This window comes from Pseudomonas sp. PGPR40 (assembly GCF_022014505.1).
In the GTDB taxonomy this organism is placed as follows: domain Bacteria; phylum Pseudomonadota; class Gammaproteobacteria; order Pseudomonadales; family Pseudomonadaceae; genus Aquipseudomonas.
Map to the genome: position 1 here is coordinate 1 of NZ_JAKLSP010000030.1, position 57,671 is coordinate 57,671.

Consider the following 57,671-nt stretch of genomic DNA (forward strand, 5'->3'; position numbering starts at 1 on the left):
GTTTGAGGGGGCAGGGGCTTTGGGGGGCGGGCATGAAGTCGCGGCACACCGGTCCGGTGCGAGCGAAAGGGAGGGTAAGGTAATGCCGGTCAATCAAGCGTAAGGCGATCCGTAGCAGAGTGCGCATCGCAAATGAAAGCGAGCCGCTCAATGGGCTCGCTCGGGGCTGTCGCTGCGGGTTTACTTCGAGGTTTTCCGGCGCTGCGGTTCAGTGCTTTCGAGGTAGCGCGTGATGACTTCGACCCCCCGGTTGAGGTGGTTTTCGAGCAACGTCACCGAGCGCTCTACGTCCCGCTCTTCGGCGGCCCGCAATAATGCTCGGTGATCTTCCTGAGACAGTTTGCCCAGGCCCATGGCTTCCAGATTGAAACGCAGGAAACGCTCCTCTTCATTCAACCCGTCTTCGACCAGTCTCAGCAACCGCTGGTTGGGAGCTTTGTTGTAAAGCGCCATGTGGAACAGACGATTGAGTCGGCCGATCTCGGTGTAGTCGTGTTCTGTTTCCAACTCCTCGATATAGCGCGTCGCCTGTTCGAAATCGGCGGCTTCAAGCTGAGGGATCGACCGACGCAGAGCTTCGGACTCCAGGAGGATTCGCAGCTCATAGGTTTCTGCCGCATCGCCCTGGACCAACGGGGCAACCACCGCGCCTTTATGGGCGATCACGTTGAGCAGCGATTGCGCTTCGAGCTGGCGCAAGGCTTCGCGCACCGGCATGCGGCTGACGCCGAACAGGTCGGCCAGGTCTTGCTGACGCAAGGCGATGCCGCAAGGAATGCGACCGTCGAGAATCGCCGCGCGCAGGGTTTCTTCGATCACCGAGCGCGCCAGATGAGCGGGAATCGGCCCGTTGACCTTGATACTGCTGAGAGGGTTGGGCTTCTGTGTCACAACAAACGCACCCTGTTTGGCTGAAATACTTGGATCCAAATGGACACTAGTGACTGCCTGACTGGTTGTCAAACGGGCAAAAGATCGCATTACCTTAAAGTCTAGCGTGCCGACAGTGATCTCACCGTGCCATTGTCTTTTACCGGGCTAACCTGCACCATCAACCGACTTCCACCTGCCTACCCTGGATGCCTCGCATTGGCGGTACGTTTCGCGATCCCTCGGACTTTGCGCTGGCTAGGCTGCGCACTGCTGCTGGCCGGCGTCATGCTGGGCGGGCTGCATGCCGACTGGGATTTTTCCCTGATCAGTCGCCGCGCGCAGGCATTGTACGGGCCTTTGGGTGAAGGGCAGCAGCGCATCGATGCATGGCAGCAGTTGCTGGCCACGCAAAAGCAGATTGGCGAGCTGGAACAGCTCAACGTGGTCAATCGCTTCTTCAACAAGCAGATGCGTTATGAAGAAGACATCGACCTGTGGCACGAAGTCGATTATTGGGAAACGCCGATCGAAGCCTTGTGGAAAGGCGCTGGCGACTGCGAAGACTACGCTATCGCCAAGTATTTCAGCCTGCGCCGTCTCGGTGTCTCCAGTGACAAGCTGCGCATCACCTACGTCAAGGCTTTGCGCCTGAACCGCGCGCACATGGTGCTGACCTACTACTCGAGCCCCGAGGCCATGCCGTTGGTGCTCGACAGCCTGATCGACGCGATCAAGCCCGCCAGCCAGCGAACCGATTTGCTGCCGGTCTACTCTTTCAATGCCGAAGGGTTGTGGTTGCCGGGTGCCAAGGGCAACAAAAAGGTCGGAGACACCAAACGCCTGTCCCGCTGGCAGGATGTGTTGAAGAAAATGCAGGCCGAAGGTTTCCCGGTCGAGACGACTAACTAGGAGCACGCGCTCAGATGTCTTTGTTCAAACAGCTGTTGATCGCTATCTGTCTGTTCCTGGTGGTCGCCTTCACCGGCAGCTTCATGGTCAGTCTGGAAAGCTCGCGTACCCAGTACGTCAACCAGTTGCGCTCCCATGCCCAGGACGCCGCGACGGCGTTGGCGCTGTCCCTGACGCCGAACATCGACGACCCGGCGATGGTCGAATTGCTGGTCAGCTCGATCTTCGACAGCGGCTATTACGCCAGCATCCGTGTAGTCGATCTGGCCAACGACAAAACGATTGTCGAGCGCAGCGGCATCCCGGCGGTCACCAGCGTGCCGGACTGGTTCGTCAAACTGATCGACCTGGAACCGGCCGGCGGCGATGCGCTTGTCAGCCGTGGCTGGGAGCAGGCCGCGCGGGTCGAGGTGGTCAGCCATCCGATGTTCGCGTTGGCCAAGCTGTGGCAGAGCGCATTGGGCAGCCTTGGCTGGTTGCTGATCTGCGGCGCGGTGAGTGCGGTGCTGGGCGCGCTGTTGCTGCGCCGGCAACTGAAACCGCTGGATTACATGGTCGAGCAATCCCACGCCATTGCCCGCCGCGAATTCCTCAGCCTGCCAGAGCTGCCGCGCACCCCGGAACTGCGCCGGGTGGTGCAGGCGATGAACCAGATGGTCGAGAAGCTCAAAGCGCTGTTTCAGGAGCAGGCCGAACGCAGTGAAAAACTGCGGGCCGAGTCCTATCAGGACAACCTGACCGGCCTGGCCAACCGGCGTTATTTCGAAATGCAATTGAACGCGCGAGTGAGCAATTTCGAGCAGGCCAGCTCCGGCTATTTGCTGCTGTTGCGAGTCAAGGATCTGGCTGGTCTGAACCAGCGGCTGGGCGGTCAGCGCACTGATGAATTGTTGAAGGCGGTGGGCGAGCAGTTGTCCCGTGAGTGCGCCAAGTACCCGGAAACCCAGAACCTCGTCACGCGTATCCGTGGTGGTGAATTTGCCGTGCTGGCGCCGGGGCTGGTGCGCGAAGAAGCGCTGCAACTGGCGAGTAACCTCGAGAGTGCCCTGGCGAGTCTGCATGCAACGGGTGCCACGGACGTGGCGTCGGTGGCCTCGATCGGGCTGGCGCCGTTTGCCCATGGCGACTCGCCGCAAGCAGTCATCGGGTTGGCGGACCAGGCACTGGCCCAAGCGGAAAGTCAGGGCGAACCGAGTTGGGCATGCCTCGATCAGGGCGCGCCGGCCCGGGTTGGCGACGATCATCATGCCTGGCACACTTTGCTTGATCAGGCGTTGGATCAGCAGCGTTTCGAGCTGTACTTCCAGCCGGTGGTGGCCAGCCACGACACGCAGGTGGTGCTGCATTACAAAGTGCTGTCGCGCCTGCTCGACGAGCAAGGCCGGACCGTTCCCGCCGGGCGTTTCTTGCCTTGGCTCGAGCGTTTCGGCTGGACCGCGCGGCTGGACCGTTTGATGCTGGAACTGGTGCTTGAGCAGATGGCCGACCATGAAGAGTCGCTGGCGCTGAACCTGTCCTCGGCGACACTGGCGGATCCGCAGGCGCTGAACAGGGTGTTCGAGATTCTGCGTCAGCATTCGAATCTGGGGGAACGACTGACCCTGGAAATCGGCGAAGAACAATTGCCTGAACAAGCGGTGCTGGAACAGCTGACGCGGCGTCTGCGCGAGCTTGGATTCTCGCTGAGTCTGCAACGTTTTGGCGGGCGCTTCAGCATGATCGGAAACCTGGCACGACTTGGGTTGGCGTATCTGAAAATCGACGGCAGTTATATCCGGGCGATTGATCAGGAGAGTGACAAGCGTCTGTTCATCGAGGCGATTCAACGGGCGGCGCATAGCATTGATTTGCCGTTGATTGCCGAGCGGGTCGAGACCGAAGGGGAATTGTCGGTGATTCGTGAGATGGGGTTGTATGGGGTTCAGGGGCAGTTGTTTGGTGAGCCTAAGCCTTGGCAGTAGGGTTTCAGCTGATCGTTCCCACGCTCTGCGTGGGAATGCAGCCCGTGACGCTCCGCGTCACAAGAGGGCCAGGCGCAACGCCGGCGGTGGGGCTGGAACGCGGAGCGTCCCTTGAGGCATTCCCACGCAGAGCGTGGGAACGATCACCGTTAACGAGGTCCTAGGAGATTTGCCCCCCGACATCGACATCAAAGCCAGTTATTGGTGGAACGGGCGCTGGATCACCTTGAATCGCCGCAGATGCAGGCTCGGGCCGAGGTAGATGATCGTTCCCACGCTTTGCGTGGGAATGCAGCCCGTGACGCTCCGCGTCACAAGGGGGCCAGGCGCAACGCCGGCGGTGGGGCTGGAACGCGGAGCGTCCCTTGAGGCATTCCCACGCAAAGCGTGGGAACGATCGGCGTCGGGCGTTAGATCAACCCCGTCTCATCATCATCGATCAACTGGCTCAACCCGCCCAACGCTTCACGGGCCTGGGTGCGGTCCATCAGCTTGGCCTGCGCGGCCGGTGGCAGGTCGGTGACGCGGATCACGCCTTTTTGGGTCAGTACCTGAATCAAGTCGTCGAGTACCCGGATCATTTCCAGGTCGCTCTGCTTGAGCTGCTTGAGGCTGGTCTCCACCACTTCGTGGGCATACCAGGCCTGGATTTCATGGTGGTCGGCCGGCAGCGTTTCCGTGGCCTCGGCGTAGGCCGTGGCTTCCACGCGCACTAACTGACCTTGCGCATCGCGTTGCACGTAAAACATTGAGCATCCCTCGGAAATGGACCGGCATCGTGCTGTCAGCAGCATAGGCCAACGCAGGCGAGTATGCGGTGCGACGACGAAATCGTCACCCGTGAGGTGGGCGCAAACGTGACGGCCGCCCGGTTTCGGCGGCCGTCAACCTGCTGATCAGCTGTTGTTGTGATCGACCTTGATGGTCGGGTCACTGCCGGCGATCAACGAGTTGATGCTGGCGCTGGACCAATTGTTACCTTCCAGTTTGATCGTCACGTCCGGGGTGGCCGCAGCAGCATCGGCGCCGTTGAACTTGCCGCCAGAACTGACTTGCAGGGATGACACACCATCCACCGTGGTGATCTTCAGGAAGTTGTCGATGGTGCTGCCGGTTTCGCCCTGCAACAGATCACGCAGGTCGATGCGGTCGCCTTCGCTGGCCTTGAAGTCCTTGATCACGTCGCTGCCGGTATCGCCAGCCTTCCAGATGAAGGTGTCGGCACCCGAGCCGCCAATCAGGAGGTCGTTGCCTTGACCACCGATCAACGAGTCATTGCCGCTGCCCCCGAGCAGGATGTCATTGCCCTTGCCACCGTCGAGGAGGTCGTTGCCACCTTGGCCGAAGAGAATGTCGTTGCCCGCGCCACCCAGCAGCATGTCATTACCGTCGTGGGCGCCAGATACGTCGAACTCGATGTAATGCTCGGTGATGTACTGGTGCACGTTGCTGGTGGTGACTGTGCTGACGTCAACGCCGGTCTGCTGGGCGACGAACGCCTGCATGGCCTGATAACCCTCGCCGGCAACGCCGTTGAAGCTCACCAGATCGCCGAACAGAAGGTCGTTGCCGTCACCGCCGCTAACCGTGTCGGCACCCGGCATCGTCGCTTCGGTATGGCCGATGATCGAGTTGGTCAGGTCTTTCGGGTCAATGTTGGTCTGCGGCGTGTCATCCGAATCGTACGGTTCGAGGTCGCCGAGGGTGACGTCTGTGTTCAGGCCGATCGCTTCCACCGTCGATACTTTGCTCAGCAATGTGAAGCCACTGGTGGAGTTGTCGATGGCAGTGGAATCGGTGCTGTAGCCGGTGCCATCGCGATAGGACAGCTCGTAGGTGCCGTTGCCCTCGGCATGAAGGGTGCCAAGTTCAGAACTGTGCCAGTTGCCCTTTTTATTCTGAGTCAGCAGCGTGACGTTGCCGGCGCTGTCGATGGTCAGGGAGTGAGTGCTGTCCAGGTCGACGGAATAGGTCTGCCCCAATTGGTAATTGGCGGTGGTGATGACGTCATCGAGCTTCACATTGCCGTACAAGGTCGGGTTGATCTCTTCACCGCTCTGGTAGTAGGTCGGCTTGCCGTCAGTGATGAAGTAGGTGAGGTTCTTCGCGCCGGTGTTGGCAATGGCGTCGGCACTCTTGAACCAGTTGGCCGTGGTCTTGAACACATCCTCGTAGTTGGTACCGCCGCCGGACGACATCGAACCCAGAACGGATTTGAGCAAGGTCAGCGCATTCGGATCGTTCAGGTTTACTGATACCGATTTGTTGACCTGGGCATCGAAGTCCACCAGGAAAATATTCACGGTGCCGGAGTTGCTGCCCAGGCTTTGCTTGAGCGTATTGAACACTGCCGTCAGAGAATCCTTGGCAGCGTTGATCGACGTGCTGCTCATGCTGCCCGAGCTGTCGACCATGAACGCAATGTTGTAGTTGGTGCCCGGCACTACGGTCAGCCCGCCGATGTCGGCGACCATGATGTCGTTGCCGTCAGTGCCGGTGATGGTGTCATCGGCTGCAGTGGCGGTGACGGCCTTGTATACCGCCGGGTAGACCGTGACTGGGATCTGCGCGCTGCTCGGTGCTGAACCGCCATGGGCTTCGGTAGACGTCGAAGTCACGGTCAGGGTGAACTGGCCGTTGTAGTACGGCGGCGGGGTGACGGTCAGTGTGCCGAGGTTCCAGCCGGTGACGTTGGCTTCGCCGTTGGTCGCGCTGGCGGTGAAGGTGTGGCCCGCGTCATCGGTGAGCGTCGAGCCCGCCGGGATGCCGCTGATCTTCACGCTCAGGCTTTCAGAGCCGTCGGAATCGGTCAGGGCCGTTTTGATCGCGGACAAGTGAACGCTGGTACCTTCGGCGCCTTCATTAAGTTTGTAGCCGTCGTAGTAGCCTTCGCCATTGGTGCCATGCAGATCGGAAACCGTCACGCCGGAAGCGGCCAGATCCGCCACGCCGGTGTACAGCGGCACGCCGGCACTGCTCAGATCGACCGCCGCGCCGCCGTTGACCGACAGGTTGACGTCATAGTTGCCGGGGCCATTCTGGTTGTGGTGGTAGATGTCGAGGGTGTAGTAACCGCTGGTGGTCGGGGTGAACGAGCCGTTCAGGTTGCCGCCCGCGCCCCACGTGGTTGCGGCCACATTCTTGCCACCGATGGTTACCAACAAGCTGTCATCGCCGGTGCCGCTGAAGGTGTATGTCTTGCCGGCTTCGAGGTAAATCAGGCCAGACATTTTCGAGGCGGTGCCGGCCGAAACGCTGCCGCCGGACTGCACATTGGTCACAGTGCCACTGGAGTTCGGTGTACCCGCACCGTCGATGATTGATTTCAGCGTGCCCGAAGACGCGCCACTGCCATCGGTGCCGAGGCCCGACAGGCCGGTCCAGACTTCCTTGATCAGTCCGGTGGACTTGACGCTGTTGTCCGCGACGCTCAGGGATGGCGCGTCGGCAACCGGTGTGATGTCGATGTTCACCGTGCCGGTATTGCCCAGCAGTTGACCGTCGGTTGGCTGGAATTTGATCTGCGCGTAGTCCGCCTGGTTGTTGCCTGCGCCGCTGCCACCATAGCCATCGACGCCGGATTCGTTGGCATCTGGCGTGAAGCGCAATTTGCCAGCGTCGATGTCGGCCTTGCTGAACGTCTGGTTGGTCGCCACGTCTTTCCAGGTCGCACCGTCCAGGTACTGCAATTTGCCTTCGCCCGGCAACTGATTGATTTTCACCCCCAGATTGGCAGCCGGGCTGTCGACATCACTGACGCCGAAGGTCGACCAGCCGAGGATCAGCGGAGTGTCTTCGGTGCCGGTGACGTTAACCGATGCAGCGGTCGGCGCATCGTTCACAGCCACTACGTTGACGGTGGTGGTCGCGGTGTTGGAGTAGTTGCTGCCATCGGTCACCGTCACGGTGATGATCCGCGGCACGGTGCTCGGATCTTCACTGCCGTTGGTGAAGCTGATGTTCTTGATCTGCTGCATGTAGTCGGCCAGCGTCGCGTTGCCCGAAAGGGTCAGGGTGACCGTGCCGTCCTGGCTGTTGGCGTTGATGCTGATGCCATTGACGCTGTTGCCCAGGTTCAACGCATCGCCCGGCTGACGGTTGGTCAGCACGATGGTGGCGCCGGTGAGCATCGTGCTGTCCGGGTCGGTGATGCTCAAATCGGTGTCGCCGATCGAGACGCCTTGGCCGGTGGTGCCTTCGGTGAAGGTCACGTTGTAGTTGGCCCCGGTGGCCCCGGTGGCGCCGCTGGAGTTGTTGGCGTCGAGGTCGAGAACCGGCGCTGCATCGTTGTCGATGATCGAGGTACTGACGCTGCCATTGGAAGCGCTGACTGCGAGGTTTTCGAAGTTGCCGCCGGTGGCCGAGTCAATCTTGACCACGAAGTTCTCGGTGCCTTCGGTGAACTTGTCCTCCAGCGTCGCAACGTCGAAGCTTGCGCTGCTGGCGCCTGCCGGAATATTCACGGTGTACACGCCGGTGAAGTCCGAACCGTCGGCGGCGGTGCCGCTGTAGACGATTTTCAGGGTCACTTCGGTCTGTGCCGGGTGGGTCAGGCTGACGGTGTAGTTGGCGGTCTGGCCTTCGGTGACCGAGGTGCTGCCGCTGATGCTGACTTCGGTTTTGTCGATCGTGTCGGTGACGGTCGTGACCGCAGCGGTGTCGCGGGTGACCAGATTTTCGAAGTTGCCACCGGTGGCGCCAGTGATGGTTGCTTCGACGGTGCCGGCGTCTTTGTAGACGTCGTCCTTCGGCGCATCGACAGTCACGGTGCCGGTGGTTTTGCCAGCGTCGATGGTGATCACGGCGCCATTGCTCAACGTCACGGTCACCGGAGTGCCGGCGGGGTTGGTCAGGGTCGCGGTGTAGGTGATCTGGCTACCTTCGGCGACCGAGTTGGTCGCGCTCAGGCTGAGGGTGGTAGTGTCGACAGTGTCGGTCACGGTGGTGCTGACCGGCGTTTTGTCGGCGACCAGATTCTCGTAGTTGCCGCCGCTGACGCTGGTGATCGAGTTGGTCAGCGGAGCATGACCGGCCAATGCGTCGTTCGGTGCGGCGGTGGTCACGGTACCGGTGGTTTTACCGACTTCAATAGTAATCGTCTGACCGTTGGCCAAGGACACGGTGACCGGGCTGCCAGTCACCGGTGCACCGACAGTCGCCGTGTAGGTGACGGTGCCGCCTTCAGCTGCCGAAGCAGTGGCGTTCAGGGTGACGGTCGAGGTGTCGAGGGTGTCGGTGATGCTGGTTACTGCTGGGGCAGTGCTTGGCACCAGGTTCTCGAAGTTGCCACCGGTTGCGGTGGAGATGGTTGCCTGGACAGTGCCGGCGTCTTTATAGACGTCGTCCGTTGGTGTGTCGACGGTCACGGAGCCGGTGGTTTTGCCTGCTTCGATGGTGATGACGGCGCCGTTGCTCAGGGTGACGGTGACCGGAGTCCCGGCCGCATTGGTCAGGGTCGCGGTATAGGTGATCTGGCCGCCTTCATCCACGGTGCCGGTCGCGGTCAGCGACAGGTTGGTGGTGTCCTGGGTATCGGTCACTGAGGTGTCGGCCGATTTGCCGTCGACGTCCAGTTTTTCGTAGTTGCCGCCCTTCGCGTCGTCGATCTTGACGCTCAGGGAGGCGCCACCGGTCAGGGCGTCGTTTGGCGCGGTGAAGTTGACGCTGGCGCTGCTTGAGCCGACCGGGATGGTGATGGTCTGGCCGTTGGACAGGGTCACAACCACCGGCGAACCGGTGACCGGCGATGTCACGGACGCGGTGTAAATCACGGTCCCGCCTTCAGCGATACTCGAAGTGGCGCTCAGCGAAACGGTGCTGGTGTCGAGGGTGTCATTGACGGTGGTCACCGCCGGTGTATCGCTGGCGACCAGGTTTTCGAAGTTGCCGCCGGTCGCGTCTTTGATGGTCGCTTCGACGGTGCCGGCGTCTTTGTAGACATCGTCCTTCGGTGCATCGACGGTCACGGAGCCGGTGGTTTTACCCGCTTCGATGGTGATCACGGCGCCGTTGCTGAGCGTGACGGTCACTGGTGTGCCGGCCGCATTGGTCAGGGTCGCGGTATAGGTGATCTGGCCGCCTTCATCCACGGTGCCGGTCGCGGTCAGCGACAGGTTGGTGGTGTCCTGGGTATCGGTCACTGAGGTGTCGGCCGACTTGCCGTCGACGTCCAGTTTTTCGTAGTTGCCGCCCGTTGCACCGTCAATCTTGACGCTTAGCGAACCGCCACCGGTCAGGGCATCGTTCGGTGCGGTGAAGTTGACGCTGGCGCTGCTCGATCCGACCGGAATGGTGATGGTCTGGCCGTTGGACAGGGTGACAACCACCGGCGAACCGGTGACCGGTGCGCTGACGGACGCGGTGTAAACCACGGTGCCGCCTTCAGCCACAGTGCTGGTCGCGGTGAGGTTGACCGTCGAAGTGTCAAGGGTGTCAGTCACCTCGGTGACCGCCGCCGCCGGGTTGGTGGCCAGGTTTTCGAAGTTGCCGCCGGTCGCGTCTTTGATGGTCGCTTCGACTTGGCCGGCGTCTTTGTAGACGTCGTCCTTCGGTGCGTCGACAGTCACGCTGCCCGTAGTTGCGCCAGCGGCGATGGTGATCACCGCACCGTTGCTCAGCGTCACGGTGACCGGCGTGCCGGCCGCGTCGGTCAAGCTCGCGGTGTAGACAATGGAACCGCCTTCGGCGACCGAATCAGTAGCGCTCAGACTGAGGGTGGTGGTGTCTGGAGTATCGGTGATCGAGGTGTCGGCCGACTTGCCGTCGACGTCCAGCTTCTCGTAGTTACCGCCCTTCGCGTCGTCGATCTTCACGCTCAGGGAGGCGCCACCGGTCAGGGCGTCGTTTGGCGCGGTGAAGTTGACGCTGGCGCTGCTCGATCCGATCGGAATGGTGATGGTCTGGCCGTTGGACAGGGTCACAACCACCGGCGAACCGGTGACTGGCGATGTCACGGACGCGGTGTAAATCACGGTCCCGCCTTCAGCGATACTCGAAGTGGCGCTCAGCGAAACGGTGCTGGTGTCGAGGGTGTCATTGACGGTGGTCACCGCCGGTGTATCGCTGGCGACCAGGTTTTCGAAGTTGCCGCCGGTCGCGTCTTTGATGGTCGCTTCGACGGTGCCGGCGTCTTTGTAGACATCGTCCTTCGGTGCATCGACGGCCACGGAGCCGGTGGTTTTACCCGCTTCGATGGTGATCACGGCGCCGTTGCTGAGCGTGACGGTGACCGGCGTGCCGGCGACGTTGGTCAGGGTCGCGGCGTACACGATGGAACCGCCTTCAGCGACCGAGTCGGTCGCGCTCAGACTGAGGGTGGTGGTGTCTGGAGTATCGGTGATCGAGGTGTCGGCCGACTTGCCGTCGACGTCCAGTTTTTCGTAGTTACCGCCGGAGGCATCGTCGATCTTGACGCTCAGCGAACCGCCACCGGTCAGGGCATCGTTCGGCGCGGTGAAGTTGACGCTGGCGCTGCTCGATCCAACCGGAATGGTAATGGTCTGGCCGTTGGACAGGGTCACAACCACCGGCGAACCGGTGACCGGCGCAGAGACCGAAGCGGTGTAAACCACGGTGCCGCCTTCGACCACAGTGCTGGTCGCGGTCAGGTTCACGGTCGAAGCATCGAGAGTATCGGTCACCTCGGTGACCGCTGGCGCCGGATTGGTCGCCAGGTTCTCGAAGTTGCCGCCGGTCGCGTCTTTGATGGTCGCTTCGACTTGGCCGGCGTCTTTGTAGACGTCGTCCTTCGGTGCGTCGACAGTCACGCTGCCCGTAGTTGCGCCAGCGGCGATGGTGATCACCGCACCGTTGCTCAGCGTCACGGTGACCGGCGTGCCGGCCGCGTCGGTCAAGCTCGCGGTGTAGACAATGGAACCGCCTTCGGCGACCGAATCAGTAGCGCTCAGGCTGAGGGTGGTGGTGTCCGGAGTATCGGTGATCGAGGTGTCGGCCGATTTGCCGTCGACTTCCAGCTTCTCGTAGTTACCACCCTTCGCATCGTCGATCTTCACGCTCAGCGAACCGCCACCGGTCAGGGCATCGTTCGGTGCGGTGAAGTTGACGCTGGCGCTGCTCGATCCGACCGGAATGGTGATGGTCTGGCCGTTGGACAGGGTGACAACCACCGACGAACCGATGACCGGCGACGTTACGGACGCGGTGTAAACCACGGTGCCGCCTTCGGCGACGTTCGTGGTGGCACTCAGCGAAACGGTGCTGGTGTCGAGGGTGTCATTGACGGTGGTCACCGCCGGTGTATCGCTGGCGACCAGGTTTTCGAAGTTGCCGCCGGTCGCGTCTTTGATGGTCGCTTCGACGGTGCCGGCATCTTTGTAGACGTCGTCCTTCGGTGCATCGACGGTCACGCTGCCGGTGGTTTTGCCCGCTTCGATGGTGATCACGGCGCCGTTGCTGAGCGTGACGGTGACCGGCGTGCCGGCCGCGTTGGTCAGGGTGGCCGTGTAGGTGATCTGGCCGCCTTCATCCACGGCGCCGGTCGCGGTCAGCGACAGGTTGGTGGTTTCCGCAGTGTCAGTGACCGAGGTATCCGCCGACTTGCCATCGACGTCCAGTTTTTCGTAGTTACCGCCCTTGGCATCGTCGATCTTGACGCTCAGGGAGGCGCCACCGGTCAGGGCATCGTTCGGCGCGGTGAAGTTGACGCTGGTGCTGCTCGATCCAACCGGAATGGTAATGGTCTGGCCGTTGGACAGGGTGACAATCACCGGCGAACCGGTGACCGGCGCAGAGACCGAAGCGGTGTAAACCACGGTGCCGCCTTCAGCCACAGTGCTGGTCGCGGTGAGGTTGACCGTCGAAGTGTCGAGGGTATCGGTGACCTCGGTGACCGCCGCTGCCGGATTGGTCGCCAGGTTTTCGAAGTTGCCGCCAGCGGCATCCTTGATGGTGACTTCGATCTGGCCGGCGTCTTTGTAGACGTCGTCTTTCGGTGCGTCGACAGTCACGGAACCGGTGGTGGCGCCGGCGGCGATGGTGATGATTGCACCGTTGCTCAGCGTCACGGTGACCGGAGTGCCGACGGTGTTGGTCAGGGTCGCGGTATAAACGATGGATCCGCCTTCAGCGACCGAGTCAGTCGCCGAGAGGCTGAGGGTAGTGGTGTCCTGGGTATCGGTGATTGAGGTGTCGGCCGACTTGCCGTCGACTTCCAGCTTCTCGTAGTTACCGCCCTTCGCATCGTCGATTTTCACGCTCAGCGAGCCGCCGCCGGCCAGCGCATCATTTGGCGCAACGAAGTTGACAGAACCGCTGCTCGAGCCAACCGGAATGGTAATGGTCTGGCCGTTGGACAGGGTGACAACCACCGGCGAACCGGTGACCGGTGCACTGACGGAAGCGGTGTAAACCACGGTCCCGCCTTCAGCCACAGTGCTGGTCGCGGTGAGGTTGACCGTCGAAGTGTTGAGTGTGTCAGTCACCTCGGTGACCGCCGCTGCCGGATTGGTCGTCAGGATTTCGAAGTTGCCGCCGGTCGCATCTTTGATGGTCACTTCGACTTGGCCGGCGTCTTTGTAAACGTCGTCCTTCGGTGCATCGACGGTCACGGAACCGGTAGTCGCACCGGCCGCAATAGTGATCACCGCACCGTTACTCAACGTGACGGTGACCGGCGTGCCGGCGACGTTGGTCAGGGTCGCGGTGTACACGATGGAACCGCCTTCAGCCACCGAGTCGGTCGCGCTCAGACTGAGGGTGGTGGTGTCTGGAGTATCGGTGATCGAGGTGTCGGCCGATTTGCCGTCGACGTCCAGTTTCTCGTAGTTGCCGCCCTTGGCGTCGTCGATCTTGACGCTCAGTGAACCGCCACCGGTCAGGGCGTCGTTTGGCGCGGTGAAGTTGACGCTGGCGCTGCTCGACCCTACCGGAATGGTGATGGTCTGGCCGTTGGACAGGGTCACAACCACCGGCGAACCGGTGACTGGCGCCGACACGGAAGCGGTGTAAACCACGGTGCCGCCTTCTGCCACAGTGCTGGTCGCGGTGAGGTTGACCGTCGAAGTGTCGAGGGTATCGGTGACCTCGGTGACCGCCGCTGCCGGATTGGTCGCCAGGTTCTCGAAGTTGCCGCCAGCGGCATCCTTGATGGTGACTTCGATCTGGCCGGCATCTTTGTAGACGTCGTCTTTCGGTGCGTCGACAGTCACGGAACCGGTGGTGGCGCCAGCGGCGATGGTGATCACGGCGCCGTTGCTCAGCGTCACGGTGACCGGAGTGCCGGCGGTGTTGGTCAGGGTCGCGGTATAAACGATGGAACCGCCTTCAGCGACCGAATCGGTTGCGCTCAGGCTGAGGGTGGTGGTGTCCGCGTTATCGGTCACCGAGGTGTCCGCCGATTTGCCGTCGATTTCCAGCTTTTCATAATTGCCGCCCGTAGCGCCGTCAATTTTGACGCTCAGGGAGTTACCACCAGTCAGGGCATCGTTCGGCGCAGTGAAATTCACGCTGGCGCTGCTCGACCCGACCGGAATGGTGATGGTCTGGCCGTTGGACAGGGTCACAACCACCGGCGAACCGATCACCGGAGCAGAGACCGAAGCGGTGTAAACCACGGTCCCGCCTTCAGCCACAGTGCTGGTCGCGGTGAGGTTGACCGTCGAAGTGTCGAGGGTATCGGTCACCTCGGTGACCGCCGCTGCCGGATTGGTCGCCAGGTTCTCGAAGTTGCCGCCAGCGGCATCCTTGATGGTGACTTCGATCTGGCCGGCGTCTTTGTAGACGTCATCTTTCGGTGCGTCGACAGTCACGGAACCGGTGGTGGCGCCGGCGGCGATGGTGATGATTGCACCGTTGCTCAGCGTCACGGTGACCGGAGTGCCGGCGGTGTTGGTCAGGGTCGCGGTATAAACGATGGATCCGCCTTCAGCGACCGAGTCGGTCGCGCTCAGGCTGAGGGTGGTGGTGTCCGGAGTATCGGTGATCGAGGTGTCGGCCGATTTGCCGTCGACGTCCAGTTTTTCGTAGTTACCACCCTTCGCATCGTCGATCTTCACGCTCAGTGAACCGCCACCGGTCAGGGCATCGTTCGGTGCGGTGAAGTTGACGCTGGCGCTGCTCGATCCGACCGGAATGGTGATGGTCTGGCCGTTGGACAGGGTGACAATCACCGGCGAACCGGTGACCGGCGCCGACACGGAAGCGGTGTAAACCACGGTCCCGCCTTCAGCCACAGTGCTGGTCGCGGTGAGGTTGACCGTCGAAGTGTCGAGGGTATCGGTGACCTCGGTGACCGCCGCTGCCGGATTGGTCGCCAGGTTCTCGAAGTTGCCGCCAGCGGCATCCTTGATGGTGACTTCGATCTGGCCGGCGTCTTTGTAGACGTCGTCTTTCGGTGCGTCGACAGTCACGGAACCGGTGGTGGCGCCGGCGGCGATGGTGATGATTGCACCGTTGCTCAGCGTCACGGTGACCGGAGTGCCGGCGGGATTGGTCAGGGTCGCGGTATAAACGATGGATCCGCCTTCAGCGACTGAGTCAGTCGCCGAGAGGCTGAGGGTAGTGGTGTCCTGGGTATCGGTGATTGAGGTGTCGGCCGACTTGCCGTCGACTTCCAGCTTCTCGTAGTTACCGCCCTTGGCATCGTCGATTTTCACGCTCAGCGAGCCGCCGCCGGCCAGCGCATCATTTGGCGCAACGAAGTTGACAGAACTGCTGTTCGAGCCAACCGGAATGGTGATGGTCTGGCCGTTCGACAGGGTCACAACCACCGGCGAACCGGTGACCGGTGCGCTGACGGACGCGGTGTAAACCACGGTGCCGCCTTCTGCGACGGTAGACGTCGCGGTCAGGTTCACGGTCGAAGTGTCGAGGGTATCGGTCACCTCGGTGACCGCCGCTGCCGGATTGGTCGCCAGGTTCTCAAAGTTGCCGCCTGCGGCATCCTTGATGGTGACTTCGATCTGGCCGGCGTCTTTGTAGACGTCGTCTTTAGGCGCATCGACGGTTACAGAACCGGTGGTGGCGCCAGCGGCGATGGTGATCACGGCGCCGTTGCTCAGCGTCACGGTGACCGGAGTGCCGACGGTGTTGGTCAGGGTCGCGGTATAAACGATGGATCCGCCTTCAGCGACCGAGTCAGTCGCCGAGAGGCTGAGGGTGGTGGTGTCCTGGGTATCGGTGATCGAGGTGTCGGCCGACTTGCCGTCGACTTCCAGCTTCTCGTAGTTACCGCCCTTGGCATCGTCGATTTTCACGCTCAGCGAGCCGCCGCCGGCCAGCGCATCATTTGGCGCAACGAAGTTGACAGAACTGCTGTTCGAGCCAACCGGAATGGTGATGGTCTGGCCGTTCGACAGGGTCACAACCACCGGCGAACCGGTGACCGGTGCGCTGACGGACGCGGTGTAAACCACGGTGCCGCCTTCGGCGACGGTAGACGTCGCGGTCAGATTGACCGTCGAAGTGTCGAGGGTGTCAGTCACGTCAGTGACCGCTGCCGTCGGGTCAGTCACCAGGTTCTCAAAGTTGCCACCGACGGCGTTCTTGATGGTCACTTCAACCTGGCCAGCATCTTTATAGACGTCATCGGAGGGGGCGGGGACGCTCACGCTGCCGGTGGTCGCGCCGGCGGCGATGGTGATCACCGCACCGTTCGACAAGGTCACGGTGACCGGCGTACCGGCCGGATTGGTCAACGTCGCGGTGTACAGAATTTGACCACCTTCGGCCACTTCGGTGGACGCCGACAAGCTCAGCCCGGTGTCGTCTTTCGAATCGGTAATGGTGGTGAGCGCCGGCTCGGTGCTCGGGGTCAGTTGCTCGAAATTGCCGCCGGTGGCGCCAGTGATCGTGGTGCTGACGGTGCTGCCATTGTTGTAGACATCATTGGCCACGGTATCGACAGTCACGCTGCCGCTGGTCTTGCCCGCTTCGATGGTAATGACCGAGCCGTTGCTCAAGGTCACGATCATCGGCGTACCAGCCGAGTTGGTCAGGTTGGCGGTGTAGGTAATCTGGCCACCTTCAGTGACACTGCCGGTGGCGGTCAGGCTCAGGCCGGTATTGTCGACCGAATCGGTAATGGTGGTGACCGCCGGGGTCGGATTCGGCACCAGGTTCTCGAAGTTGCCGCCGGTAGCGCCGGTGATCGTAGTGCTGACGGTACTGCCGTTGTTGTAGACGTCATTGACCGGCGTCGGAACGTTCACGCTGCCGGTAGTGTTGCCAGCGGCGATGGTGATGGTCGAACCGTTGGACAGGGTGACGGTGACTGGCGTCTGCGCCGGGTTGGTCAATGTCGCGGTGTAGGTGATCTGCCCACCTTCGGTGACGGTCGAGCCCGCTGTCAGAGTGACAGTGGTGGTGTCGACGGTGTCGGTGACCTGGGTCACGGCCGGGACGGTCGGCGGAGTGACCACGATACCGCTGCCGCCCGTGGTGCCGGTGACGGTCACGTTGATTTGGGTCGGATCGTTATAAACCGTGTCGTTCGGTGCCAGCGGAACGTTGACGGTGCCGGTGGTTTGGCCGGCTGCAATCACGATCACCGAGCCGTTGGACAAGGTGATGGTCAGGTCGGTCAGCGGCGCCTGGGTCAGGGTCGCGGTATAAACCAACACGCCACCGGCCTCAGTGATGGTCGGCGTGGCGCTCAGGCTCAGGGTCGATTCGCGCAAGGCATTGGTGCTGGTGTCAGCAGTCTGGACGCCGGTGATGTCTTGTGTTGCCAACGCGGCTGTGGCGAGGCCTTCAGTCGGGAAGCCGATAGTCGGATCGACCCGGGCAGCGGTTGCCTCCAGGGCCACGAAGCTGTGGCCACCACCGGTAGAGCCGCCTCCGCTCAGAGCGGTAGGGCCGGCCGCGGTGGCTTCAAGCGTGGTGGTCGGGTCGACGCCGGCGGCGATGGCTTGCTGCAATTCGTCAACCGATGGCGCGGCTTGTGCAGTGGCTTGCGCAAGGTCGGTGCTGGAATCCGGATCGCTGCCGCTCCACTGAGTGTCGCGGCCCAGGTCCAGGGTCCGGCCGTCAGCCAGTTCGAGCGTAATGGCACCAGCGGCACCGGTGTCGACCTGATCTCCGACCAACAACCGGTCGCCTTCAACGAGTACGCGACGGATGCCTTCTGGCGACACCGCGAAAACCTGACCCACAATGCTTTTGACGATGGCAACAACACTGCTCATTGAAGACTCTCCGGGTGTCACGTTCAGTTGACTTCCATTGAACCGATCAGCGCGTTCGCCGATCGGGGCTGGACGTACTTTCAAGTTATTCGGTGCATAATTTTGACGCGCCAATGGTCAATATTTTGGCTATATCTTTTAGAAATTAACTTTATGCCAAACTATTGACCTTATGGGAGCCATCCTAAACAATCGCCCCAGTAATGTCACATTGATATTTAAACGGCGACCTGTCCTACAGGCGTGTGATCCAGTTCCGATTTTGAACTTTCCGACATACGGTCATTCCGGTTGCCATCATCCGATGCAGCGCTACGTTCTGCAGTGAATCAAGACAAGAAGTCCCGGGAAATTCCAACTATGCGTTTGCACCTGTTCAAGGTTCTACCCTTCGCCCTTGCCGCCGGTTTTGTTCAGGCGCAAAGCCTCCCGCAGGCCATGCAGCAGGCGCTGGACGTCCATCCGGAAATTCAGGCAGGGGTTAACAGTCGATTGGCCGCGGATTATCAGTTAAAGGCCGCTAAAGGTGGATACCTGCCGAGGGTCGATCTGCTGGGCGGTTATGGTCGCGAAGGCACCGACAGCGTCACCACCCGTGCCGCAGGCAACAACAATCACTGGGAAACGCTGAACCGCAGCGAGTCAAGTTTACGTCTGTCGCAGATGGTATTTGACGGTTTTGCGACGTCCAGCGAAGTGGGGCGTCAACAAGCCACCGTTAATTCTCGCGCTTATTCCTTGCTGGGGACGTCGGAACGCACCGCGCTGACCGTCGCTCAGGTCTATCTCGACGTGCTGACCCGCCGCGAGTTCGTGCGTCTGGCCGAAGACAACTTGAAGAACCACGAACGGATTCTCGACCAGATCAAATTGCGCACCCAGCGCGGCGTAGGCAGCGGCGCCGACCTTGATCAGGCTGACGCGCGTATGGCTCAGGCCCGCAACAACCTGATCACCGAACAGACCAACCTGGCTGATGCCGAAACCAACTTCCTCAGTGCCGTCGGCCAGATGCCCGATCAACTGGAGCGACCTGCCGAATTCATGGCGCTATTGCCAGCCAACCTGGATGAAGCCCGGGCGCAGATGCTGGAGAACAGCCCGATCCTGCGCTCCGCCGAATCCGATATCGCTGCCGCCGAGAAGCAGTACGAAGCCGCCAAGTCGAGCTTCTACCCGCGCTTCGATGCCGAACTGGGTCGCAGCGCCGACAACGATATCGACGGTCAGAACGGTCATAACAACGAATGGCAGGCCATGCTGCGCATGCGATTCAATGTGTTTGCCGGTGGCAGCAACAAGGCTGATCTGGAATCCAAGTCCTACCAGTCGAATCAGGCACTGGATATTCGCAACAACGCCCTACGCGTGTTGAACGAAGAACTGGGCCTGGCCTGGAACGCCCTGAACAACGCCAACGCCCAAGTGCCGATCGCCCAGCAATATGTCGATCGCAGCGCCAGTGTGCGCAGCGCGTATCAGAAGCAGTTCAGCCTCGGCGAACGCACCTTGCTCGACCTGCTCGACAGTGAAAACGAGCTGTTCAGCGCTTCCCGTCGGCTGGCCGAGATCAAGAACATTCAGTTATTTACTCAGTACCGAATCAAGGCGACCATGGGCGAATTGCTCAAAAGTCAGGGTGTGGTCGCACCGTTGGCATCCGTCGTGCAAAACGACGTGAAGCCCAAGGTCCAGCTGCCTGGGATGAATTGAGTCCTGCCCCATTTCAATCGTTAGCCAAGAGTGTCGAGCGTGGAATCAGAAGTCAGTGGAGTTCAACTCATTCATGATCCGCGCGCGATGCATGACGATCCGTTACTGGATGGCCTGCTAGCCCTTTGCACTTTGCACCAGAAACCGGCCAGCGCCGCGATGCTGACCACCGGCCTGCCATTACCCAAACAACGCCTGAGCGTCGAGCTGCTATCCCGTGCGGCCGCTCGCGCCGGGCTGCAAGGGCGGGTGCTGCAACGCAAGCTGGAGCAGATTCCGGCGATTGCCATGCCGGCGCTGTTGCTGCTTAAGGAGGGCCGCAGTGCGGTGCTGCTCGGCTGGCACGGTGAAGACCAGGCCCGGCTGCTGCTCAGCGAAAGCGACGGTGGCGAAGTCTGCGTCAGCCGTGAATTGCTCGCCGACGACTACAGCGGCAAAGTCTTCTTCGCTCAACCCCAACACAAATTCGACGTCAACCACGGCACGCTGATCCCGCGCGCGCGTTCGTGGTTTCGCGACACTCTCAAGCGTTCGCGCTGGCTGTACGCCGACGCCATCGCCGCCAGTTTTCTGATCAATATCATTGCCATGGCCGCGCCGCTGTTCGTGATGAATGTCTACGATCGCGTGGTGCCGAACCAGGCCGAGTCGACCCTGTGGGTTTTGGCCATCGGCATCACCGGCGCTTACCTGTTCGATCTGATCCTCAAGAGCCTGCGCAGTCTGTGCCTGGACCTGGCCGGCAAGAAAACCGACCTGATCATTTCGGCGACGCTGTTCGAGCGCATCGTTGGCATGGCCATGAAGTACCGCCCGGCCCGGGTTGGCAGCTTCGCCCAGAACATCCATGAGTTTCAGAGCCTGCGGGACTTTCTCGCGTCGCTGACCCTCACCAGCCTGATCGACCTGCCGTTTACGCTGCTGATCTTCATGGTCATCGCGATTCTGGGCGGGCATCTGGTGTGGATTCCGGTGCTGGCGTTCCCGATTGCCCTGTTGATCGGTTATGCCTTGCAGAAGCCGCTGGTGGCGACCATGGAGCGAACCATGGCCCTGGGCGCCGAGCGCCAGTCGAGTCTGATCGAAACCCTCGCCGGCCTCGATGCGGTGAAGGTCAACAACGCCGAAAGTGAACGCCAGTATCAGTGGGAGCAAACCATCGGCACCCTCAGTCGCCTCGAACTGCGGGTGAAAATGCTGTCCGGTCTGGCGATGAACATCACTCTGCTGATTCAGCAACTGGCCGGGGTGATCATGATCGTCTTCGGTGTGTACCAGATTATCGACGGTCACCTGAGCATGGGCGGTTTGATTGCGTGCTACATGCTCAGCGGCCGTGCCCTCAGCCCACTGGCTTCGTTGTCCGGCCTGCTGACCCGCTACCAGCAGGCCCGCGTGACCATGACCTCGGTCGATCAGATGATGGAGTTGCCGCAGGAGCGCAATTTCGACGAGCGCCCACTGAGCCGCAAAGTGCTGCAAGGCGCGATTGAATGCCGCCAGTTGAACTTCACTTACCCGGATCAGCAGAACCCCGCGCTGAAGAACATCAACCTGATCATCAAGCCCGGTGAAAAGATCGGCATCATTGGCCGCAGCGGTTCTGGCAAAAGCTCCCTGGCCAAACTGCTGGTGGGCCTCTATCAGCCGGACGATGGCGCGTTGCTGGTGGACGGTGTGGATATCCGTCAGATCGACGTCAGCGAATTGCGCCACAACATCGGCTACGTGCCTCAGGACATCCAGTTGCTTGCCGGTACCTTGCGCGACAACCTGATCTCGGGCGCGCGCTATGTCGAAGACGAACTGGTGCTGCAAGCCGCGGAACTGGCCGGCGTTCACGAATTCGCCCGTCTGCATCCACAAGGTTATGAGCTGCAAGTCGGTGAGCGTGGACAGAACCTGTCCGGCGGTCAGCGCCAGAACGTCGCCCTGGCCCGAGCGCTGCTGCTCAACCCGCCGATCCTGTTGCTGGACGAACCGACCAGCGCCATGGACAACACCGGCGAAGAACGCCTCAAGCAACGCCTCGCGGCCGTGGTTGAAAACAAGACCGTGGTGCTGGTGACGCACCGGGCTTCGCTGTTGTCGCTGGTGGATCGTTTGTTGGTGATCGACCGCGGACAGATACTCGCCGATGGCCCGAAAGCCGCCGTGATGGAAGCGTTGAAGAAGGGGCAGATCAGTGTTGCTTAAGTCCGGGGTCAAAGATTCCATCCACCGCTACTTCAAAGGCTCCGCATCGCTGCAAGGCCAACCCCTTCCCGAGGTCAACAAAGCGCTGATCGAAGACGCTCCGCGCGTGGTGCGATTGACGATCTGGGCGATCATCGGCTTCTTCGTGTTCCTGATGCTCTGGGCCAACTTCGCGGTGATCGATGAAGTCACCAAGGGCGACGGCAAGGCGATTCCGTCGTCGAAGATCCAGAAAATCCAGAACCTTGAAGGCGGCATCGTCTCCGAGCTGTTTGTCACCGAAGGCCAGATCGTCGAGGCCGGCGCACCGCTGATTCGTCTGGACGACACGCGGTTTGCCTCCAACGTCGGCGAGACCGAGGCTGATCGGCTGTCGATGTTGTTGCGTGTGGAACGTTTGAGCGCCGAGGTCGATGACCGTGCGCTGAACTTCCCCGCCGATGTGCTCAAGGCTGTTCCCATTCAGGCTGCCAGTGAAGAGTCGCTGTACATCAGCCGTCGTCAGCAATTGCACGATGAAATCGGGGGCTTGAAGGAGCAATTGATCCAGCGTCAGCAGGAGCTGCGCGAATTCACCTCCAAACAGGCTCAGTACCGCAGCGGCCTGGCCTTGCAGCGTCAAGAAATCAACATGTCCGAGCCGTTGGTGGCTCAGGGTGCGGTATCACCGGTGGAGGTTTTGCGCCTCAAACGCGCCGAGGTTGAAACCCGCGGCCAACTGGACGCCACCACCCTGGCGATCCCGCGCGCCGAATCGGCAATCAAGGAAGTGCAGCGCAAGATCGACGAGACTCGCGGCAAATTCCGCAGCGAAGCCCTGACCCAACTCAACGAAGCACGCACCGATCTGAACAAGGCCCAGGCCACTGGCAAGGCCCTGGAAGACCGGGTCAGCCGGACGTTGGTGACATCGCCGGTGCGCGGCATCGTCAACAAGTTGCTGGTGAACACCATCGGCGGCGTGATTCAGCCGGGTAGCGATCTGGTGGAGATCGTGCCACTGGATGACACCTTGCTGGTGGAAGCCAAAATTCGTCCGCAAGACATCGCCTTCTTGCATCCGGGACAGGACGCCACGGTGAAGTTCACGGCGTACGACTACACCATTTATGGTGGCCTCAAAGCCAAGCTGGAACAGATCGGTGCCGACACCATCACCGACGAAGACAAGAAGACCACGTACTACATCATCAAGCTGCGCACCGAGCGCAGCCATCTCGGGACGGATGAGAAGCCGTTGCTGATCATCCCGGGGATGGTGGCGTCGGTGGATATCATTACTGGCAAGAAGACCGTGCTCAGTTATTTGCTCAAGCCGATTATTCGGGCGCGGGCTGAGGCGCTACACGAGCGGTAGTCTTCGGTCGGGGCTGATGGCCTCATCGCGGGCAAGCCCGCTCCCACAGGGGTTTTGTGATCGCCACAGAACCCTGTGGGAGCGGGCTTGCCCGCGATGGCGGCCTCAAGAGCGATAAAAATCAAAAGCCATATCGTTATTCGCTAACGGTATTTAAATTTCAATTCTTATACCTATAAAGTCACTCCCCTGCGTACCTGCCGACCAATCGGCGCGCCGCACGACACGAACCAACACGGGACCTCCGTGAGTTTCTGATCGACGCGCGCCCTTGAGCGTGCCGTGCGTGGGAGTGATTTTTATGTCAGCCGTCTCTTTTTCTCCAAAACCTGCATCAACAAGCGCCACCGTCACGTCGCAAGTCTTCGAAGTCCGTCCGTTCAGCGGCGCTGTCGGGGCCGAAATCATCGGCCTGGACCTGTCCCGCCCGATCAATGACCAGGACTTCGCCCGCATCCATCGTGCACATCTGGATCATCACGTGGTGGTGTTCCGCGACCAACGCATTACCCCCGAACAACAGATCGCCTTCAGCCGCCGTTTCGGCGTGTTGCAGATCCACGTGCTCAAGCAGTTCTTGCTGGCCGGGCATCCGGAAATCCTCATCGTTTCCAACATCATCGAAAACGGCCAATCCATCGGTCTCGGTGACGCCGGCAAGTTCTGGCATTCGGACCTGTCCTATAAAGAACTGCCGAGCCTGGGCTCGATGCTGCATGCCCAGGAACTGCCGTCCGAAGGCGGCGACACACTGTTCGCCGACATGCACAAAGCCTGGGACAACTTGCCCGACGCGCTGTGCAAAGCCGTCGAAGGTCGCTCGGCCGCGCATTCCTACACGGCGCGCTACAGCGAGAGCAAATTCGAAGGCAATTGGCGCCCGACCCTGACGCCGGAGCAACTCGCTCAGGTCGCCGAAGTGGTTCACCCCATCGTCCGCACCCACCCGGAAAACGGCCGCAAGGCGTTGTTCGTCAGCGAGGGCTTCACCACCCGCATCGTCGGTCTGCCGGAAGAAGAGAGCAAACAAGTGCTCGACGAGCTCTATGCCCACAGCGTGCTGCCGCAAAACATTTACCGCCATCAATGGCACGCCCACGACCTGGTGTTCTGGGACAACCGTTCGCTGATTCACCTCGCTGCCGGATGCCCCAGCCATCTGCGCCGCAAGCTGTATCGCACCACCATCCAGGGCGACGTGCCTTTCTGATTTCGGAGAACTCCCATGTCCAAACGTCTTCCATTCGCACCCTTGGCTGCGGCCATTGGCCTGGGTTTCAGCCTGCTCGCCGGTAGCCTGGTAGCGCCGACCGTGGCCCACGCCGAAGGTGAAATCCGTATCGCCGAACAGTTCGGCATTGTTTATCTGCTGCTCAACGTGGTGCGCGATCAGAATTTGATCGAGAAGTACGGCAAGCAGGAAGGCATCGACATCAAGGTTGACTGGACCCAGCTCTCTGGCGGCTCGGCGGTTAACGATGCGTTGCTCTCCGGTTCCATCGACATTGCCGGTGCCGGCGTCGGCCCGCTGCTGACCATTTGGGACCGCACTCACGGCAAACAGAACGTCAAAGCCGTGGCCTCCCTGGGCAACTTCCCTTACTACCTGGTGAGCAACAATCCCAAGGTCAAAACCATCGCCGATTTCACCGAGAAGGACCGCATCGCGGTGCCGGCGGTCGGGGTCTCGGTGCAGTCGCGCTTCCTGCAATACGCGGCGGCCAAGCAATGGGGCGATAAGGAATTCAATCGCCTCGACAAGTACACCATCGCCGTTCCGCACCCGGATGCCACGGCGTCACTGATCGCCGGCGGTACCGAATTGAGCGGGCATTTCTCCAACCCGCCGTTCCAGGATCAGGCGCTGGAAAACCCCAACGTGCATGTGGTGCTGAACACCTATGACCTGCTCGGCCCGAACTCGCCGACCGTATTGTTCGCCACCGAGAAATTCCGCAACGAGAACCCGAAAACCTACAGGGCTTTTGTCGAAGCGCTGACTGAAGCGGCCGAGTTTGCGCAGAACGATAAAGGCGCAGCGGCCGATACTTACATCCGTGTCACCAAGGCCAAAATCGACCGCGCGGCGTTGCTGAAAATCATCGATAACCCCCAGTTCGAATTCAGCATCACGCCGAAAAATACCTACCCGCTGGCTGAGTTCCTCTACCGCGTCGGCGCGATCAAAAACAAACCGGATTCGTGGAAGGACTACTTCTTCCAAGACACCAAACCGCTGCAAGGGAGCTGACCGACATGAACGCCCCTTTGCAAGGCCACACGGTCAGCAAACCGATCGCGGCAGCTCAAGCGCTGCTGTCGGTCGACCAGGTCAGCCTGGAATACCGTACGCCTGCGCGTGTGGTTCGAGCGACCCATCGCGTCAGTTTCGAGATCGATCCGGCGGACCGCTTTGTGCTGCTCGGCCCTTCCGGCTGCGGCAAATCGACGTTGCTCAAGGCGGTTGCCGGGTTCATCCAGCCTTGTGAGGGTGAGATTCGTCTGCAAGGTCAGCGAGTCGATGCGCCGGGGCCGGACCGGATCGTGGTGTTCCAGGAGTTCGATCAACTGCCACCGTGGAAAACCGTCAAACAGAACGTGATGTTTCCGCTGCTCGCTTCCAGAACCCTCAAGTGCAAAGAGGCTGAAGAGCGGGCGCTGCACTATCTGGACAAGGTCGGTCTGGCGGCGTTTGCCGATGCCTATCCGCATACCTTGTCCGGCGGCATGAAGGCTCGCGTGGCCATTGCTCGCGCGTTGGCGATGCAACCGAAAATCCTCCTGATGGACGAGCCCTTCGCCGCCCTCGACGCGCTGACCCGGCGCAAGATGCAGGAAGAGTTGCTACTGCTCTGGGAAGAGGTGCGTTTCACGCTGCTGTTCGTCACTCACTCCATCGAAGAAGCGTTGGTGGTGGGCAACCGGATTTTGCTGTTGTCGCCCCATCCGGGTCGGGTGCGGGCGGAGGTCCACAGCCATCAATACGACTTGCACAGCTTGGGTGGCGTGGCGTTTCAGGTATCGGCTCGGCGGATTCATCGGCTGCTATTTGATGAAGGTCAGTCTCCGGAAACCGAGCGTGAGCTGGATTTCACCGATATTCGCATCGCTTATTGAGCCCTTGGAGGATTGCCCGATGAGCCATTCATCATCTGCGCGTAAAGAGTACGAAACTGTTTTGCAGCCGCTTACGAGTGTGCCGCTGGAGCGCGAATTGCCGCTCGGCCAGCGCCTCTGGCAGCAGGGTTGGCTGCGTAAAAGCCTGATCCTGATGTTGCTCGCGGTGCTTTGGGAGGCCGTCGCCCGCTATCAGAACAATGACCTGCTGCTGCCGAGCTTTTTGCAAACCGCCAGCGCGCTGCAGGATGGCCTGCTCAGCGGCGAACTGCTGAGCAAGGTGTGGATTTCGCTGGTTGTTTTGCTCAAGGGTTACCTGATCGGCATCGTTCTGGCGTTTGTCCTGACGACGCTGGCGGTGTCGACCCGGTTCGGTCGTGATCTGCTGAGTACGCTGACCTCGATGTTCAACCCGCTGCCGGCCATTGCGCTGTTGCCGCTGGCGCTGCTGTGGTTCGGGCTGGGGCAGAACAGCCTGATTTTTGTACTGGTGCATTCGGTGCTCTGGGCGTTGGCCTTGAATACCTATGCCGGGTTTCTTGGCGTTTCGGAAACCTTGCGCATGGCCGGACGCAATTACGGCCTCAAGGGCATGCGTTTGGTGTTGTTCATCCTGATCCCGGCCGCGCTGCCGTCGATTCTCGCCGGGCTGAAAATCGGCTGGGCCTTTGCCTGGCGGACGCTGATCGCCGCCGAACTTGTGTTTGGCGCTACCAGTGGCAAGGGTGGTTTGGGTTGGTACATTTTTCAGAATCGCAATGAGTTGTACACCGACAAGGTGTTTGCCGGATTGGCGGTGGTGATCCTGATTGGGTTGCTGGTGGAGAATCTGGTGTTTGATACGTTGGAGCGGGTGACGGTTAAGCGGTGGGGGATGCAGCGCTAAGAGTATGTCGAATGCCAGACAATATATTGGTAGTGAGCCTATGAATCACGACAATAATGCCTCTACCTTTTTCCTACCCAGCGAGTGAGTGACGAGCCTTCACTTCTACGTATGAGATTGACAAGAACTGGAGGGGGAGAGCTAGAGGAGCTTGAACTGGAACTTCGACTCCAGTCACTCTCCCCTGACTCACCAGACCATCTCGATGGTGAGGGCGAAGAAGGGGGCGTTATGGAAAGATGGGTACCACCTGAAGGCCCGTTATTGGTTGCTGCATTGGGGGCGGCACTAGGAACTCCACCGCCAAGCAGTCTCTCATGCACGAGAATCGGTGATCTCGGCGGATCACCCTGCCATAACGTTCTAGGTGCATCAAAGCTACTTGAACGCGTTCTTGCGAAATAGCTTGTACTGCCGCCGCCCTCTATCAAATGTGTAGTCGATCGGTTGCCCATAGTGGTCAATCCATCGCGGGCTGCGCCTATTGGATAGCCAGGGTGACTTTTGGGCGTGGTAGATCCTGACTCGACAAGTGGTCGTGAGTTAGGGTGGCTTCTCGCGCCAGGGGCTCCGGCAACAATAGTGCCTATAGTACGGAATGCCTTTCCTTCCCCTGTATTTTCGGGACTCATTGGGCCCAAAGGCGCTGAAGCTTTCAGGGCTTTGGAGCGGCTTGGGCCCGTAATGTCGGCACCGCCGAAGAAAAATTTATCGACGCCGGAAACAAACTTGCGTAATCCAGGTAAAAATGGCGCGTGCCCCGTCGGATCCGATCGGTTCACCGGATCCCCCACGCAATACATATATGGATTCAACCCTCCCCGCCCAAAAGGGCTCCAACTGTCCGGGCTATGAAAACGCATCAGTGTGGAGTTGAAAGCGCGGTAACCATTCCCCAGCAAGTACCAGCCGATTCTGGCTTCGCGAAGCTGGCCATTGAAACCCAATTGCGTCACGACTTCCTGCTGCGCGGATTGTTTGCCGTAGGCGGTATAACCAATGGCGTTAGCCTTGCCATCGACGATTTCGGCAATGATTGATTGACTGCTGGTGGTCGCCAGCAGAACCACGCGTTGCTGGTTTGGGTTCTCTTGAACTTGCGTCACCTTAGCGCTCCGCAGGAATTGGACCAACGAGAAAAATGGGCCTTCAGTTTTACGCGCTAGTCACGAAGCTGGGAACTATCAGAACTGCTAGGTTGGCAGCGTCAGTTTGCTCGATTCCGCCCTGTCTGGTCTGGCCTCTTCGCTGGCAAGCCAGCTCCTACAATGATTTGCAGTCAATCCAGAACTTTGTAGGAGCGAGGCTTGCCCGCGAAGGGGCCAGTCCAGCCAACACATCAGCCCGAGGATGTTTGCTAGCATTGCGTCTGAATCAATCCAGATCAAACACGGGTACTCAGCATGCAACTCCCGGACATGAACCTGTTGGTCGCCCTCGATGCCTTGCTCGATGAAGGCAGTGTGGTGGGCGCTGCCCGGCGGATGAATCTCAGCCCGGCGGCGATGAGCCGGACGCTGACGCGGATTCGCGAGGCCATTGGCGATCCGATTCTGGTGCGCGCCGGTCGTGGCCTGGTGCCGACGCCCAAGGCGCTGGAGTTACGCGAGAAAGTGCGAGACCTGGTGGAGCAGGCCGCTTTGCTGTTCCGTTCCGCCGATGACGTGGATCTGGGCAGTTTGCGCCGACGGTTCAGCATTCGCGTCAATGATTTCTTTGTGGGCGTCTATGGCGGCAAGCTGTTCGACACGATGGAGCGCCAGGCCCCGCATTGTGAATTGCGCTTTGTCCCTGAGGGGGATGGAGATGACGAAGCGTTGCGTGAAGGACGTATTGATTTAAGCGTCAGCAACAATCGGCCACTGATGCCGGAAGTGAAGGTGCAGAATCTGTTTTCCACCCACTTTGTCGGGCTGGTGCGCGAGGATCATCCGCTGTTCGATGAAGAGATCACCGCTGAGCGCTACGCCGGTTTTTCTCATATCAGCATGTCCCGGCGCGGGATCGCCCGTGGGCCGATCGACACGGCGCTCAACGCCTTGGGGCTGGAGCGGCGGGTGGCGGTGATTGCGCCGAGTTTCCATGCGGCGATGTTCGCCTTGCCAGATTCCGATTTGATTCTGCCGGTGCCCAAAGAGGCATTGCTGAGCGTACGACGTTTGGGCTTGAAGCTGCGCTCGTTCACCCTGCCGATCCCATTACCGACGCTGATGCTGACCCAGGCCTGGCATCCGCGTTTCGACAAGGATCCGGCACACCGCTGGATGCGTGAAACACTCAAGACCTGTTGCGATGAGACCTGGCTGGCTGCACAGCCTACCTGAGTTGACGCATACCCCTTTTGGGAGCGAGCTTGCACGCGAAGCGGTGTGTCAGTCAGCGCTGATGTTGAAGGTGATGGCCTCTTCGCGAGCAAGCCCGCTCTCACAGGGGATCTGTGTTATTTCAAAAAATTTGCCAGCCATCCGGATCTAATTGCTGCATAAAACACACTTATAACCTGCCAATAAGTCAATTTTCGTAAGCTCCCACCCTCCCTAAAATGCTTCGGTATTCCCCTTCCGGAGCTTGCAGTACATGACTTCCCTAACGGTCACGGCGCCTCTCGCTGCGGCCAAACCAGCGGCCGCCGTCACGCCTCCGGTCTTCGGCCCGCGAATCATCATCGGCCTGGTGGGCGTGTTGCTGGCGGTGCTGGTGTCGGGCCTGAACGAGATGGTGACCAAAGTCGCCCTGGCCGATATCCGCGGCGCGTTGGCCATCGGTTACGACGAAGGCACCTGGCTGGTCGCCAGTTACACCGCGACCTCGGTGGCCGCCATGGCGTTTGCCCCATGGTGTTCGGTAACGTTCTCGTTGCGGCGCTTCACCCTGTGCGCGATCAGTGCGTTCACCTTGTTGGGGCTGCTGTGCCCGTTTGCCCCGAATTACCAAAGCCTGCTGGTGATGCGCACCTTGCAAGGGCTGGCCGGTGGCGCGCTGCCGCCGATGCTGATGACCGTTGCCCTGCGGTTCCTGCCGGCCAATGTGAAACTCTATGGTCTGGCTGGTTACGCCCTGACGGCGACCTTCGGCCCCGGTCTCGGCACGCCCCTGGCCGGGTTGTGGACCGAGTACGTCGGCTGGCAATGGACCTTCTGGCAAATTGTCGTGCCGTGCCTGATTGCCATGGCGGCGGTGGCTTATGGTTTGCCTCAGGATCCGCTGCGTCTGGAACGCTTCAAGCAATTCAACTGGCGTGGCTTGCTGCTGGGGTTTCCGGCGATTTGCATGTTGGTGATCGGCATTTTGCAAGGCAATCGGCTGGACTGGTTCGAGTCGAGCCTGATTTGCGCACTGCTGGGTGGCGGGCTGCTGTTGCTGGTGCTGTTTCTGATCAATGAGTGGTCGCAACCGATTCCGTTCTTCAAATTGCAGATGCTGGGTATCCGCAACCTGTCGTTCGCGCTGTTGACGCTGGCTGGCGTATTGGTGGTGTTGCTCGCGGTGATCATCATTCCCTCCAGTTATCTGGCTCAGGTCCAAGGTTATCGCCCAGTGCAGACCGCACCCATCATGCTATTGGCAGCGCTGCCACAGTTGATCGCGCTGCCGTTGGTGGCGGCGCTGTGCAACCTGCGTTGGGTCGATTGCCGCTGGGTCCTGGGGATCGGCCTGAGCATGCTGGCGCTGTCTTGTCTCGGTGGTTCGCAGTTGACGTCGGCATGGATTCGCGACGATTTCTACATCTTGCAATGGCTACAGATATTCGGTCAGCCCATGGCCGTGCTGCCGCTGTTAATGCTATCCACTGGCAGCATCACGCCGATGGAAGGGCCGTTCGCCTCGGCCTGGTTCAATACCGTGAAAGGCCTGGCGGCAGTGATCGCCACCGGTGTGATCGAGGCACTGACCACCGCAAGGCTGCATTTCCACTCAAGCATGTTGGTGGACAACCTCGGTAATTCGCCTCTGGTCGATAGCGCCAACCTCGCTCACCGACTGCATCAACAGGCCGTGGTGCTGATGTCCTCCGATCTTTATCTGTGCATGGCCGGTGTCGCTGTGGCGCTGATCCTGCTGATTTTCTGGCTGCCGACGCGGATCTATCCACCGCGCGCGCCGACTTGAATGCTTCACTGAAACAGAAGGTTTTTATGACGATTCAATCAAAGCAAAAAGTCGTTGTCGGCATTGCCGCGGTGATGGCAGTCGGCGTGTTGATTTACCTGCTGGCGCCAGGTCTGTTCGGCAAGCGCACTCAGCAGAGCACCAACGATGCTTTCGTCTCGGCGGACTTCACACGGGTGGCGTCGCGCGTAGCGGGGTTCATCAAGGACGTGCTGGTGGAAGACAACCAGCAGGTCAAGGCCGGGCAGCTACTGGCATTGATCGACGACCGCGATCTACGCGCCGCCGCTGAGGCCGCCGATGCTGAAACCCTGGTGGCCAGGGCGCAGCTTCAGAACGCTCGTTCAACCCTTGAGCGCCAGACATCGGTGATCGCTCAGGCCCAAGCCACCGTGGCTTCGGCGAAGGCGGAAATGGCCTTCGCCGAGCATGAACTGAACCGCTACAACCACCTCGCCGAGGTAGGCGCCGGCACGGTGCAGAATGCTCAGCAAGCGCGCACGCGCATCGATCAGGCCAGCGCTCGGCTGGCCAATGCCACGGCGGTGCTGGCGGCGGAACGCAAGCAGGTGGAGATCCTGATCGCACAGCGTGATGCCGCCGAAGGTGGGCTGAAGCGAGCGCAAGCGGCGCTGGAAATGGCCAGCTATGAGCTGTCTTATACGCGCATCGTTGCGCCTCAGGACGGCATGGTCGGCGAGCGCGCGGTGCGGGTCGGCGCCTATGTCACACCGGGCAGCAAGATTCTGGCCGTGGTGCCGTTGGAGCGGGCTTATGTGGTCGCCAATTTTCAGGAAACCCAATTGACTGACGTACAGCCGGGGCAGAGCGTGCAAGTGCACGTCGACAGCCTCGGTGGCGAAGCCCTGCGCGGCCGCGTCGAGAGCATCGCACCGGCCACTGGCGTGACGTTCGCTTCGGTAAAACCGGACAACGCCACCGGCAACTTCACCAAGGTTGTGCAACGGATTCCGGTGAAAATCGTCCTCGATCCGGGCCAGCCATTGGCCGAGCGGTTGCGGGTCGGGATGTCGGTGGAGGCGAGGATTGATACTGCAAGCGTCAGCGAGCATGAGGTTGTGCAACGATGAAGATTTTTGTTGATAGGGCTGACGTCTTCGCGAGCAAGCCCGCTCCCACATTCGATCTGCTGGGTGCCCAAGCTTTATGCTCAAAAGGAGATCCAGTGTGGGAGCGGGCTTGCTCGCGAAGAGGCCAGTGGCCTTGCATTCCCCTTTATGCCTTGCTGGTCATGAGCCTTTCGGCTTGCACAGTCGGCCCGGACTTCCAGAAACCTCAGCCACAACAAGTGGCCGAATGGTCCAAACCAACCAAAGCCGCCGCCAGTCAGGTCGCTCCCGCCGACATGGACGAACGCTGGTGGGAGGTATTCCACGACCCAAAACTCTCTGCCCTGACCCAGCGTGCCCTGACCGACAACCTCGACCTGAAACTCGCCAGCAGCCGCTTGCAGCAAAGTCGCGCCGCGCGTCAGGTGATCACCGCCGAGCGCTATCCCAACACCGCCGCCACCGGCAGTTACGGGCGCAAACGCAACAGCGGCGAAGGTCTGAACGATCCGTCGGGCAACAACGGCGACTCGGCGTTCAATCTGTGGGACGCAGGCTTCTCCGCCTCCTGGGAACTGGATTTCTGGGGTCGTGTACGTCGCGAAACTGAAGCCGCCGATGCCACCCTGGAAGTGGCGGAAAACGATCGTCGCGGTGTGCTGCTGTCGGTGCTCGCCGAAACCGCTCAGGACTATATCCAGCTGCGTGGTGTGCAAAGCACGCGGGCCGTCACCGAGCAGAACCTCGACGTCGCCCGGCATAGTTTGAAACTCTCGCAACTGCGCCTGGCCGACGGTGTGGCGACGGATCTGGACATCGCCGAAGCTGCTGCCCAAGTCGCGGCCATCGAGTCACGTTTGCCGGCCCTGGAGCAGCGTCAATCACAACTGATCAATGCGCTGAGTCTGTTGATGGGCGAACCGCCGCAAGCGCTGTCCGCCGAGTTGTCCACAGACGCTCCCGTGCCGCAAACCCCGCGTCAGGTCGCCATCGGCTTGCCGTCGCAATTGGCCGAACGCCGCCCGGACATCCGTCAGGCTGAAGCCCGTCTGCATGCCGCTACCGCCAGCATCGGCGTGACCAAGGGCGACTTTTATCCGCGGATCACCCTGTCGGGCAACATTGGCTCGCAAGCCCTGCAACTGAGCGATTTTGGTTCCTGGGGTTCGCGTTCGTTCGGCATCGGTCCGCAGTTCAGCCTGCCCTTGTTCGACGGCGGTCGCCTGCGCGGCATGTTGCACCTGCGCGAAGCCCAGCAACAGGAAGCGGCGCTGGCCTACCAGCAAACCGTGCTGCGGGCCTGGCATGAAATCGACGATCAACTCACCGCCTACAACGCCAGCCAACTGCGCCGCGACAGCCTCGCCGAAGCCGTACGCCAAAACCAGATCGCCCTGCGCACCGCGCAACAGCAATACGTCGAAGGCGTGGTGGATTTCGTCAACGTCCTCACTGTGCAAGGCGAATTGCTGGCGACCCAGCAGCAGTGGGTTGAAAGCTCGACCGGGGTGTCGTTGGCGATGGTTGGTTTGTACAAGGCGTTGGGTGGGGGATGGGAGTCGGTGTATCCGCTGAGAGGTGCCATTACCAATAATCCGGTTTGATCGCAGGTTTCTTACGAGTAGGTATGCGAGGAAGAATCACTCCTACTCTTATGTCAGGGAAATCTTCTCGAATTGCTCTCAGGGCTGGAGTCATGTCGGTGTCGCTGGATACCAGGACTAGCTGTTCGATTTGCTCATCGTAATGGAGCTGGGCCTGTCTTGCTGCGGTGCGATACATGCTTATTGCGATGTGGACATCCGTTTCTTTCTCTTCAAGCTTCCAGATGTCGATCTTGTCTTGGCGAGAGGCAGCGGTCTTTCTGTCAATGAAGCGAGGTGCCTTGGCTGGCTCAAGTTTATGGCGACCATAATGAACGGCAACATTTGTGGTTTTTAAAGCACGCACATAAGTGTCTTGGGCTTCTTTGGACACTCTGCCGCGAGTGGCAAGTTCTGGTTTGACAGACGAGGTGAAGTAATCAACCGAGATGAGTGAATTTTGTGGACTCTCGATGTAGGCGACATGGCCCAGCAAGCCTTTGAGATTGAGCCATTTGTATGGAGTACCCGCCAGCAATCCATAGAACATGTTGTAGCCATCAACAAAGAAAGCGGTACGCACAAACTCAATCCTCAGAAACGAAAAAACCGGCCTAGGCCGGTTTCTTCACCACCAACTGCCAGTGAATTTAATCTCTGCGTACGGGGTTCAGTAGGGCGATCCTAAGTCGAGTTAGCGATGACGTCAACCGTTGACTGATCAAGGCATCACTCGAGGGACATCCCCAGAGCCGGCGAGCCAGTTTTGTGCATTTGTCTGGTTGATGGTCAAGCCATTCCTGGCCCCATCTATTAGTGATTGTTACGGCGGAAACGGTAGATATGCCGTTGCGTTTGTACAGGATGAAGTGTCTATTGCCGATTTCGTTGTTGATTGAGTGGACGTTCCTGATTTCGTGTGGGATTTGGTACCGACACCCATTGGGCTGGGAATCAAACAAGCGCACTGAGAATTTTGTCCTTTTTGAAACATTACATTTCCAACCAATGATGGCCACCCGACTTGACGCTCACCCCCGCTGTCATAGACTCCGCTCATCCGTCAGGGAGTTACGGTTATGCGGCGTGTTCGTATTTTGGTTATTGGATTGACCTTTGTAACGTGCGTAGTACAGGCGCAAACGCCTGCGCCAGATGATCCGTTGCTTGAACCCAGCACAGTCGGCGGTAATGCATCGGCCAGCAGTGAAGCCCGTGGTGTGCTGCGAGCCCGGGATCAGGCGGTGCTCGCCAGCGAGTTGTCGGGGCGGATTGTTGAGTTGCCGTTCAGTGAGGGCGAGTCGTTCAAAAAGGGCGACACCCTGGCGCGATTTGACTGTTCAGCTTATCAAGCTCAGCTCAACGCGGCTCAGGCCGCCAGCCGTGGTGCCAATGAGGAGTTGGCCCATAACAAACAACTGGCGGCGTTGAATTCAGTCGGGCGCTTTGAAGTGGCGCGGGCTGAGGCCAAGGTCAGCGAGATTCAGGCGCAGTCCCAGGTTTATCAGGTTCAGGTCAAACGCTGCAGCGTGGTGGCGCCGTTCGATGGTCAGGTCGTCGAGCGCAAGGTCAAACGCTACGAAAGCGTTGCCGCCGGTGCGCCGTTGCTGGACGTGGTCGATAACCGCACCCTGGAAATTCACCTGTTGGTGCCATCACGCTGGATGGGCAAACTCAAGCCCGGCCAGACATTCAGTTTTGTCCCCGATGAAACCGGTCAGCCGCTGGATGCGACGATCAAACGCCTTGGTGCGCGGATCGACGAAGGCAGCCAGACCTTGCTGCTGGTGGCGGCGCTGCCCAACGCCAACGGTCTGTTGGCCGGCATGAGCGGAACGGCGCATTTCGCGGAGCTCAAATGAACGCCCCGGTGACCGGCGGCGCCGAGCAGGTGTTCGCAAGGTTTCTCGACCTCGAACGCCAGACCCGTGCCGCGCGTACGCCTTCGCAACTGGCTTACAGCCTGGTGAATGAAGGTCAGGCGCTGTTCGGTTTCCGCCATGCCGCGCTGTTGATCGCTGGCAAGGTGCAGGCGGTCACCGGGGTCAGTGCCGTGGAACCGAATGCGCCGTTCGTGGCCTTTGTCGAGCAAGCGGTCGCCCAGCTGTTCAAGCTTGAAGTGCTGAAACAGGCGCGGGTGATCACGCCCGATCTGCTCAGTGAATCGATTCTGGCCGACTGGCAAAGTCTGTCAGCCGCTCAGGTGTTTTGGTTGCCGCTGATTGATCATCAGGGCGAGGTGTTCGGCGGTCTGTGGCTGGCGCGGGATGTGCCGTGGAACCCTTCCGAACAAGTGCTGCTGTCGCAACTGGGGGACACCTACAGCCACGCCTGGCTGGCGCAGCAACCGCGCAAACCCTGGCGGCTGCGCTGGACGCGCAAGCGTCAGGTGGCGCTGGTTGCCGTGTTGTTGCTCGGGTTGCTGATCCCGGTGCGCCAGTCGGTGCTGGCTCCGGCCGAAGTCGTTCCGTTGGGCGGCCGGGTGGTCGCGGCGCCGCTGGACGGGGTGATCGCCGAGTTTCTGGTCAAACCCAACCAGACGGTAAAAACCGGTGACCTGCTGCTGCGCTTCGAAAGCACCACGCTCAAGGCTCAGGCCGATGTGGCCGAGCGCGCCCTGGGCGTTGCCGAAGCGGAACTCAAGGCCAATTCCCAACGCTCCTTCGCCGATGCCGAATCCAGTTCGAGAATCGATCTGCTGGCGGCGCGAGTAGAGCAGAAGCGCGCCGAACGGGATTACGCCCGTGAACTGCTCAAACGCAGCGAAGTCCGCGCGGAGCGGGACGGTATCGCTGTGTTCGCCGACGCCGAGCGCTGGACCGGAAAACCGGTACAGACCGGCGAGCGGTTGATGGAAATCGCCGACCCGAACCAGGCCGAGTTGCGCATCGAATTGGCCGTGGGCGATGCGATCGCCCTGGAACCGGGGGCGCAGGTCGCGCTGTTTCTCGACAGCGATCCGCTGCAGCGGCACTTGGCCAAACTCGAACGTTCGGCCTACGAAGCGCAGCCCACCGCTGCCGGGCAACTGGCTTATCGACTGGATGCAACGTTCGACGCCGCACCGCCACGCATTGGTTTGCGCGGCACTGCGAAAGTCTTCGGCGACCGTGCGCCGCTGGCGTTGTATCTGTTGCGTCGACCGCTCGCCGGTTTGCGTCAGAGCGTGGGCCTGTAGATGAGCCTGCCGAGCCTGCGGGCAGACCTGCAATTGTCGACGGCGGCCCCGGCCCTCGACGGGTCGCCGCGCTGGACCCTGGCCGACCCGGTGCGTGGGCGTTATTTCAAACTCGGTACGGCGGCGATGCGCCTGCTGCGCCATTGGTCCCTGGGTGATCCGGAGCAAGTGCTGCGTGCCGCCAACCGCGAACCGGGGCTGCCGCTGGATGGCGCGGCGCTTGAGCAATTGCTGGAATTTTTGCGCGGCCACGACCTGATCAGCGCCCTCGATCCAACGCAGCGCGCCAGTTACAGCTTGAAAGCCGCGGCTCAGCGCCAGAGTCTGTGGCAAATCCTGCTGCATCAATACCTGTTTTTCCGGATTCCGCTGTGGCGCCCGGACGCCTTTCTCAATCGCGCCTGGCCGTGGCTGGAGCGTTTCGGCCCGCGTGCTTTGCGCTACGGATTACCCGCGACGCTGGGGCTCGGGGTGTTTCTGGTCTCGCGGGACTGGCAGCGGTTTATCGCGACCTTTCCGCACCTGTTCAGCCTCGGCGGTGCGCTGGCGTTTGGTGTGGCGCTGTTTTTCGCCAAGCTTTGCCACGAGTTCGGCCACGCCTTCATGGCCAAGCGTGCCGGTTGTCGGGTGCAGAGCATGGGCGTGGCGTTCATGGTGCTGCTGCCGATGTTTTACACGGACGTCAGCGACGCCTGGCGCGTCAATGATCGCCGTGCACGGTTGCTGATCGGTGCGGGCGGGGTGCTGGCGGAACTGGTGTTGGCGTGTATCGCGCTGCTCGCCTGGTCACTGCTGCCTGACGGCCCCGGGCGCACGGCGGCGTTCATGCTCGCCAGTGCGACCTGGATCACCACGCTGGTGATCAACCTCAATCCTTTCATGCGTTTCGATGGCTATTTCTTGCTCAGTGATTTCTGGGAAGTGGACAACCTGCAAGGGCGGGCCTTTGCCTTGTGCCGCTGGCGGCTGCGCGAGTTTTTGTTCGGCTACGCGGCCCCGGCGCCGGAGCCTTGGTCGCCGAAGATGCAGCGGCGTTTGTTGATATGGGGGTATGGCGCTTGGCTGTGGCGCGCAGCGTTGTTTTTCGGGATTGCACTGGCGGTCTATCACCTGTTCTTCAAGGTGTTGGGGATTTTCCTGATGCTGGTGGAGCTGGTGTGGTTCATCTTCCTGCCGATCCTGAGCGAGTGGCGGCAATGGTGGAGCCGCCGCGAGCAGGCGCATGCGCCTCGGGTACTGCTCAGCGGCCTGGTGTTGCTTGGGCTGTTGTTGCTGCTGGCATTGCCATGGCGCAGCGCGGTGGAGTTGCCGACGATGCTTGAGGCAGGACGCGCCAGCGCCCTGCACGCGCCGGTGGCGGCGCGGGTCAAAACGGTGAATGTGCATGACGGCCAGATCGTCGCTCAAGGTGAGGTGCTGATCGAGCTGGAATCACCGGATCTGGACTCACGTCAGGCCATCGTCCGTCGCGAGATCCAGATCCAGCAATTACAGATGCGTCGTCAGGCCGGCCGCAGCGAAACCGCCGCCGATGCCGGTATCGTCGAACAGCGCCTGGCGGAAGCGGTGGCTGAATATCGGGGCCTGGCCGCCCAGCGTGAACGTCTGCTGCTGCGCGCCCCCCACGGTGGCAAGGTGCGCGATCTGCTGCCGCAGTTAACGGTCGGCCGCTGGCTTTCGACCAAAGATCCTTTGGCACGGGTGGTCGAAGACGGCGCGCGGTTGCGCGGTTATCTGGCCGAGGCCGAACTCTGGCGTGTCGCCCCGGGTGCCCGCGGACGGTTCATCGCCGATGACCCGATGCACCCGGCGATCGCCGTGCAATTGAGCGAAATCGACACCAACGGCGTGGCGTATGTCGATCAGGAAGCGCTGACCTCCGATCATCACGGGCCGATTGCTGTGCGACGCGATCAGCATCAGCGCGCCGAGCCGGTGCAGGCGCAGTACGGCGCGCGGTTGAGCATCCTCGAAAATACGCCGACACCGGTGCAGCCGTTGCGCGGCATTGTGGTGTTGCAGGGGAGTGGCGAGTCGTTGCTGGACGTTGCCTGGCGGCGCTTGGCGGCTTTGGGGGTCAGGGAAAGCGGCTTCTAAGGGAGAACAGCGATGGCGAGCACAGATTCAGTGGTAGCGGACGGCTTGGTGGTACGGCCTTCGCGGACCAGCGATGGGCCTTTTCTGCACAGCCTTTACCAGGCGGCGCGGCCGGATTTGCAATGGATCGACGGTGAGCAGGAAATGGTTGAGCAGGTGGTTGTCCAGCAATTCAACGTGCAGGAACAAGGGTTGGGGGAGAACTTCCCCAACGCCATGCATTACGTGATCGAGAAGCTCGACACGGCCATCGGCGCGCTGACCACCGATTTCGGCCCCAATGAAATTCGCGTGCTGTACCTGGCGTTCATCCCGCAGGCCCGAGGCAAGGGTTACGGTCGGACGGTGCTGCAAGGTGTGCAAAAAGCCGCGCAGCAAATCCGCTGTCCGGTGGCGACAGTGGTCTGGGCCAATAATCCCCATGCTCGCCAACATTACCTGGCGCTGGGGTTTCAGGTTGAAGAGCGCAACCCGGCGGCGGAACGATTGGTGTGGTATCCACAAAGTTCTCAGTTGAACGCGATGAAGAAGTACCCCAGTTGCGGATCACGCCCCATGGCCGGCACTCGGGAGACAAAAATATCTTCTACCTTACCCAGCTCCGGCAACTCCAGCGCACACAAACCATCGACAAAATCAGTGGGTTGCAGACTATTGAGTTCGACGCTGAACGGCATACGCTCGCTGTTGGGCATCTGTGACCGGGGCGTTTCCTGAAGGGTGTCGATATGGATCGGCAATTCACTGCCATCGGGCAGCCGCAGCGTCCTCGTCTTGCCCAGCAGTGCCTGAAAGTGTTGGCTTTGAACCTGTTGCAGCATGGCATCACTCCATAAAGCAAAAGTGGCCGGAAGCTTTGAAACCCCCGGCCAGACCCTCAGTTACGCGAAGGGAAAAGACCGTTCAGGGCGATGCTGAAGTTGAGTACCAGAAACGGGTTCATCACCGCCAGGGGCAAGCCGTTGCCGGCGGACGAGATTTCCCCCGTCACCGTGCTGGTTACGCCCTTGAGCGGCACGGCCGCGGCGCCTTGCTGATCGGAGTAAATACTTGCCGAGCCCGGCCCGCCACCGGAGGCTCCGATGTAGGCATTGGTCGCGGTCGGATTGGTGACCGGGTTGCTTGCCGGGCTGGCCAGTTGCAGGGTGGTGGTGGCCGTGAGCCCGGACAAGGCGTGGGTGTGGTTGGGGAGGTTATTGATGGTCGCGGTGACATTTTCGGTGCCGGAGACTTCGCCGATCACGCGCGGGGTCAGGCCCAAGCCGTTGCCCATGGCGACCGGCATGCGACCTTGCAGGTTGGGCAGCATGAAGCTCGTGGTGCCATTGCCTCCGAAGTTGACTCCCAGCAGTGCGAAAACCGTGCTGTATTGTGAGATCGCCAGCGTCTGGCCGTTGCATAGGGCCCAGCCGTTGGGCGCGAAGTTAAAGGCGAAAGGCTGGATAGTGCCGATGAATACTTCCATGGTTCCTCATCCTTCAGGTTAGTGCCTGATACGTCACGGTGCAGACCCGGTTATCCGGGCAGTTCGCGCTGATCAGCCGACTCCTTTCTTCTCCGTGGCTGGGTCACGCCACGCCAAAGCGTAGACGCGGATCGCAATGATTGCCGGACGTCGTCCATCGCAAGGCCAGCATCGACGGCGGGCTCTCAGCTGTCCTACAGTGCCTGGGAGCTTCGGTTTTCACTGGGTCGTAGCTCAGACAGGGGAAGACAATGGAGGCGCGCAGAGAAACACCACTGGGCGACACCCCGGACCCGCACGCGACGCCGCGGTCGTGGGCGGCGGCTCGCCGCTTGTTGCGATGGGCGCGGGAACATTGGCTGTTATCGATACTGGCATTGGCCACGCTGGTACGTTTTTACGATCTGACGGCGGCGGCGATCCGGGGCGACGAAGGGGCCAGTCTGTTGCTGAGCCAGTATTCCCTGGCCGGGATCTGGGAGCACGCGGCCCATGATGTGCATCCGCCGCTGTATTTCATGCTGCTGCACGGCTGGATCGGCCTGTTCGGGGATGGCATTTTTTCGATTCGCAGCCTGAGTGCATTGCCGGGGATTGCCACCGTAGGGCTCGGCGTCTGGCTGGTGGACCTGCTCGCTACCCGTCGCGCCGCGTTGCTGGCCGGGGTTCTGCTGGCGCTGCTGCCCACGGCGGTGCATTACAGCCAGGAAGTGCGCATGTACTCGCTGCTGGGGTTGTGGCTGATCGGTGCCACGATTGCCCTGGTGTGCTGGATAAAACGGCCGCAATGCACGCGCTATCTGGTGCTTTACACCCTCCTGATGAGTGCGGCGTTTTACACCCATTACTTCACGGTGCTGTGCGTGCTCTGCCACTGGCTGTATCTGGGATTGATCCGTGTGCAGCCAGGCTATCGATTGCGGCACATTCAGCGCTCCGGCTGGTGGCTGGCGAATATGGCCATTGTGCTGTTGTACCTGCCATGGCTGACCAATCTGATCGATCTGGTTCAGCACATGGATCAGCTCAAGGCCAATGGCGATGTAGGGTGGGACGCGCCCGTCACGCTCGGCTCGTTGCCCTCGATGATCTGGATGTTCCTGATTCAGGACGCCGGCGGCGACCTGTCCACACTGATTTTTATTGCGCTGCCACTGGCGCTGGTGGCCCTGGCGGGCGTGGCGCTGGCGCGGGATCGCAGTGTTTTTCATGGCAGTGCATTGGCGCTGATCTACACGGTTCTGCCGTTGTTGCTGGTGTTTGCGCTGTCGTTCAAATCGCCGGTGTTCATCGAGCGTTATTTGACTGCTTATGCCTTGGGTCTGCCGATGCTTGTGGCACTGGCAGTCGATCGCTTGTACGTGAGCTTCAAGGTATTGGCGCTGGTCGTGCTGATGCTGTTTGTCGGCATCGAGCTGGTGGGCTTGAAAAACAATGCCACAGCGGCTGCCGGCCATCAGATCAGCGTCTTGGTCCGCTGTATGTGCTGAAGTAAGGCTTAAACGATTCATCTTTAAAGTCGTTGATGAAATCACGTTCTTCCGGTCGATTTAGCTCCGATTTGATATCAAAACACCACTAGTCCTATAGCCATTCGTGGTCTACGCTCCGTCATACAAAGGACTGATGACGGGTGAATGGATTGCAACAATTCCACTTTATCTCCGGCTTGCCACGCTCAGGCTCGACCCTGCTTTCTGCCATTCTTTTGCAGAACCCGCGCTTTCATGCCGGCATGACCAGCCCCGTAGGTGCGCTGTTTTCCGGTGTTCTGGAACAGTGCAGCGCCGGCAGCGAATTCGGAGCGGTGATCGACACCAACCTGCGTCGTCGTCTGTTGCGCGGCCTGTTCGATTCTTTCTACGCCGACAAGGCCGACAAACCGGTGGTGTTCGACACGAACCGCCTGTGGAGTTCGCGCCTGCCGGCGATCAGCGATCTGTTCCCTCAAGCCAAGACCATTGCCTGCGTGCGCAATGTCGCTTGGGTCATGGACAGTATCGAGCGCCTGTACCGCGCCAACCCCTTCGAAAATACCAAGCTGTTCGGCGATGCGGTGGAACGCAACACGGTCTACAGCCGCTGCGAAACCCTGGCCCAGCGCAATCGGCTGGTGGGGTTTTCCTGGGCCGCCCTCAAGGAAGCCTATTACGGCGAACACGCCGACTCGTTGCTGATCATCGATTACGACCTGCTGAGCCAGGCGCCGGAGCGGGTGATGCGGCTGGTCTACGATTTCATCGGCGAACCCTGGTTCGAACATGATTTCGAGCATTTGGCCTACGACGCGCCGGAATTCGACCAGGCCCTCGGCCTCTCGGGGCTGCACAAGGTGAAGGCCAAGGTCCAGCTGCAATCCAGACGGACGATCCTGCCGCCGGATTTGTTCAAGCAGTACGCCGAGTTGTCATTCTGGCTCGATGGCTCAGCCAGCGCCGCCAATGTCATTCGTATGAAAGCCGATGCCGCGATCAGTTGATTGCGGCATTTTCATTGATGCGTCAGAAAGTTCGAGTCCGGGTGAGCAGCATGTGGTGGAGCAAAGGCAAGTCGCGGGTTACCGAAGGCACGCGAGCGCTGGCCTCGCCAATGATCATGTCCCTGGAGCCACGCATGTTGTTCGACGGCGCGGTGGCCGCGTCAGTTGCCGACACCACCCAGGCTGACAGCCATGCGACTGCCGAGGCGGTCAAGGCGCCGACAGCCGATCAACCGGTCGCCAGCCAGGAAACCCATGGTCAGGCCGATGCCACACCGGCGCCAGCACCCGCTGCAGTGCCGGGGCAGAGCGTGGTGTTCGTCGATTCGCGGGTCAAGGACGCTGGCAGTCTGCTTCAGGGCATTGCGCCCGGTACTCAGGTGATTCAGCTGGATGCCAGCAAAGATGGCCTGCAACAAATCGCTGACTATCTGGACGGCCATCAGGGCATCAGCTCGGTGCAGATTATCGCCCACGGCAACGCCGGCGATCTGTGGCTGGGCGATAGTTATTTGTCCGCCGACAACGTCGCGGCCCGCAGCGCGGTGCTGGCGGAAATCGGCAAGGACATGAACGTCGGCGGCGACATCATGATCTACGGCTGCTACACCGCCGAAGGTGAGCGCGGCTTGAGTTTTGTCGACTCGCTGGCGCAGATGACCGGCCGCGATGTGGCCGCTTCCAGCAACCGCACCGGGATCGGTGGCGACTGGGATCTGGAAATTGCCACTGGCAACATCGAAAGCGCCAATGTTCTCTCGACCAGGGCCATGAACGACTATCAGTGGGGCCTGGCCACCTGGACCGCCACCAACAACGCCAACACGGGCGTCGGCTCGTTGCGTGCCGCCATCGCCTCGGCGCAGAACGGCGACATCGTCACCTTCGGCAGCAGCATGACGGTGCAGCTGACGTCCGAACTGCTGATCAGCAAGAACATCACCGTTGATGGTGACTTGAACAACGACGGCGCGGCTGACGTGATTCTCGATGGTCAGTACAGGACTCGAGTGATTGAAGTGACGTCTGGCAGCATCGTGACGCTCGACGGTCTGGTGATCACCCGTGGCTTGGTGTCGGGCACGGGCGGCAACGGTGGCTATGGTGCCTCGGGCGCGATGGCCGGGGGGATTTTCAACGCAGGGATTCTGACCCTGAAAAACGTCACCGTGACCTCCAACGGCGCTTCCGGTGGCGGTGGCGGCGGCGCCGGTGGTTACGGCGGCGGTTATGACGCGACCCACATGGGCGGTCGCGGCGGTACCACCACTGGCGGTGCTGGTGGGGTGGGCGTTTCCTATTACAGCAACGGCGGTAGCGGTGCGACGGCCACCAATGGCACGATTTCCATTGGCGGTGGCGGCGGCGGGGCCGGTTGGGACAAGGTGGGTGGCGCTGGCGGCAACGCGGTGGGCGGGATCTACAACGCCAGCAGCGGCACCATCACCATCGTCGGCACGTCGACCATCAGCAACAACATCGGCGCCGGTGGCGGCGGTGGCGGTGGCGGTGGCCAAGGCAGCAATGCCAGTAATGGCGGCGTGGGCGGTCGGGGCGTCGGTGCGATCTGGAACAAAGGCACGCTGCTGATCACGGCCGCCAACTTCGCGGCCCTGGCCGGTAATGCCGCGGCCAGTGGTGCAGGCGGTACCGCGCAGGGCGGAGGTACAACCGGCACCTCGCCGACCTCTGTCGCGACCATCTACAACGACGGAGGTGTACTCAACACCGCGTATTCGCCACCGCCGACCGCGACCATTGTGGTCGCTGATACCACACTGAGCATCGGCGAAACCTCCCTGGTGACGATCACCTTCTCCGAGATCGTGACCGGTCTCACTAATGCGGACCTGACCATCGCCAACGGCACTTTGACTGCGGTCAGCAGCAGCGATGGCGGTATCACCTGGACGGCAACGTTTACCCCGACCGCCAGTATTGCCGATACCTCCAATGTCATCACTCTGGACAACACCGGGGTGATAAATCTTCTGGGCACCGCCGGCGTCGGTACCACCAACTCCAATAATTACGCCGTCGATACGGCGCGGCCAACCGCCAGCATCGTGTTCACCGACACGGCCCTCAGGGCCGGCGAAACCTCTCTGGTGACGATCACCTTCAGCGAAGCGGTGAGCGGTTTCACCAACGCCGACCTGACGATCGCCAACGGGACGTTGAGCGCGGTGAGCAGCAGTGACGGCGGCATCACCTGGACGGGGACCTTCACCCCGACCGCCAGCATCACCGATGCGACCAACCTGATCACCCTGGACAACACTGGGGTCAGCGACCTGGCGGGCAACGCCGGCAGTGGCACTACCGATTCGAACAATTACGCCATCGATACCGTACGGCCAACCGCGACCATCGTGGTAACGGACACCGCGCTGAGAATCGGTGAAACCTCTCTGGTGACCATCACCTTCTCCGAAGCGGTGAGCGGTTTCACCAACGCCGACCTGACCATTACCAACGGCACGTTGACCTCGGTGAGCAGCAGCGACGGCGGCATCACCTGGACCGCCACGTTCACCCCGAACGCGAGCATCAATGACACGACCAACCTGATCACCCTGAACAACACCGGGGTCAGCGATCTGGCGGGCAATGCCGGCAGCGGCACCACCGATTCCAACAACTATGCCATCGATACCGTGCGGCCGACGGCCGCCATCGTGGTCGCGGACACCGCGCTGAGAATCGGTGAAACGTCACTGGTGACGATCACCTTCAGTGAAGCGGTGAGCGGTTTCACCAATGCTGACCTGACGATTACCAACGGCACGTTGACCGCGGTGAGCAGCAGCGACGGTGGGATCACCTGGACCGCGACCTTCACACCTTCCGCGAGCATCAACGACACGACCAACCTGATCACCCTGGATAACACCGGGGTCAGCGATCTGGCGGGCAACGCCGGCAGCGGCACTACCGACTCCAACAACTACGCCATCGACACTGTGCGGCCAACGGCAACCATCGTGGTCGCGGACACCGCGCTGAGAATCGGCGAAACCTCGCTGGTGACGATCACCTTCAGTGAAGCGGTCAGCGGTTTCACCAATGCCGACCTGACGATTACCAACGGCACGTTGACCTCGGTGAGCAGCAGCGACGGCGGCGTCACCTGGACCGCCACCTTCACGCCCTCCGCGAGTATCAACGACACGACCAACCTGATTACCCTGGACAACACCGGCGTGGCTGATTTGGGGGGGAACGCCGGCAGCGGCACCACCGATTCCAACAACTACGCCATCGATACGCTGCGCCCGACCGCCACGATTGTGCTGGCCGATACGGCGCTGACCGCGGGTGAAACCTCATTGGTGACCATTACCTTCTCCGAGGCCGTGACCGGTTTCACCAATGCCGATTTGAGCATCGCCAACGGCACGTTGACCTCGGTAAGCAGCAGTGACGGCGGCATCACCTGGACCGCCACGTTTACCCCGACAGCAGGCATCATCAGCGCGATCAACGTCATCAGCCTGGCCAACACCGGCGTGGCGGATCTGGCGGGCAACACCGGCAGCGGGATCAGTTCCTCGGGCAACTACGCCATCGACACCGCCCCGCCGACCGCGACGATTGTGGTGGCGGACACGGCGTTGAGAATCGGTGAAACGTCACTGGTGACTATCACCTTCAACCAAGCCGTGACCGGTTTCACCAATGCCGACCTGACCATTGCCAACGGCACGTTGACCGCAGTGAGCAGCAGTGACGGCGGCATCACCTGGACGGCGACTTTCACCCCGACTACCAGCATCACCGATACGACCAATCTGATCACATTGGACAACACCGGCGTGCAGGCTGCCGCCACGGGTAACGTGGGCAGCGGCACCACCGACTCCAACAACTACGCCATCGACACTGTGCGCCCGACGGCGACCATCGTGGTCGCGGACACGGCGCTGAGAATCGGCGAAACCTCGCTGGTGACGATCACCTTCAGTGAAGCGGTCAGCGGTTTCACCAACGCCGACCTGACCATCTCCAACGGTACGCTGAGCGCGGTGAGCAGCAGCAACGGCGGCATCACCTGGACGGCCACCTTCACGCCTTCCGCGAGCATCAACGACACCACCAACCTGATTACCCTGGACAACACCGGGGTCAGCGACCTGTCGGGCAACGCCGGGTCCGGCACTACCGACTCCAATAACTACGCCATCGATACGGTTCGTCCCACCGCGACCATCGTCCTGGCAGACACCACCCTGAGTGCCGGCGAAACCTCGCTGGTGACCATCACTTTCAGCGAAGCGGTGAGCGGTTTCACCAACGCCGACCTTTCCATTGCCAACGGCACGTTGAGCGCGGTCAGCAGCAGTGATGGCGGGATTACCTGGACCGCGACCTTCACCCCAACCGCTGGCGTGAACGATGCCAGCAACGTCATCACCCTGGCCAATACCGGTGTGACCGACGTGGCCGGCAACACCGGCAGCGGCACCACCAACTCCGGCAACTACACGATCGATACCGTACAGCCGACGGCCACCATCGTGGTGACGGACACGGCACTGAGAATCGGCGAAACCTCCTTGGTGACGATCACCTTCAGTGAAGCGGTCAGCGGTTTCACCAACGCTGACCTGACCATCGTCAATGGCACTTTGAGCGCGGTCAGCAGCAGCGATGGCGGCATCACCTGGACCGCGACCTTTACGCCGACCAATGCCATTACCGACACCAGCAACGTCATCACCCTGGATAACAGCGGTGTGCAAAACGGCTCGGGCAATGCCGGTAGCGGCACTACCGATTCCAACAACTACGCCATCGACACCGTGCGCCCGACGGCGACCATCGTGATGACGGACACGGCACTGAGAATCGGCGAAACCTCTCTGGTGACGATCACCTTCAGCGAAGCGGTGAGCGGTTTCACCAACGCCGACCTGACGATCGCCAACGGGACGTTGAGCGCGGTGAGCAGCAGCGACGGCGGCATCACCTGGACCGCAACCTTTACGCCCAGCGCGAGTATCAACGACACCACCAACCTGATCACCCTGGACAACACCGGGGTCAGCGACCTGTCGGGCAATGCCGGGAGCGGCACCACCGATTCCAACAACTACGCCATCGACACGGTTCGCCCGACCGCCACGATTGTGCTGGCCGATACGGCGCTGACAGCGGGCGAAACCTCATTGGTGACCATCACCTTCTCCGAGGCCGTGACCGGTTTCACCAATGCCGATTTGAGCATTGCCAACGGCACGTTGAGCGCGGTCAGCAGCAGTGACGGTGGCATCACCTGGACCGCGACCTTCACCCCAACCGTCGGCGTAAATGACGCCAGCAACTTCATCACCCTGGCCAATACCGGCGTGACCGATGTAGCCGGCAATACTGGCAGCGGCACTACCAACTCCGGCAACTACATCATCGATACGGTGCTGCCGACCGCCACCATCGTCGTGGCCGACAATGCGTTGAGCGTCGGTGAATCGTCGCTGGTGACGATTACCTTCAGTGAAGCGGTCAGCGGTTTCAGCAACGCCGACCTGACGATCGCCAACGGTACGCTCAGCGCGGTGAGCAGCAGCGACGGCGGCATCACCTGGACCGCCATCTTCACCCCGACTGCCAGCATCACCGACACCAGCAACGTCATCACCCTGGATAACAGCGGTGTGCAAAACGGCTCGGGCAATGCCGGTAGCGGCACCACTGATTCCAACAACTACGCCATCGATACTGTGCGGCCAACGGCAACCATCGTGGTCGCGGATACCGCGCTGGCGGTGGGCCAAACATCGGTGGTGACCATCACGTTCTCCGAGGCGGTCACCGGTTTTACCACGGCCGATCTGACGGTCAGCAACGGTACCCTGAGCAATCTGAGCACCAGCGATAACATCACCTACACTGCAACCCTGACACCGACGGCGAGCGTCACCGATTCGAGCAACCTGATTACCCTGGACAACACCGGAGTGATCGATGGGGCAGGCAACACGGGCGCCGGTACTACCGATTCCAATAACTACGCTATCGACAGTCAACGTCCGACAGCCACCATTGTCTTGGCGGACACTACTCTGAGTGCTGGCGAGACTTCGCTGGTGACCATTACCTTCTCCGAAGCGGTGAGCGGTTTCACCAACGCCGACCTGAGCATCGCCAACGGCACGTTGAGCGCGGTCAGCAGCAGCGATGGCGGCATCACCTGGACCGCGACCTTCACCCCAACCGCTGGCGTGAATGACGCCAGCAACGTCATTACCCTGGCCAATACCGGCGTGACCGATGTGGCGGGCAACACCGGCAGCGGTACCACCAACTCCGGCAACTACACCATCGATACCGTGCTGCCCACGGCCACCATCGTGGTCGCCGATACCTCACTGAAGATCGGTGAATCGTCGGTGGTGACGATTACCTTCAGTGAAGCGGTCAGCGGTTTCAGCAACGCCGACCTGACCATCGCCAACGGCACCTTGAGCGCGGTGAGCAGCAGCGACGGCGGTATCACCTGGACCGCGACCTTTACGCCGACCAATGCCATCACCGACACCAGCAACGTCATCACCCTGGATAACAGCGGTGTACAGAACGGCTCGGGCAATGCGGGCAGCGGCACCACCGATTCCAACAACTACGCCATCGACACCGTGCGCCCGACGGCCAGCATCGTGTTTACCGACACGGCCCTCAAGGCCGACGAAACTTCGCTGGTGACCATTACCTTCTCCGAGGCGGTCAGCGGATTCACCAATGCCGACCTGACAATTGCCAACGGTACCTTGAGCGCGGTGAGCAGCAGTGACGGCGGCATCACCTGGGCGGCAACGTTCACGCCAACCGCCAGCATCACTGACACGACTAACCTGATCACCCTGGACAACACCGGGGTCAACGACCTGGCAGGCAATGCCGGGAGTGGCACCACAGATTCCAACAACTACGTCATCGACAGCCAACGCCCGACAGCCACTATCGTGTTGAGCGATACGACCCTGAAGCCGGGGGAAACCGCGCTGGTGACCATCACCTTCAGCGAGGTGGTGAACGGTTTCGACAACAGCGACCTGAGCGTCGCCAACGGTACATTGAGCGCGGTGAGCAGCAGCGACGGCGGCCTCACCTGGACCGGGACATTCACCCCGACCATTGGCGTCACCGATGCCACTAACCTGATCATCCTGAACAATACTGGCGTCACCGATCTGGCGGGCAATGCGGGGACGGGCGACACCCACTCGGCTAACTACGTGGTGGAAACCCAAGTCCCGACCGCCACGGTCGTGGTAGCCGACAGCGCCCTGAAGGCGGGCGAGACTTCGCTGGTGACCATTACCTTCAGCGAAGCGGTCAGCGGTTTCAGCAACGCCGACCTGACCGTTGCCAACGGTACACTCAGCAACGTTTCGTCCAGCGATGGCGGCGTGACCTGGACCGCGACTTTCACACCGACGATCAGCGTGACGGACACCACTAACCTGATCAGCCTGGACAACAGCGGTGTGACCAACGTGTCGGGCAACAGCGGCGTCGGCGTGACCGATTCCAATAACTATGCGATCGACACCGTTCGCCCGACCGCGACCATTGTGGTGGCGGACAACAAACTGGGTATCGGCGAGACCACTACCGTCACCATTACCTTCAGCGAAGCGGTGTCCGGTTTCGACCTGTCGGACCTCAGCGTCGCCAATGGCCTGCTGTCCAACCTGGTCAGCAGCGATGGCGGAGTGACCTGGACCGCCACGCTCACACCGACCGCGAGCCTGAACGATGCAACCAACCTGATCCTGCTGGACACCGGCAATGTGCTCGACGCCGCAGGCAATGCCGGCGCCAGCATCGCCATTTCCAACAACTACGCGCTCGATGCGACTCGCCCGACTGTGACCATCGTGGTTGCCAACCCGATCCTGGGCATTGGCCAGACGACGTTGGTGACCTTCACCTTCAGCGAGGCGGTCAACGACTTCGACTTGTCGGACCTGAGCGTGACCAATGGCGAGTTGACCAACCTGGCCAGCAGCGACGGCGGCAAGACCTGGACCGGAACCTTCACACCTACCGCGAACATCACCGACCCGAGCAACTTCATTGCGCTGGACACCAGCAATGTGACGGACCTGGCGGGCAACATCGGCGCCAGCGTCGCGGTCTCCAACAACTACACGATCAACACCGGGCCGGCGTTTGTGGTCTTGCCACCTGTCACCGTGCCCGCTCAGCCCAACGTGCCATTGCAACCGATCATCTTCACTCCGCCCACTGGCGATCTCGGCTCGCCGCTGACCTTTACCCCGCTGTTTGAACAACGGGTGATCGGCAACGGCATTCGGCCTCTGGGCGACATTTTCATGAGCCACGGGGCGCTGACACCAAGCTTTATCGCACAGGTATTCAGCAGCAGCGGTGGTGATGGCTCAGGCCACGGCTTCCTCGGTTTTGGCGGCGGGGACGGCGGGGTCTTTGGCACCAGTACGCTGTCGAGTCTGTTCAATCAGGACACTGGCAGCGAGGTCGATTCGCTGAACGCCTTCGGCAATAACTCAATCAGGACGGGAGATGCTTCCCAAGGGCTGCGCGGCGTGTTTGGCGCCCCGAGCCTTGGTCAGCAATTGCAACAACTCAAAGACACCGAGCAGCGGCAGGTCGAAAGCCTGGCCGCGGCTTTGCAACAGGTCGGCATCAGTGAAATGCAGGCCTGAAAAAACCATTAGAGCAGGGCGGCACCTGGGGGCTCCAAGGATGAAGAGAAGTCAGAAGTTATTCGGCGCCAGCTTGTTGGCGCTGGCGATCAGCGGATGTGCGGTCACCAGTGAACCGATCGACCGCAGCGTCAGCCAACAGCGCGCCAAAAGCGATCTGCAAAACATGTACAAGGGTCAGGAGCCCCTCAGTGGCCCGCTGACTCTGCACCAAGCCATGGCCCGCGCGGTGAAATACAACCTCGAAGGCCGGCTCAAGATCATGGAAGAGGCCCTGGCCAAGCGCCAACTCGACCTCGCCAGTTTCGACATGCTGCCGCGCATGGCGCTGGACGCCGGGTACGTGGGGCGTAACAACGTCAACGCTTCCAGCAGCCAGAGCGTAGAGACCGGAACCCAGTCCCTGGAGCCGTCGACCTCCCAAGACCGCGACCGTGAAGTGGCGGACCTGACCATGGTCTGGAACGTGCTCGACTTCGGCGTCAGTTACATCAGTGCCAAACAGCAGGGCGATCAGCGGCTGATCGTGCAGGAGCGTCGGCGCAAGGTGATCAACACCATCGTTCAGGACGTGCGCTCGGCCTATTGGCGAGCCATGGCCGCCGAACGTTTGCTCAAACAGATCGACAGCCTGATGGCCCGGGTCGAAACCGCTCGCAACAATAGCCAGAGCATGAGCGAGCAGCGTATCGGCGATCCGATCCAGGCGTTGGGTTATCAGCGCTCGCTGATCGAAGCCACCCGGCAACTGGAAGAGCAACGTCGCGCGCTGTCACTGGCAAAAACCGAACTGGCGACCCTGATCAATCTGCCGCTGGGCACCGACCTGACGCTGGCGACCCAGGACGATTACGTCATTCCGGAGCTCAAGGTCGACCTCGCCAGCCTGGAACAGGAAGCCCTGACCAGTCGGCCGGAGCTGCGTGAGCAGGATTACCAGACCCGTATCAGCGCCGCCGAAACCCGCAAAGCCATGCTGCGCCTGCTGCCGGGGCTGGAGTTTTCTGCCGGCGGGCATTACGACAGCAACTCGTTTTTGGTGGAGCAGGGCTGGGCGGATTACGGGGTGAAAGTCACCTGGAACCTGTTCAATGTGATTTCCGCACCTGCCGCGATCGACGTCGCCAAGGCCGGTGAAGAAGTTGCCGCGGCGCGTCGGCAGGCGATGTCGATTGCAGTGCTGGCGCAGCTTTACGTGGCCAACGCCAACTATCGCGAAGCGATGCGGCAGTTCAAGACCAATCAGCAATTATCGGATATCGATGGGCAAATCGTCGGCCAACTGCGCAACCGCTATCAGGCGGCCGGGCTGGGTGAACTGGACCTGATTCAGGGCGAGCTGAACACCTTGCAAGCCGATCTGCGTCGCGACCTGTCCTATGCCGACCTGCGCAATGCTTACGGGCAAATCTTCGCCAGCGCCGGTCTCGATCCGCTGCCGGACGAAGTGCAATCGACCGAAGTCCAGTCCATCGCCACCGCGCTGGCCAATCGCGAAGAAGCGTGGGCGGCGGGCAACATCTCAGTGCCGGTGGTCCATGCCCCGGTCCAGTAACCTGCTGGCGCCGACGGCGAGCATCAGCCGCGCCCAACGGGAGGCCCGCAACGGCCATCGCGGCACGGCGATTCTGTTGACCGGTTTACCGGCCGCGGGAAAGTCGACATTGGCCCAGGCACTGCACGCCGAGCTGTTCGAGCACGGCGTGCAGAGTGTGGTGCTCGATGGCGACGGACTGCGGGTCGGGCTCAATCGCGATCTGGGGTTTACCGACAGCGATCGCCTGGAAAACATCCGCCGCGCCAGCGAACTGGCGGCGCTGTTGGTCGACAACGGGCAGATTGTCATCCTCGCGATGATCGCGCCCTTGGTGGAGTTGCGTGAATTGTTCGTCCGACGGTTGGGCGAGGATTACCGCGAAGTCTGGTGCCGCGCCTCGTTGGCAGTGTGTGAACAGCGTGATCCCAAAGGTCATTACGCCCGGGCTCGACGGGGCGAGTTGGCGGGGTTTACCGGTGTCTCCGCGCCTTACGAGCCGCCGCCGTGCGCATCGCTGGTGCTCGACACGGGTGTGCAGTCGGTTGAGGCCTGCCTCGATCGTTTGCTGACCTGGCTCGGCGAATGCGCGGTGCTGCCGAAACGATGAACCGGCCGGTCTTCTCCCGCTTGCCGGTGGCGGTGGATTTTCCTCTTTTAGTGCCTTCAAGGCTTGGACGACAAATCCGCCATCCCCTTGAGCAACTCGATCGGTAGCGGAAAGACGATGGTCGAACTCTTGTCCCCGGCAATCGAACTCAGCGTCTGCATATAACGTAACTGCATGGCCCCTGGCTGACGGCCGAGCATTTCGGCGGCTTGCATGAGTTTTTCCGAGGCCTGCAATTCACCTTCGGCGTGGATCACCTTGGCCCGACGTTCCCGTTCGGCTTCGGCCTGCCTGGCGATGGCGCGAATCATCGATTCGTTGAGGTCCACGTGCTTGATCTCGACGTTGGCCACCTTGATGCCCCAGGCATCGGTCTGCGCATCGAGTACTTGCTGGATGTCGACGTTCAGGCGTTCCCGTTCGGCCAGCAATTCATCGAGTTCATGTTTACCCAGCACCGCCCGCAACGTGGTCTGCGCCAGTTGGCTGGTGGCCATGAGAAAGTCTTCCACCTGAATGATTGCCCTCTGCGGATCGAGCACGCGGAAATACAGCACCGCATTGACCTTGACCGAGACGTTGTCGCGAGTGATCACGTCTTGCGGCGGTATGTCGAGCACCACGGTACGCAAGTCGACGCGAACCATTTGCTGGACCACCGGAATCAGCAGAATCAGCCCAGGACCCTTGACCTGCCAGAAGCGTCCGAGCTGGAACACCACCCCGCGTTCATATTCACGCAGGATACGGAAGGTCGACCCCGCCAGTGCAATCAGCAATAACAGCAGTGCGGCAAAACCCAGTTGCAGGCCCATGACTATCCTCCGCCATCATTGTTCATTGCGGGCGCCGCGTCAGCCGCGGCCACTTCCAGCAGTAGACCCTTGCGTGCCACCACCCGGACTTGTTGTCCCGGTTGCAGCGGTGTTTCGCTCAATACCTGCCATTGCTCCCCTTGCAAGTGCACCCAGCCGATATAAGTACTACCCGCCTGCAACGACGTTATTGGCGTTACGCTGCCCAGCAATTCGTCGTCGCCGCTGACGTTGCGGCGCGGTCGGGTTTTCAAGGCGCGGATCAGCAGGAAAGCCAGCAGCAGGGCACTGATCAGACCCAGACCGATCATCAAGGGAACCGGGATCTCGGCATTGGTCAGAATCACCGCGCCGATCACGAACATCACAAGGCCGCCCAGACCGACCACGCCATAATTGGGCAAGGCCGCCTCGGCGATCAAAAATACAATGCCGAAGGTGATCAGCCAGATCCCGAGAGGGTCGGGAACCAGCACTACGAGGGTGTCCGCTGCGAAAACCGATCCGCTCAAGGCCAACAGCAACGCAATTGCATAGCAACGAATGTTCACTTGACCCTCCGGGAGAGTCATCCGTCCGCGAGCCGTTCATGGCTCTGTATACAAGTTTAGTTGAGCCTGCATTGGTATGAATTTTGACCCGTTGTCGACAGCGTCCGACGGGCGGATTTCCCGCCGGATCCCACCAGCGGGCCTAGACTTTCAAGGGAGACAAAAAGTTTAATCATTGTCCGCGATTCGTTGCTGCGGACACCGAGGTGCATCATGCGTATGGCAAAAACCGTGCAAAACAGCCTGGAAAAGGCTCACTGCGAATATGACATCATTTCCCACCCGCATTCGGCCAGCAGCCTTGAAACAGCTCGGCTCGCGGGCATCCCCGCCGAACGGGTCGCCAAATCGGTGATCCTCGACGACCGCCACGGGCATTACTTAATGGCCGTGCTGCCCGCCAGCCGTCACCTGGACCTGAGCAAAGTACGTGGCAGCAGCGAATGGCAAGTCACCCGTGAAAGCAACCTGCCGCACCTGTTCGATGATTGCGAACGCGGCGCCGTGCCCGCACTGGGTGAATCCTACGGGATGGACATGGTCATCGACCCACAGCTGACCCGGCAGAAAGACATCTACCTCGAAGCCGGCAACCACAACAACCTGGTACACATGAGCGTGCCGGAGTTTCTGAAAATGGTGCCGCATGCCGAGGTGCGCGAGTTAAGTCAGTCGGCGTAGTTGTCGACGTCGCAGGCAGCCTCGTTCTGTAGGAGCGAGGCTTGCCCGCGAACAGCCGCACCGTAATTCCCCGCCAATACGCCATCACGAAGGAGCCCCGACATGGAATCCCCAACCCACAGCCTTTCCTCCTTGTTCAAACAACTCGGCCTGCCTGACGACGCCGAAAGCATCGATAAATTCATCGCCACCCATTCACCGCTCAAACCCGAACTGCACCTGGCGGACGCGTTCTTCTGGAACGAGAGCCAGGCAGAGCTGCTGCGTGAGGAGATTCTGGATGATGCGGATTGGGCGGAAGTGGTGGATCAGCTGGATGTGCTGTTGAGGAAAGGGCGGGGGGTGTAACAATCATCTTTCTGGTGGCCACTGTCGGGACGTATGCGCTAGAGCGAGTATCCAGATCGCATCTGGCCCCAATTCATAAACGACGCGATAGCTCTGATGTGGAATTAACTCGCGGGTACCTGAAATGATTCCGACAGGGCCGCTTTCAGGGTATTGGGCAATGCGGGATATCGCGTCTTTGAAGCGGTTGTCCATGTCGATGGCGGCTTTGGGGTTGACGGCATGCAGGTAATCCCAAATGTCTGCACGATCCTGTGCTGCTGTTGGCGTCCAGATTATTTTCATTCCTGTATGGCTGCTCGCACTCGCCTGGTAGTGAATTCTGCTTCAACTTCTTCATTGGTCAAGCCATCCCCTGCGCGCATGGAAGCCCGGGCCTTGTCGACCTTACGTTGCAGGAATGCTTCGTACTCGCGTGATTCTCGTTGGGTTTGAACGAATTGGCGCATCATTTCCCTGACGATTTGAGAGGCAGGACGATGAGAAGCTTCTGCTTCGGCCATGAACTGTTCGCGCAATTCGGGTTCGAGTTTCATCGTAAAAACGGCTTGTTTTGACATGCCCAAGTCCTCGGAATAGGTACTGAGGAAGTATATACATCTTCACTACATTCTTTGGTTCAAGCTCGTGCGTGACACGACAAACGGACGTTTCTTCATGGGCGGCTGGGAAAGCGGACGAACGCAAGGTCCACAACCCGGCAAACCCTGAGGCCGTTGCTATGCTTTGAATTGATGGGGACGCGCGGCGAATCCGTCGATCAAGGCTTGCGTTGATCATGGGGATCCAATAATGAAAAACCCTTACGCTCCCGGCTTTTGGTGCGCCATTGCGGCATTGGTTTTGCTGTCGGCCACCTATTTCTACGGCGTCATGCTGGCCCACCAGCTCGACACGGCGCTGATGTTCCTCGACAGCGCGGCGGCGTTGATCGCCGCGATGGCTATCGTGGTGGTCGCCTGGGCTTCATTACAGGGCCAGCGCATCAAGAAAAAACACCTCGAACAAGGCAAGATCCTGGTACAGATCTGGGACACCAAAGTGGCTTTGCGTCGCGTCGAAACGGTGTTCGACCGGTATTTCTGGGGCAGTTACTGGCAACCGGGCCGTACGTTCCAGGAAGTCATGGGTGAACTCACCGGCACGCCACTGGAAAAAAGCCTCGAAACCTTGAAAAAACAATGCCTGGCGCTGGACAAGCAAGTGGCCGACGAGGGATGGCACTGGCTCAACAATGCTCGAGAGCTGTCCGATGTCGCCACTGCCATGGCGCGCGAGCGCTATCAACTGGACTTCTGCGACCCACG

General features: G+C 60.6%; 34 protein-coding genes and 2 pseudogenes (1 of these 36 running past the window's edge). 25 read left to right on the forward strand and 11 right to left on the reverse strand.

All coding sequences use genetic code 11. From position 1 onward, the window contains the following. Positions 1-180: 180 nt before the first annotated feature. Positions 181-891: a GntR family transcriptional regulator gene (locus MEB48_RS22995; RefSeq protein WP_237886164.1), complete on the reverse strand. Its 711-nt coding sequence runs from the start codon at positions 889-891 to the stop codon at positions 181-183. Between the two features lie 198 nt (positions 892-1,089). Here MEB48_RS22995 and lapG point away from each other — a divergent pair, with 198 nt between their 5' ends. Then, entirely contained in the window at positions 1,090-1,782 is a 693-nt protein-coding gene (gene lapG / locus MEB48_RS23000) for a cysteine protease LapG (protein ID WP_237886165.1), read from the forward strand. 14 nt (positions 1,783-1,796) lie between these two features. Then, the gene (gene lapD, locus MEB48_RS23005; RefSeq protein WP_237886166.1) at positions 1,797-3,743 is read left to right on the forward strand and encodes a cyclic di-GMP receptor LapD; all 1,947 of its coding nucleotides are present in this window, start codon (positions 1,797-1,799) and stop codon (positions 3,741-3,743) included. Positions 3,744-4,153: 410 nt separating this feature from the next. Here the strand turns inward: lapD and MEB48_RS23010 are convergent, their stop codons facing one another. Further along, complete coding sequence (locus MEB48_RS23010; RefSeq protein ID WP_019582912.1) at positions 4,154-4,492, reverse strand: hypothetical protein; 339 nt, start codon at positions 4,490-4,492, stop codon at positions 4,154-4,156. A gap of 147 nt (positions 4,493-4,639) precedes the next feature. Then, the gene (locus MEB48_RS23015; protein ID WP_237886167.1) at positions 4,640-17,884 is read right to left on the reverse strand and encodes a retention module-containing protein; all 13,245 of its coding nucleotides are present in this window, start codon (positions 17,882-17,884) and stop codon (positions 4,640-4,642) included. Between the two features lie 360 nt (positions 17,885-18,244). Here MEB48_RS23015 and MEB48_RS23020 point away from each other — a divergent pair, with 360 nt between their 5' ends. The 7 genes from MEB48_RS23020 (at position 18,245) to MEB48_RS23050 (ending at position 27,153) form a co-directional block, all read left to right on the forward strand. After that, entirely contained in the window at positions 18,245-19,597 is a 1,353-nt protein-coding gene (locus tag MEB48_RS23020) for a TolC family outer membrane protein (protein ID WP_237886168.1), read from the forward strand. A gap of 39 nt (positions 19,598-19,636) precedes the next feature. Beyond that, entirely contained in the window at positions 19,637-21,793 is a 2,157-nt protein-coding gene (locus tag MEB48_RS23025) for a type I secretion system permease/ATPase (protein ID WP_237886169.1), read from the forward strand. Continuing rightward, complete coding sequence (locus tag MEB48_RS23030; RefSeq protein WP_237886170.1) at positions 21,783-23,150, forward strand: HlyD family type I secretion periplasmic adaptor subunit; 1,368 nt, start codon at positions 21,783-21,785, stop codon at positions 23,148-23,150. Before MEB48_RS23025 ends, MEB48_RS23030 begins: the two co-directional genes overlap by 11 nt. A 301-nt stretch (positions 23,151-23,451) precedes the next feature. Next, a complete protein-coding gene (locus MEB48_RS23035; protein ID WP_237886171.1) occupies positions 23,452-24,360 on the forward strand; it encodes a TauD/TfdA dioxygenase family protein in 909 nt (302 codons plus the stop codon). 15 nt (positions 24,361-24,375) lie between these two features. Next, positions 24,376-25,401 (forward strand): ABC transporter substrate-binding protein, encoded by a 1,026-nt coding sequence (locus tag MEB48_RS23040; protein WP_237886172.1) that lies wholly within the window; start codon positions 24,376-24,378, stop codon positions 25,399-25,401. Positions 25,402-25,406: 5 nt separating this feature from the next. Then, entirely contained in the window at positions 25,407-26,267 is an 861-nt protein-coding gene (locus MEB48_RS23045; RefSeq protein WP_237886173.1) for an ABC transporter ATP-binding protein, read from the forward strand. Positions 26,268-26,286: 19 nt separating this feature from the next. Then, positions 26,287-27,153: an ABC transporter permease gene (locus MEB48_RS23050; RefSeq protein WP_237886174.1), complete on the forward strand. Its 867-nt coding sequence runs from the start codon at positions 26,287-26,289 to the stop codon at positions 27,151-27,153. A 62-nt stretch (positions 27,154-27,215) separates the two neighbouring features. Here the strand turns inward: MEB48_RS23050 and MEB48_RS23055 are convergent, their stop codons facing one another. Continuing rightward, positions 27,216-28,259 (reverse strand): RHS repeat-associated core domain-containing protein, encoded by a 1,044-nt coding sequence (locus MEB48_RS23055; protein ID WP_330932721.1) that lies wholly within the window; start codon positions 28,257-28,259, stop codon positions 27,216-27,218. Positions 28,260-28,556: 297 nt separating this feature from the next. On the opposite strand from MEB48_RS23055, the gene MEB48_RS23060 reads away from it, so the two are divergent. The 4 genes from MEB48_RS23060 (at position 28,557) to MEB48_RS23075 (ending at position 33,937) form a co-directional block, all read left to right on the forward strand. Further along, the gene (locus tag MEB48_RS23060) at positions 28,557-29,477 is read left to right on the forward strand and encodes a LysR family transcriptional regulator (RefSeq protein WP_237886175.1); all 921 of its coding nucleotides are present in this window, start codon (positions 28,557-28,559) and stop codon (positions 29,475-29,477) included. A gap of 253 nt (positions 29,478-29,730) precedes the next feature. Continuing rightward, the gene (locus MEB48_RS23065; protein WP_237886176.1) at positions 29,731-31,263 is read left to right on the forward strand and encodes an MFS transporter; all 1,533 of its coding nucleotides are present in this window, start codon (positions 29,731-29,733) and stop codon (positions 31,261-31,263) included. 26 nt (positions 31,264-31,289) lie between these two features. Further along, the gene (locus tag MEB48_RS23070; protein ID WP_237886177.1) at positions 31,290-32,354 is read left to right on the forward strand and encodes an HlyD family secretion protein; all 1,065 of its coding nucleotides are present in this window, start codon (positions 31,290-31,292) and stop codon (positions 32,352-32,354) included. Continuing rightward, a complete protein-coding gene (locus tag MEB48_RS23075) occupies positions 32,351-33,937 on the forward strand; it encodes an efflux transporter outer membrane subunit (RefSeq protein WP_237886178.1) in 1,587 nt (528 codons plus the stop codon). Before MEB48_RS23070 ends, MEB48_RS23075 begins: the two co-directional genes overlap by 4 nt. On the opposite strand, the gene MEB48_RS23080 is transcribed toward MEB48_RS23075, so the two are convergent. Further along, the gene (locus tag MEB48_RS23080) at positions 33,918-34,499 is read right to left on the reverse strand and encodes an NYN domain-containing protein (RefSeq protein WP_237886179.1); all 582 of its coding nucleotides are present in this window, start codon (positions 34,497-34,499) and stop codon (positions 33,918-33,920) included. The two genes, MEB48_RS23075 and MEB48_RS23080, sit on opposite strands and share 20 nt — an antisense overlap. A gap of 496 nt (positions 34,500-34,995) precedes the next feature. Between MEB48_RS23080 and MEB48_RS23085 the strand changes: the two genes are divergently transcribed. The 4 genes and pseudogenes from MEB48_RS23085 to MEB48_RS23100 form a co-directional block, all read left to right on the forward strand. Next, positions 34,996-35,778: an efflux RND transporter periplasmic adaptor subunit gene (locus MEB48_RS23085; protein ID WP_237886180.1), complete on the forward strand. Its 783-nt coding sequence runs from the start codon at positions 34,996-34,998 to the stop codon at positions 35,776-35,778. Then, positions 35,775-37,094, forward strand: a complete 1,320-nt coding sequence (locus tag MEB48_RS23090) for an efflux RND transporter periplasmic adaptor subunit (protein ID WP_237886181.1) — start codon at positions 35,775-35,777, stop codon at positions 37,092-37,094. The genes MEB48_RS23085 and MEB48_RS23090 overlap by 4 nt, the downstream gene beginning before the upstream one ends. Further along, entirely contained in the window at positions 37,095-39,191 is a 2,097-nt protein-coding gene (locus tag MEB48_RS23095) for an HlyD family efflux transporter periplasmic adaptor subunit (protein WP_237886182.1), read from the forward strand. A 12-nt stretch (positions 39,192-39,203) separates the two neighbouring features. Continuing rightward, positions 39,204-39,695: pseudogene (locus MEB48_RS23100) on the forward strand (GNAT family N-acetyltransferase); the annotation flags it as partial. A gap of 5 nt (positions 39,696-39,700) precedes the next feature. Here MEB48_RS23100 and MEB48_RS23105 read toward each other — a convergent pair. Together MEB48_RS23105 and MEB48_RS23110 are read right to left on the reverse strand one after the other, a co-directional pair. Further along, positions 39,701-40,012: a DUF6916 family protein gene (locus MEB48_RS23105; RefSeq protein ID WP_237886183.1), complete on the reverse strand. Its 312-nt coding sequence runs from the start codon at positions 40,010-40,012 to the stop codon at positions 39,701-39,703. Positions 40,013-40,068: 56 nt separating this feature from the next. Continuing rightward, positions 40,069-40,656 (reverse strand): phage tail protein, encoded by a 588-nt coding sequence (locus tag MEB48_RS23110; RefSeq protein ID WP_237886184.1) that lies wholly within the window; start codon positions 40,654-40,656, stop codon positions 40,069-40,071. A gap of 251 nt (positions 40,657-40,907) precedes the next feature. Here MEB48_RS23110 and MEB48_RS23115 point away from each other — a divergent pair. The 5 genes and pseudogenes from MEB48_RS23115 to cysC form a co-directional block, all read left to right on the forward strand. Next, positions 40,908-42,131, forward strand: a pseudogene (locus MEB48_RS23115) (glycosyltransferase family 39 protein); the annotation flags it as partial. A gap of 158 nt (positions 42,132-42,289) precedes the next feature. Further along, positions 42,290-43,135 carry a sulfotransferase family protein gene (locus tag MEB48_RS23120; RefSeq protein ID WP_237886185.1) on the forward strand — a complete coding sequence of 282 codons (846 nt, stop codon included), beginning with the start codon at positions 42,290-42,292 and terminating at the stop codon, positions 43,133-43,135. Positions 43,136-43,185: 50 nt separating this feature from the next. After that, positions 43,186-51,825, forward strand: coding sequence for an Ig-like domain-containing protein (locus tag MEB48_RS23125; protein ID WP_237886186.1), 8,640 nt, complete (start codon positions 43,186-43,188; stop codon positions 51,823-51,825). A 40-nt stretch (positions 51,826-51,865) separates the two neighbouring features. Continuing rightward, entirely contained in the window at positions 51,866-53,380 is a 1,515-nt protein-coding gene (locus tag MEB48_RS23130; RefSeq protein ID WP_237886187.1) for a TolC family protein, read from the forward strand. After that, the gene (gene cysC / locus MEB48_RS23135; RefSeq protein WP_237886188.1) at positions 53,364-53,969 is read left to right on the forward strand and encodes an adenylyl-sulfate kinase; all 606 of its coding nucleotides are present in this window, start codon (positions 53,364-53,366) and stop codon (positions 53,967-53,969) included. The genes MEB48_RS23130 and cysC overlap by 17 nt, the downstream gene beginning before the upstream one ends. Before the next feature lie 56 nt (positions 53,970-54,025). Here the strand turns inward: cysC and MEB48_RS23140 are convergent, their stop codons facing one another. Together MEB48_RS23140 and MEB48_RS23145 are read right to left on the reverse strand one after the other, a co-directional pair. Next, positions 54,026-54,784, reverse strand: coding sequence for a slipin family protein (locus tag MEB48_RS23140; protein WP_030128605.1), 759 nt, complete (start codon positions 54,782-54,784; stop codon positions 54,026-54,028). A gap of 2 nt (positions 54,785-54,786) precedes the next feature. Beyond that, positions 54,787-55,335, reverse strand: a complete 549-nt coding sequence (locus MEB48_RS23145; protein WP_237886189.1) for an NfeD family protein — start codon at positions 55,333-55,335, stop codon at positions 54,787-54,789. 213 nt (positions 55,336-55,548) lie between these two features. Here MEB48_RS23145 and MEB48_RS23150 point away from each other — a divergent pair, with 213 nt between their 5' ends. Beyond that, positions 55,549-56,016, forward strand: coding sequence for an aminoacyl-tRNA deacylase (locus MEB48_RS23150; protein ID WP_237886190.1), 468 nt, complete (start codon positions 55,549-55,551; stop codon positions 56,014-56,016). A gap of 102 nt (positions 56,017-56,118) precedes the next feature. Further along, complete coding sequence (locus tag MEB48_RS23155) at positions 56,119-56,364, forward strand: DUF2789 domain-containing protein (RefSeq protein ID WP_237886191.1); 246 nt, start codon at positions 56,119-56,121, stop codon at positions 56,362-56,364. Positions 56,365-56,367: 3 nt separating this feature from the next. On the opposite strand, the gene MEB48_RS23160 is transcribed toward MEB48_RS23155, so the two are convergent. Continuing rightward, positions 56,368-56,649 (reverse strand): type II toxin-antitoxin system RelE/ParE family toxin, encoded by a 282-nt coding sequence (locus MEB48_RS23160; protein ID WP_237886192.1) that lies wholly within the window; start codon positions 56,647-56,649, stop codon positions 56,368-56,370. Further along, on the reverse strand, positions 56,646-56,924 hold the full coding sequence (locus MEB48_RS23165; RefSeq protein WP_237886193.1) for an antitoxin of toxin-antitoxin stability system: 279 nt from the start codon (positions 56,922-56,924) through the stop codon (positions 56,646-56,648). The genes MEB48_RS23160 and MEB48_RS23165 overlap by 4 nt, the downstream gene beginning before the upstream one ends. A gap of 232 nt (positions 56,925-57,156) precedes the next feature. Here MEB48_RS23165 and MEB48_RS23170 point away from each other — a divergent pair, with 232 nt between their 5' ends. Further along, a protein-coding gene (locus tag MEB48_RS23170; RefSeq protein ID WP_237886194.1) for an NADH:ubiquinone oxidoreductase subunit N crosses the window boundary here: on the forward strand, positions 57,157-57,671 show its 5' portion. It continues 121 nt past the right edge of the window; 515 of the gene's 636 nt are visible here — the first part of the coding sequence; its start codon is at positions 57,157-57,159; its stop codon lies beyond the right edge, outside the window.

What these genes read in the sequence shown, in the direction of transcription:
- lapD (WP_237886166.1), top strand. Translation starts at nt 1,797, where the DNA reads ATGTCTTTGTTCAAACAGCTGTTGATCGCTATCTGTCTGTTCCTGGTG.
- MEB48_RS23010 (WP_019582912.1), bottom strand. Translation starts at nt 4,492, where the DNA reads ATGTTTTACGTGCAACGCGATGCGCAAGGTCAGTTAGTGCGCGTGGAA.
- MEB48_RS23015 (WP_237886167.1), bottom strand. Translation starts at nt 17,884, where the DNA reads ATGAGCAGTGTTGTTGCCATCGTCAAAAGCATTGTGGGTCAGGTTTTC.
- MEB48_RS23020 (WP_237886168.1), top strand. Translation starts at nt 18,245, where the DNA reads ATGCGTTTGCACCTGTTCAAGGTTCTACCCTTCGCCCTTGCCGCCGGT.
- MEB48_RS23035 (WP_237886171.1), top strand. Translation starts at nt 23,452, where the DNA reads ATGTCAGCCGTCTCTTTTTCTCCAAAACCTGCATCAACAAGCGCCACC.
- MEB48_RS23040 (WP_237886172.1), top strand. Translation starts at nt 24,376, where the DNA reads ATGTCCAAACGTCTTCCATTCGCACCCTTGGCTGCGGCCATTGGCCTG.
- MEB48_RS23045 (WP_237886173.1), top strand. Translation starts at nt 25,407, where the DNA reads ATGAACGCCCCTTTGCAAGGCCACACGGTCAGCAAACCGATCGCGGCA.
- MEB48_RS23050 (WP_237886174.1), top strand. Translation starts at nt 26,287, where the DNA reads ATGAGCCATTCATCATCTGCGCGTAAAGAGTACGAAACTGTTTTGCAG.
- MEB48_RS23060 (WP_237886175.1), top strand. Translation starts at nt 28,557, where the DNA reads ATGCAACTCCCGGACATGAACCTGTTGGTCGCCCTCGATGCCTTGCTC.
- MEB48_RS23065 (WP_237886176.1), top strand. Translation starts at nt 29,731, where the DNA reads ATGACTTCCCTAACGGTCACGGCGCCTCTCGCTGCGGCCAAACCAGCG.
- MEB48_RS23070 (WP_237886177.1), top strand. Translation starts at nt 31,290, where the DNA reads ATGACGATTCAATCAAAGCAAAAAGTCGTTGTCGGCATTGCCGCGGTG.
- MEB48_RS23075 (WP_237886178.1), top strand. Translation starts at nt 32,351, where the DNA reads ATGAAGATTTTTGTTGATAGGGCTGACGTCTTCGCGAGCAAGCCCGCT.
- MEB48_RS23085 (WP_237886180.1), top strand. Translation starts at nt 34,996, where the DNA reads ATGCGGCGTGTTCGTATTTTGGTTATTGGATTGACCTTTGTAACGTGC.
- MEB48_RS23090 (WP_237886181.1), top strand. Translation starts at nt 35,775, where the DNA reads ATGAACGCCCCGGTGACCGGCGGCGCCGAGCAGGTGTTCGCAAGGTTT.
- MEB48_RS23095 (WP_237886182.1), top strand. Translation starts at nt 37,095, where the DNA reads ATGAGCCTGCCGAGCCTGCGGGCAGACCTGCAATTGTCGACGGCGGCC.
- MEB48_RS23105 (WP_237886183.1), bottom strand. Translation starts at nt 40,012, where the DNA reads ATGCTGCAACAGGTTCAAAGCCAACACTTTCAGGCACTGCTGGGCAAG.
- MEB48_RS23110 (WP_237886184.1), bottom strand. Translation starts at nt 40,656, where the DNA reads ATGGAAGTATTCATCGGCACTATCCAGCCTTTCGCCTTTAACTTCGCG.
- MEB48_RS23125 (WP_237886186.1), top strand. Translation starts at nt 43,186, where the DNA reads ATGTGGTGGAGCAAAGGCAAGTCGCGGGTTACCGAAGGCACGCGAGCG.
- MEB48_RS23130 (WP_237886187.1), top strand. Translation starts at nt 51,866, where the DNA reads ATGAAGAGAAGTCAGAAGTTATTCGGCGCCAGCTTGTTGGCGCTGGCG.
- cysC (WP_237886188.1), top strand. Translation starts at nt 53,364, where the DNA reads ATGCCCCGGTCCAGTAACCTGCTGGCGCCGACGGCGAGCATCAGCCGC.
- MEB48_RS23140 (WP_030128605.1), bottom strand. Translation starts at nt 54,784, where the DNA reads ATGGGCCTGCAACTGGGTTTTGCCGCACTGCTGTTATTGCTGATTGCA.
- MEB48_RS23150 (WP_237886190.1), top strand. Translation starts at nt 55,549, where the DNA reads ATGCGTATGGCAAAAACCGTGCAAAACAGCCTGGAAAAGGCTCACTGC.
- MEB48_RS23155 (WP_237886191.1), top strand. Translation starts at nt 56,119, where the DNA reads ATGGAATCCCCAACCCACAGCCTTTCCTCCTTGTTCAAACAACTCGGC.
- MEB48_RS23160 (WP_237886192.1), bottom strand. Translation starts at nt 56,649, where the DNA reads ATGAAAATAATCTGGACGCCAACAGCAGCACAGGATCGTGCAGACATT.
- MEB48_RS23165 (WP_237886193.1), bottom strand. Translation starts at nt 56,924, where the DNA reads ATGTCAAAACAAGCCGTTTTTACGATGAAACTCGAACCCGAATTGCGC.